The 57,671-nt window shown below is 53.4% G+C and carries 47 protein-coding genes, 9 tRNA genes and 1 pseudogene; 14 read left to right on the top strand and 43 right to left on the bottom strand.

From position 1 onward, the window contains the following. Positions 1-153: 153 nt before the first annotated feature. From ACFO1S_RS13265 to ACFO1S_RS13160, 22 genes are all read right to left on the bottom strand, one after another. Positions 154-1,380, bottom strand: a complete 1,227-nt coding sequence (locus ACFO1S_RS13265; RefSeq protein WP_204604882.1) for an RtcB family protein — start codon at positions 1,378-1,380, stop codon at positions 154-156. A gap of 450 nt (positions 1,381-1,830) precedes the next feature. Further along, positions 1,831-2,613 (bottom strand): nucleotidyltransferase domain-containing protein, encoded by a 783-nt coding sequence (locus tag ACFO1S_RS13260; protein ID WP_204604883.1) that lies wholly within the window; start codon positions 2,611-2,613, stop codon positions 1,831-1,833. Positions 2,614-2,886: 273 nt separating this feature from the next. Then, a complete protein-coding gene (locus tag ACFO1S_RS13255; protein ID WP_204604884.1) occupies positions 2,887-3,348 on the bottom strand; it encodes a DIP1984 family protein in 462 nt (153 codons plus the stop codon). 104 nt (positions 3,349-3,452) lie between these two features. Next, on the bottom strand, positions 3,453-4,946 hold the full coding sequence (locus ACFO1S_RS13250; protein ID WP_204604885.1) for a TROVE domain-containing protein: 1,494 nt from the start codon (positions 4,944-4,946) through the stop codon (positions 3,453-3,455). A gap of 335 nt (positions 4,947-5,281) precedes the next feature. Further along, positions 5,282-5,346: transfer RNA gene (locus tag ACFO1S_RS13245), tRNA-OTHER, on the bottom strand. A gap of 113 nt (positions 5,347-5,459) precedes the next feature. Next, positions 5,460-6,044 (bottom strand): ribonuclease H-like YkuK family protein, encoded by a 585-nt coding sequence (locus tag ACFO1S_RS13240; protein WP_204604886.1) that lies wholly within the window; start codon positions 6,042-6,044, stop codon positions 5,460-5,462. A 50-nt stretch (positions 6,045-6,094) separates the two neighbouring features. Continuing rightward, positions 6,095-6,169: transfer RNA gene (locus tag ACFO1S_RS13235), tRNA-Trp, on the bottom strand. Position 6,170: 1 nt separating this feature from the next. Next, positions 6,171-6,246, bottom strand: a tRNA-Asn gene (locus ACFO1S_RS13230). A 6-nt stretch (positions 6,247-6,252) separates the two neighbouring features. Beyond that, positions 6,253-6,329: transfer RNA gene (locus ACFO1S_RS13225), tRNA-Glu, on the bottom strand. A 5-nt stretch (positions 6,330-6,334) separates the two neighbouring features. Next, a tRNA-Pro gene (locus ACFO1S_RS13220) sits at positions 6,335-6,412 on the bottom strand. Positions 6,413-6,415: 3 nt separating this feature from the next. Next, a tRNA-Asp gene (locus ACFO1S_RS13215) sits at positions 6,416-6,489 on the bottom strand. A 4-nt stretch (positions 6,490-6,493) separates the two neighbouring features. Beyond that, a tRNA-Glu gene (locus tag ACFO1S_RS13210) sits at positions 6,494-6,570 on the bottom strand. An 82-nt stretch (positions 6,571-6,652) separates the two neighbouring features. Continuing rightward, positions 6,653-6,726, bottom strand: a tRNA-Gln gene (locus ACFO1S_RS13205). A gap of 5 nt (positions 6,727-6,731) precedes the next feature. Next, positions 6,732-6,806, bottom strand: a tRNA-His gene (locus tag ACFO1S_RS13200). Between the two features lie 99 nt (positions 6,807-6,905). Then, positions 6,906-7,040 (bottom strand): hypothetical protein, encoded by a 135-nt coding sequence (locus ACFO1S_RS13195; RefSeq protein ID WP_378126917.1) that lies wholly within the window; start codon positions 7,038-7,040, stop codon positions 6,906-6,908. Between the two features lie 152 nt (positions 7,041-7,192). After that, a complete protein-coding gene (locus tag ACFO1S_RS13190; protein ID WP_204604887.1) occupies positions 7,193-7,483 on the bottom strand; it encodes a hypothetical protein in 291 nt (96 codons plus the stop codon). A gap of 354 nt (positions 7,484-7,837) precedes the next feature. Continuing rightward, complete coding sequence (locus tag ACFO1S_RS13185) at positions 7,838-8,923, bottom strand: hypothetical protein (RefSeq protein WP_204604888.1); 1,086 nt, start codon at positions 8,921-8,923, stop codon at positions 7,838-7,840. Continuing rightward, a complete protein-coding gene (locus ACFO1S_RS13180; protein WP_204604889.1) occupies positions 8,920-10,755 on the bottom strand; it encodes an AAA family ATPase in 1,836 nt (611 codons plus the stop codon). Before ACFO1S_RS13180 ends, ACFO1S_RS13185 begins: the two co-directional genes overlap by 4 nt. 378 nt (positions 10,756-11,133) lie before the next feature. Then, a complete protein-coding gene (locus ACFO1S_RS13175) occupies positions 11,134-12,312 on the bottom strand; it encodes an NAD(P)/FAD-dependent oxidoreductase (RefSeq protein WP_204604890.1) in 1,179 nt (392 codons plus the stop codon). 38 nt (positions 12,313-12,350) lie between these two features. After that, positions 12,351-12,791, bottom strand: a complete 441-nt coding sequence (locus ACFO1S_RS13170) for a DUF1641 domain-containing protein (protein WP_204604891.1) — start codon at positions 12,789-12,791, stop codon at positions 12,351-12,353. A gap of 268 nt (positions 12,792-13,059) precedes the next feature. Beyond that, positions 13,060-13,371: a nucleoside triphosphate pyrophosphohydrolase gene (locus ACFO1S_RS13165; protein WP_378126916.1), complete on the bottom strand. Its 312-nt coding sequence runs from the start codon at positions 13,369-13,371 to the stop codon at positions 13,060-13,062. Positions 13,372-13,545: 174 nt separating this feature from the next. Further along, positions 13,546-13,872 carry a LytTR family transcriptional regulator DNA-binding domain-containing protein gene (locus tag ACFO1S_RS13160; protein WP_204604892.1) on the bottom strand — a complete coding sequence of 109 codons (327 nt, stop codon included), beginning with the start codon at positions 13,870-13,872 and terminating at the stop codon, positions 13,546-13,548. A gap of 182 nt (positions 13,873-14,054) precedes the next feature. Here ACFO1S_RS13160 and ACFO1S_RS13155 point away from each other — a divergent pair, with 182 nt between their 5' ends. Further along, positions 14,055-14,396 (top strand): helix-turn-helix domain-containing protein, encoded by a 342-nt coding sequence (locus tag ACFO1S_RS13155; protein ID WP_204604893.1) that lies wholly within the window; start codon positions 14,055-14,057, stop codon positions 14,394-14,396. A 214-nt stretch (positions 14,397-14,610) separates the two neighbouring features. Here ACFO1S_RS13155 and ACFO1S_RS13150 read toward each other — a convergent pair whose 3' ends face one another. The 7 genes from ACFO1S_RS13150 to ACFO1S_RS13120 all read right to left on the bottom strand — a co-directional run bounded on the left by ACFO1S_RS13150 (position 14,611) and on the right by ACFO1S_RS13120 (position 20,474). Further along, positions 14,611-17,478 carry a DEAD/DEAH box helicase gene (locus ACFO1S_RS13150; protein ID WP_204604932.1) on the bottom strand — a complete coding sequence of 956 codons (2,868 nt, stop codon included), beginning with the start codon at positions 17,476-17,478 and terminating at the stop codon, positions 14,611-14,613. 54 nt (positions 17,479-17,532) lie between these two features. Beyond that, complete coding sequence (locus ACFO1S_RS13145; RefSeq protein ID WP_204604894.1) at positions 17,533-17,934, bottom strand: (deoxy)nucleoside triphosphate pyrophosphohydrolase; 402 nt, start codon at positions 17,932-17,934, stop codon at positions 17,533-17,535. 146 nt (positions 17,935-18,080) lie between these two features. Continuing rightward, complete coding sequence (locus ACFO1S_RS13140; protein WP_204604895.1) at positions 18,081-18,293, bottom strand: hypothetical protein; 213 nt, start codon at positions 18,291-18,293, stop codon at positions 18,081-18,083. 90 nt (positions 18,294-18,383) lie between these two features. Next, positions 18,384-18,611, bottom strand: a complete 228-nt coding sequence (locus tag ACFO1S_RS13135; RefSeq protein WP_378126915.1) for an ABC transporter permease subunit — start codon at positions 18,609-18,611, stop codon at positions 18,384-18,386. 234 nt (positions 18,612-18,845) lie between these two features. Further along, positions 18,846-19,388, bottom strand: coding sequence for a DoxX family membrane protein (locus tag ACFO1S_RS13130; protein ID WP_204604897.1), 543 nt, complete (start codon positions 19,386-19,388; stop codon positions 18,846-18,848). Between the two features lie 421 nt (positions 19,389-19,809). After that, on the bottom strand, positions 19,810-20,004 hold the full coding sequence (locus ACFO1S_RS13125) for a hypothetical protein (RefSeq protein ID WP_204604898.1): 195 nt from the start codon (positions 20,002-20,004) through the stop codon (positions 19,810-19,812). Positions 20,005-20,234: 230 nt separating this feature from the next. Beyond that, positions 20,235-20,474 carry a GntR family transcriptional regulator gene (locus tag ACFO1S_RS13120; protein ID WP_204604899.1) on the bottom strand — a complete coding sequence of 80 codons (240 nt, stop codon included), beginning with the start codon at positions 20,472-20,474 and terminating at the stop codon, positions 20,235-20,237. A 123-nt stretch (positions 20,475-20,597) separates the two neighbouring features. On the opposite strand from ACFO1S_RS13120, the gene ACFO1S_RS13115 reads away from it, so the two are divergent. The 4 genes from ACFO1S_RS13115 (at position 20,598) to ACFO1S_RS13100 (ending at position 25,307) form a co-directional block, all read left to right on the top strand. Then, positions 20,598-22,136 (top strand): AbfB domain-containing protein, encoded by a 1,539-nt coding sequence (locus tag ACFO1S_RS13115; protein WP_204604900.1) that lies wholly within the window; start codon positions 20,598-20,600, stop codon positions 22,134-22,136. A 192-nt stretch (positions 22,137-22,328) separates the two neighbouring features. Continuing rightward, positions 22,329-23,639: a helix-turn-helix transcriptional regulator gene (locus ACFO1S_RS13110; RefSeq protein ID WP_204604901.1), complete on the top strand. Its 1,311-nt coding sequence runs from the start codon at positions 22,329-22,331 to the stop codon at positions 23,637-23,639. Then, positions 23,626-24,447 carry a WYL domain-containing protein gene (locus ACFO1S_RS13105; RefSeq protein ID WP_204604902.1) on the top strand — a complete coding sequence of 274 codons (822 nt, stop codon included), beginning with the start codon at positions 23,626-23,628 and terminating at the stop codon, positions 24,445-24,447. Before ACFO1S_RS13110 ends, ACFO1S_RS13105 begins: the two co-directional genes overlap by 14 nt. A 2-nt stretch (positions 24,448-24,449) precedes the next feature. Then, positions 24,450-25,307, top strand: a complete 858-nt coding sequence (locus tag ACFO1S_RS13100; protein ID WP_204604903.1) for a S1C family serine protease — start codon at positions 24,450-24,452, stop codon at positions 25,305-25,307. Between the two features lie 24 nt (positions 25,308-25,331). On the opposite strand, the gene ACFO1S_RS13095 is transcribed toward ACFO1S_RS13100, so the two are convergent. Continuing rightward, entirely contained in the window at positions 25,332-27,086 is a 1,755-nt protein-coding gene (locus ACFO1S_RS13095) for a methyl-accepting chemotaxis protein (RefSeq protein WP_204604904.1), read from the bottom strand. Between the two features lie 186 nt (positions 27,087-27,272). On the opposite strand from ACFO1S_RS13095, the gene ACFO1S_RS13090 reads away from it, so the two are divergent. Further along, a complete protein-coding gene (locus ACFO1S_RS13090; RefSeq protein ID WP_204604905.1) occupies positions 27,273-28,640 on the top strand; it encodes an SEC-C metal-binding domain-containing protein in 1,368 nt (455 codons plus the stop codon). Between the two features lie 63 nt (positions 28,641-28,703). Here the strand turns inward: ACFO1S_RS13090 and nagB are convergent. The 3 genes and pseudogenes from nagB to ACFO1S_RS13075 all read right to left on the bottom strand — a co-directional run bounded on the left by nagB (position 28,704) and on the right by ACFO1S_RS13075 (position 31,786). Then, positions 28,704-29,446 (bottom strand): annotated as a pseudogene (gene nagB / locus ACFO1S_RS13085) (glucosamine-6-phosphate deaminase). Positions 29,447-29,463: 17 nt separating this feature from the next. After that, positions 29,464-30,807: a 6-phospho-beta-glucosidase gene (locus ACFO1S_RS13080; protein WP_204604906.1), complete on the bottom strand. Its 1,344-nt coding sequence runs from the start codon at positions 30,805-30,807 to the stop codon at positions 29,464-29,466. Between the two features lie 4 nt (positions 30,808-30,811). Beyond that, a complete protein-coding gene (locus ACFO1S_RS13075) occupies positions 30,812-31,786 on the bottom strand; it encodes an N-acetylglucosamine kinase (RefSeq protein WP_204604907.1) in 975 nt (324 codons plus the stop codon). 377 nt (positions 31,787-32,163) lie between these two features. Here ACFO1S_RS13075 and ACFO1S_RS13070 point away from each other — a divergent pair, with 377 nt between their 5' ends. Then, positions 32,164-32,877 (top strand): GntR family transcriptional regulator, encoded by a 714-nt coding sequence (locus tag ACFO1S_RS13070; protein WP_204604908.1) that lies wholly within the window; start codon positions 32,164-32,166, stop codon positions 32,875-32,877. A gap of 89 nt (positions 32,878-32,966) precedes the next feature. On the opposite strand, the gene ACFO1S_RS13065 is transcribed toward ACFO1S_RS13070, so the two are convergent. Beyond that, positions 32,967-35,540, bottom strand: a complete 2,574-nt coding sequence (locus ACFO1S_RS13065; protein WP_204604909.1) for a hypothetical protein — start codon at positions 35,538-35,540, stop codon at positions 32,967-32,969. A 17-nt stretch (positions 35,541-35,557) separates the two neighbouring features. Next, positions 35,558-37,273, bottom strand: a complete 1,716-nt coding sequence (locus tag ACFO1S_RS13060; protein WP_204604910.1) for an S-layer homology domain-containing protein — start codon at positions 37,271-37,273, stop codon at positions 35,558-35,560. A gap of 519 nt (positions 37,274-37,792) precedes the next feature. Between ACFO1S_RS13060 and ACFO1S_RS13055 the strand changes: the two genes are divergently transcribed. The 5 genes from ACFO1S_RS13055 to ACFO1S_RS13035 all read left to right on the top strand — a co-directional run bounded on the left by ACFO1S_RS13055 (position 37,793) and on the right by ACFO1S_RS13035 (position 42,418). After that, positions 37,793-39,058: an ABC transporter substrate-binding protein gene (locus ACFO1S_RS13055; protein ID WP_204604911.1), complete on the top strand. Its 1,266-nt coding sequence runs from the start codon at positions 37,793-37,795 to the stop codon at positions 39,056-39,058. 81 nt (positions 39,059-39,139) lie between these two features. Next, entirely contained in the window at positions 39,140-40,015 is an 876-nt protein-coding gene (locus ACFO1S_RS13050) for a carbohydrate ABC transporter permease (protein WP_204604912.1), read from the top strand. A gap of 54 nt (positions 40,016-40,069) precedes the next feature. Next, positions 40,070-40,945 (top strand): carbohydrate ABC transporter permease, encoded by an 876-nt coding sequence (locus ACFO1S_RS13045; RefSeq protein WP_204604913.1) that lies wholly within the window; start codon positions 40,070-40,072, stop codon positions 40,943-40,945. Between the two features lie 141 nt (positions 40,946-41,086). After that, a complete protein-coding gene (locus ACFO1S_RS13040; protein WP_204604914.1) occupies positions 41,087-41,716 on the top strand; it encodes an HD domain-containing protein in 630 nt (209 codons plus the stop codon). Positions 41,717-41,947: 231 nt separating this feature from the next. Continuing rightward, complete coding sequence (locus ACFO1S_RS13035) at positions 41,948-42,418, top strand: ion transporter (RefSeq protein ID WP_204604915.1); 471 nt, start codon at positions 41,948-41,950, stop codon at positions 42,416-42,418. A gap of 61 nt (positions 42,419-42,479) precedes the next feature. Here ACFO1S_RS13035 and ACFO1S_RS13030 read toward each other — a convergent pair whose 3' ends face one another. From ACFO1S_RS13030 to ACFO1S_RS12995, 8 genes are all read right to left on the bottom strand, one after another. After that, positions 42,480-42,692, bottom strand: a complete 213-nt coding sequence (locus tag ACFO1S_RS13030; protein WP_204604933.1) for a DUF378 domain-containing protein — start codon at positions 42,690-42,692, stop codon at positions 42,480-42,482. 445 nt (positions 42,693-43,137) lie between these two features. Further along, entirely contained in the window at positions 43,138-44,784 is a 1,647-nt protein-coding gene (locus ACFO1S_RS13025; RefSeq protein WP_204604916.1) for a hypothetical protein, read from the bottom strand. A gap of 14 nt (positions 44,785-44,798) precedes the next feature. After that, positions 44,799-45,872, bottom strand: a complete 1,074-nt coding sequence (locus ACFO1S_RS13020; RefSeq protein WP_204604917.1) for a Gfo/Idh/MocA family protein — start codon at positions 45,870-45,872, stop codon at positions 44,799-44,801. Positions 45,873-45,938: 66 nt separating this feature from the next. Next, positions 45,939-46,766, bottom strand: coding sequence for a carbohydrate ABC transporter permease (locus ACFO1S_RS13015; RefSeq protein ID WP_204604918.1), 828 nt, complete (start codon positions 46,764-46,766; stop codon positions 45,939-45,941). A 22-nt stretch (positions 46,767-46,788) separates the two neighbouring features. Next, positions 46,789-47,685 carry a carbohydrate ABC transporter permease gene (locus ACFO1S_RS13010; protein WP_204604919.1) on the bottom strand — a complete coding sequence of 299 codons (897 nt, stop codon included), beginning with the start codon at positions 47,683-47,685 and terminating at the stop codon, positions 46,789-46,791. 114 nt (positions 47,686-47,799) lie between these two features. Beyond that, the gene (locus ACFO1S_RS13005) at positions 47,800-49,266 is read right to left on the bottom strand and encodes an ABC transporter substrate-binding protein (RefSeq protein ID WP_378126910.1); all 1,467 of its coding nucleotides are present in this window, start codon (positions 49,264-49,266) and stop codon (positions 47,800-47,802) included. 143 nt (positions 49,267-49,409) lie between these two features. Next, positions 49,410-50,984: a helix-turn-helix domain-containing protein gene (locus ACFO1S_RS13000; protein WP_204604921.1), complete on the bottom strand. Its 1,575-nt coding sequence runs from the start codon at positions 50,982-50,984 to the stop codon at positions 49,410-49,412. A gap of 27 nt (positions 50,985-51,011) precedes the next feature. Next, entirely contained in the window at positions 51,012-52,805 is a 1,794-nt protein-coding gene (locus ACFO1S_RS12995; protein WP_204604922.1) for a sensor histidine kinase, read from the bottom strand. A 294-nt stretch (positions 52,806-53,099) separates the two neighbouring features. On the opposite strand from ACFO1S_RS12995, the gene ACFO1S_RS12990 reads away from it, so the two are divergent. Together ACFO1S_RS12990 and ACFO1S_RS12985 are read left to right on the top strand one after the other, a co-directional pair. Beyond that, positions 53,100-57,011, top strand: coding sequence for an endo-1,4-beta-xylanase (locus ACFO1S_RS12990; RefSeq protein WP_204604923.1), 3,912 nt, complete (start codon positions 53,100-53,102; stop codon positions 57,009-57,011). Between the two features lie 225 nt (positions 57,012-57,236). Then, on the top strand, positions 57,237-57,614 hold the full coding sequence (locus ACFO1S_RS12985; RefSeq protein ID WP_204604924.1) for a hypothetical protein: 378 nt from the start codon (positions 57,237-57,239) through the stop codon (positions 57,612-57,614). Positions 57,615-57,671 lie beyond the last annotated feature (57 nt).

The following is a 57,671-nucleotide window of genomic DNA, read 5'->3' as shown; positions in this document are numbered from 1 at the left end:
TTCGAAAAATCTCGTCCTATCCTAAGCTCGACTGTATGGGCCAAAGCCACCACTACTCTTGGACAATATGGGAGTGTCAGGCAGAGAGGAGCCGGTACTTTTGCCATCACGACTCCCTATTAGTTGCAGCTTTGCAGCTAATGATTAGCAATCTTAATCCTTATAGGGATCGAATTCGTCCGCGCCCGCCATGCAGACGCCAATCGGCTTCAGCGTATGCAGCACCTCGATCGTCTCCGCGTGCGCGTCCAGCACCTCCTGCAGCTTGCGATAGACGAACGGACTTTCGTCGGTTCCGGCTCCACGCAGCTCCACATCGAAGTCGCGAACGGCTTGCTTCATTTGTTCGGAAGTGATCTGGCCTCCGCTGCGCTTGCGGGTTTTCCAGTTCATCTTGCCCGCGGCTTGCGTACGGCTCATGATCCGGCCCGCTCCATGTACGGTGCTGTAAAAGGAATCGCGGTTCTCGTCCGTATCCTTTCCTCTGACGATAACCGAGATGTCCCCCATGCTGCCGCCGATGAAGCCGAGCTGGCCCGGGGCGGAGGGCGTCGCGCCTTTGCGAACTACGATCGCCGTCTTGCCGCCATGGGTTTCCTTCCAGGCGTAATTATGGTGGTTGTGCACTTCAAAGTCGGCGCTCGCGCCCAGGAAAGACAGCACCTGATCGATCACGTAATCGCGCCCCGCGTAAGCATATCGTCCGGCCAGCTTCATCGCCCTGTAGTACAGGTCGCCGAGCTCGCTGTCCAGATCGAGCAGCACGGGAGGCTGATCCATTTTCTCTCCCGGAGCATTGGCAAGAAAGTCGCGCCCGGCCGCTAGGTTGAGAAAACCGCTCGCCGTCTTATGGCCGAAGCCGCGGCTTCCGAAATGATTGCCGATCCACAGGCGACCCGTCTCCGGCTCCTCGAACAGATCCACGTAATGGTTGCCGCTGCCGACCGTACCGAGCTGATCCCGAGCTAGTGACTTCAGCTTGTCATGCTCCTGCTTTCCGATCGCCGCGTATGCGGCCCAGTCGGGATCGTCGAACAGCTCGTGATCGACCTTCTCGCTGTTGACGCGTCCGACGCCGAAGGACACCTTTCTCGCAATTTGATCCATCACTGCGGGCAGAATCGGCTTGACGTCCGCCGCCAGCAGGTTTGTACGAACCGCTTTGTTGCCGCATCCGATGTCGTAGCCGACGCCCGAAGGCGAGATTTGCCCGTCATACGCGACAACGCCGCCGATCGGCTGGCTGTAGCCTTTGTGATGGTCGGCCATCAGCAGCGCTTGCACGACGTTCCCGTGTTCCGCGCAGGTTTTGGCTTGCGACAGCGCGCTTGGGTCGGGATTGCCCCATACTCTTACTCCATCTATCGTTTGGTAGGTCATTGTTATCTCTCCTTGTGAAGTGACTGCGCAGGTGCTCCTGACCGTAAGCTGACCTCGAAGAACAGGTGCGAGCGGTTGACCGTCGATGGCTGTTCAAGAGCAATGGTAAGCTGGTCCAACGCGCCGTAGTTTCGATTGGTAAAACTAATTGCGTCTCGGTTGGCCGTTCTGTGCGTCGTAGTTTGGATTGGTAAAACTAATTGCGTCTCGGTTGGCCGTTCAGTGCGTCGTAGTTTCGATTGGTAAAACTAAATGCGTCTCGGTTGGCCGTTCAGCGCGCCGTAGTTTCGATTGGTAAAACTAAATACGTCTCGGTTGGCTGTTCAGTGCGCCGTAGTTTCGATTGGTAAAACTAAATGTGCATCGGTGGCCGTTCAGCGCGACGTAGTTTCGATTGGTAAAACTAAATGTGCCTCGGTTGGCCGTTCAGCGCGCCTTAGTTTCGATTGGTCAAAGCCAGCTGTCCTGTAAGGTCGCGCGGAATAGATCGTCCAATCCTTCTCCTAATTGGGCATGAGCCGACGGCATCTCGAGCGCCGAGCTATCCAACTCCCGCAGTCTCTTCTCCAGATAATCGTTGATCGGGGCAAGCCTCGGCTCGATGTTCAGCTCGTCTCCCGCTTTTTTGCGCTTCAGCAGCTCCGCCACGGCTTCTCCCAATCGGCTCTCTCGCGGAATGAGCCTCTCTACGAGCGCATCGAACGCCATCGGCGGCATCTCGCCGTATCTTTCTATCCACTCACAGGCCAGCACGGGCCGCAGCACGTAAAAGTATTTCTTGATCCGCACCCGTTCCCCCTGCAGATACTCCCGATAGTTGCCGCGCGCCATGTTGAGATAGTGGTACATGCACGACTTCGGGGAAAAGACCAGGGGGGAAATTCGGCGAAGCCGTTCCGCGACTCCCGGTTTCTCGGCATAACGAATCGGCGATTGCAGCCATTCGAGCAGCGGAGGGTTCGACTTCCGGTACAGGTTCAACGCCTTGCACAAATCCCAGCCACTAATGTCCAGCTTGTCGCTAATCGGGCGCTCGATGACGTCCCTCTTCTCGAAGATGGACAAATACCACTCCGGCTTGCGGATATAGACGAATCTCACATCGTAGTCGCTATCCCGGGAAGGAAAGCCCCACGCCCGGCTGCCCGATTCGCACGCATACAAGATGCGGACCTGTTCCTCGCTCTCCAGACGCTCCAATTGTTCGGTTATCGCTTGACGCATGGCTTCCATATGGGATCACCTCTATGTATAACGAATCGTTCATTCAATGGCAACTTAAGGAGATTAGCCGCAATCCCCTTCCCCGCCCTCGTCTCTCCCGGCCAATCAGCGCGCGGTCGTCACATTAAGCCGTACGCGTTACTTCCATGCTTAGGCGCATTCTTGTTACATTCCTGGGCTCATTCATCATGGGATAGACATGGCCCCGCGTCTATTCAAGGAGGTCCAACTTGCCCGTTGGCGGGTTGCGCTCGCCTTCGCCTGGAGAGACTACCTGCGCGGCTAATCTTCGATCAGATCGGTGCGCCAGTTCAGCTCCTGAATCCGAAAATCGTACTCGCGATAGGCTTTGGACAATTCGTCCGCCTTTGCCTGAATCTGAACAACATCCACCGTCCGCTCGAACTTCACTTCGGAACGGCTGAAGCGATCCTGCTTGATCGAAGCTTGCTCAAGCACGTCGCCCAGCAGCTTGCGATGCTGCATCATTCGATCCCGCTCCGCCAGAGCGTCCGAGATACTCAGCCCCTCGACGAATGTCGTCATTGCGTTCGTTTGGTTGATTTGTCGAATCCACTTCGTCTGTTCGTCCAACGTATGCTCCAGCTCAGCGAGGAGAGTCTGCGGGTCCTCCGCAGGCGTCTCCCCCTCCTGGACCTTCACGACTCTTTCCAGTCGCTGTCTCAGCTGAGCGATTTTCTTCTGGGCATCGGCGCGCAGGACGAGCGCTTCCGCTAGTTTCATATCGATAGGTTCCCCTTTCTTCCGGTAAAGCCGGAGCTCGCAACGATCCATTCCTTTTCTCTATTGCACTCGGACTGTTCGTTGTCGCGTCTCCGGTTCACCCTTTATAAATCGAGCTTTGCAATCTGTTGCGCTATCGTGCCATAGCCCTTCGCCGTTTGCGCGATATAGCTCAGTACCGTGTCGCTCCAGCCGTAGACGTAATACGTGTTCGGGTCTTGCGGAGGCACCATGGCGCTCCGGTACGGCGAGATGTCGATGATGAACGCCTTGACTTGCGGGTTCACCTTGGCGCGATACTTCAACAGCGCCTCGTAGAACGGACTGCCGCTGTTTTGCTGCTCGTCGGTGATGATGACGATCTGGTCGACTTTACGGCGTTCGGCAAGCAGCATCCGAATCGGCGCTCCGGTATCCGTACCGCCGCAAGCCCGAATCCGGTCCGCCTGTGTCAGGATGCTGTCCCTCTGGGAAGGCCGGGCATCCTCGACCTCGGTATCGAACAGCCAGAACAAGGAGTTGCCTTGCGTCTTCTTGTACAGCGCCAGCGCGAACACCGAGCCGATCTGCAAATACTCGCCGTCCATCGAACCCGAGATATCCAGGAAGATCGCCGTGCGGTCCTCCAGATCGGGCAGGTTCGCGAACGTAAGCTCCACCGCGTCACGGAGCGCGTCACACAGCTCCGGGTGCTTCACCTGGCGGAAGGCCTTCGCGAACCGGAAAGGCAATATTTTCGCCTTGCGCAGCGCGGCCGGATCGGTCAGGCGGGCGATTGCGGCGTCGAGGTTACGACGCTCCTCGAATACGCCCTCGCGTTCCAGCGTACTCAGATGGCGAAGCAGCGCAAACGTCGGCATCTGGCCAAGCAAAGCTTCCCAGACCGCCTTCGTCGGCTTCACCGCGCCGGTGACGACTTCATGCGGCAGCTTGCCCGCTTCGATCCAATGGAGGCGTTCCGCTTCGGTCGCTGACCGCTTCAACTGCTCCAGCGCTTCTACCTGCGGAAGGAGAGACAGATTCGCCTCTTGGCCTCGCAAGTAACGAAACAGCGCTTGCTGCTTTAAATCGGCCGGCTTCGGGTGAGCCGTCGCGATCGCGTCGCCGAGGCTGTAGCCTCGACCTCGGCCGTTGTACTTGATTGCCCAGTACTCGGACACGCCTGTCAGGAACCGGTTGACCTGACGCTTCACCGCCCGGCCGCCTTCGCCTCTTCCCATTCCCTTCAGAATCGTCAGAAAGTCGGACAGGTCGGAAGGTATACGAACGACCTGCGGAAACGCCTTCGCGAACAGATCGGGGCGATACGCGGACAGAACCGCCAAGCCGAACAACGGCTGGAGCCGCATGTAGCCTTCGTTGCGGGCATAGACGAGCGCCTGCGCCATGAACTGCGGGCGGCTTTGCGCCATCTCGCGGTGTAGCTCCTCCGCCTCGGCCAGCAGCGTCTGTTGATCCGCGTAGAATATATTGCCGAATGTATTGGTCACTAGCGTCTGTACGTACTGCTCCTCGATGGAGCGGCTATAAGCCGGGTAACCTTCTCTATTGAGCGTCGTCGGCCGGATGGCCGAGAACAGCTTTTTAGCAAAGCTCATGTCGATAACCTCCTTAAAATAAGATCCGGCGAGGAAAGGGCGGAGAAGGCGAACTGCAGGACTCGAACCTGCCGTAAAGCCCAGATAAATCGATTGGTGTGCGCTAAGTGGCGAAGTAGCCCACTCCGGCGCCTCGCCGGATAGATGATATAGCTGTGTAGAGCGAAGAAAGGTTCGAGAAGGTCATGCGGAAGAGCCTATATGACTCGTTCCGCCCTGATCGTGGACGAAGTAGCCCTCTCGCGCGCCTCGCTCTTGCGAAGCCGATTGTGCGGCGGTTGAGGAAAAGTGCGGAAAGGCACATGCTGCTCTACCTACTGAGCTATCCCGCCCATCGGCGGGAGTTGGATTCGAACCAACGACAGGCCGATTAAAAGTCGAAGTAGCCCTTCCTGGCGCCTCAACCGCGCTCCGTTGCCGGCCGTGCTTGCGGCCGTTGTTTCATGCTCTTATCTTCGCTCATTTCCGACCGGTCGAACATGGCGGAAGTATGACGACGAGCATTTATTTGTTTCAAGTCGCGGCAGCGGCCGCTTGTCCCCGGTAAGGGGCTTTCGTATATCGGTTAGATATGGCGGAAGCCGCGATTGCTTCGGGTTTCACCCGAGCCGACAACCCCATCGCTTCGATCCGTCCGACCAGCTCCGTCACGAACGCCGAGGTTCGGTTGCGCTTGCCGTCCGTTCCCGCATCGATATCGATGAACAGCTTCAGGTCGGCGCCTTGGTAGACGTAGGGCAGGAGGATATCCTCAAGCTCCGCGCGTTTCGCCCCGTCGAAATACGAGGCGACCTCCTGGCTGAACGTCGTCTCCAGACTAAGCTTCTCCTGAAGCGAACGGATTTCGCGCGGGAGAATGACCTGCCGATAGCAGAACCACGCTCCTTTGCCCGGCCGGAAAACGACGACGGACGTCACGAATTTCGTGTGCCCGGCGTGTACCTGCGCATCCGTGCCCACCATGAGCTGGTAGGCGGCGCGCGGATCTGCCTGCATAAAGCTTCGGATTCGCGCGAACACGTCGTTCATCGTCAGCTCTTTTTCGGAAACATTGCGGAATGTCTTCTCGTAGATCGTAGGGATTTGTCTTCTCTGCATGAGTGTCACCTGTGACGCAAGGTCGGCTTCTTCCTTTCTATAGTCAAGTTTGGCAGGGGCAGCAGGAGTCGAACCTGCATGTGCGGTTTTGGAGACCGGCGTTCTTCCAATTGAACTATACCCCCATGGCAGGGTTGGCAGGGCTCGAACCTGCGACCGTCCGATTAACAGTCGGGCGCTCTACCTTCTGAGCTACAACCCTATAGGTTGGAGGCGTGGACGGGACTCGAACCCGCACATCCGGACGTGAAAGGCCCGTGTGTTTTTCCTTTTCACCACCACGCCGTGAGTGGTCGGAACGGCAGGATTCGAACCTGCGGCCTCTTGCTTCCAAGGCAAGCGCTCTAGCCAAGCTGAGCTACATCCCGATATGGCGGTCCCAAGGAGAATCGAACTCCTGCTTCCGCGCTGACAACGCGGCGTTCTTCCACTGAACGATGGGACCAAGATGGAGGCGTGGACGGGACTCGAACCCGCATATCCGGACGTGAAAGGCCCGTGTGTTTTTCCTTTTCACCACCACGCCGTGGAGGACAGGAGCGGGTGTACCCCGCCGATCTGTCGGCCGCCTAATCGCGGCAGCCTATCTGATAACGCCTATCCGTGAATGGATGCCCGGGCAGGATTCGAACCTGCGATCGATGAGTCAAAGTCATCTGCCTTGCCGCTTGGCCACCAGGCAATCGTTGGGGAGACCAACCAGATTCGAACTGGTACTAACGGAGTCACAAACCGCCGCGTTCGCCCTTTCGCCATGGTCTCCAAAATAAAAAGCTATCCGTTGCCGCCCTTCTCCCTGCCCCGCAGGAAAAGAAGGATTCGGAAACCGGATAGCCCGTTTCGCGCCGGGAGAAACTCCCGCTACAGGATGCTGCCGCGGCTCTGCCGGTGACCCGGCAGGCGCTGCCTTCCTCTCGCAAATCGGCAATCCGACGTCTCGATCTCGTGATCCTGCTGACGCCAATTTCGTTCGTACGGATATAGATTGTTTTTCATGAAACTCGCCTGCTTTCTGTTGTGGTTTTTTGCTGCGATATGTACTTTGTAGGGATCAAGCATAGACCTTTTCCGCCGAGCTTAAGTCAGTGGAATGAGTCTATGTCGGAGACGATTCAAGCGGAAGCGCAGATTTTGCGCCGTTCGAATCGTCAAAAAAAGACCCCTGTCGCCTTCGTCTTCTCCCCTGGTGGACATTGCCCCCATAGAAAAAGACTACCGGCCTCGGCAGTCTTTACAATCACGCTATGTATCCGATCGCCAGCGGAGTCGGGCTGTAGTCTTACAGCCGGAGAACCGCCAACGAATGGCTTGCGCTTGTAAAGAAGGCCTCTATGAAATGGAATGCAGGAAATGTGCGTATCCTCTTGCCGCTGTTCATTGAACTGTTCCTCGTAGACCGCCGGTTGGTTCTCCCAATCGAGTCGATTCATCTCGCTCATGCTCCTGCACTCCTTTCTCAACTAAAGATTTGTTGGTAATCCTAACATCTCATCTTTAACCATGTCAACCATTAATTTCATGAAGCTACGGAGGAAAATGTGTCGGAAAGGTTTTGAAGCACGCGTTCCGCCGCACTCTCATGCGATGGAAGCGGATTGGATTCGAACCAATTTACACCGCCGAAGTAACCCTTCCTGGCGCCTCTGCAACTGCGAATCCGCTGCCTTGCGGCCTCGGCTTCACAACCTGATTTTCGCCGATTATCGGGCTCGCGAACAGGGCGAAAGTATGGCAAAGCGTTAAAAATTCCCTATTTTCGATAATCGCACATGGCTCGCCGGGCTCCGGCAAGATTAAAACAGCAGCCCCGTTGGAATGTATTCTTCCCAAATATCGCGAGTCAGCTTCGCCAGTACGCGATTCCCGAAGTCGGCGGAACTGTGGTAATTGCCCGTCACCCATAGGAGCACCGAATCGCGGGTAGGGAAAATATCCGGAAACTCGTTAAGCATCATATCGACCCAGGCTTCGGAATAAAACTCTTTTTTCAACATGATCTCATGAGCATAGCTTTTGTGGGAATCGTAAAGCTCGGCGATTTTAAATACTTCAAGATTGCGTTCGATCCGCTCGCGGTTGCTAGAGCTGACCTTGCCATCCGCCTTGAAATCAAGCTTGAAATAATCGTGCTTCGTGTACCAATCCCGGATATAATCCGGAATCCCCCCGATCTGGGAAATCGGCTTCACAAACTGCAGCGTGAACCGGATATCCTCGCTGCATCTCCATCTCTCATAAGGACTCCAGTGGGTGTCCAGAACAAAATCCTTGTCCCCCTTCAGACTGGAATTGCAAACCGAACAAGAAGGGATCAGATTATACAAGGACAAGGAGAAGTAAGGATACATCGATTTGTTATAAAAGTGATCCAGCTGCGGCCGCGTCTTGCCCGTTCGCGTATCCAGACTTGTCGTATATTGACGATTGCAGTAGGGGCATACACTCACATTCAGCTCTTTGACTAGCGCATAAGCTCCCCAGTCCTTGGTTCCTCTAACGAAAGCCCCATAGTTGAAAATCCGCTCCAGCTTCGCCTTAAGCTTCGCTTCATCCGTGACTTTAGCCAATTGCGAGAGGGCATGCTTAGGCGGCCCGGCGTTAATCGAAGCTCGGTCCACGGCAGACAATTGTATTGTTTTCAGGCTGGCATAGAGTGCCGGATGGTCCGCCTCCGCTTTTTTTCTGATTCGCTCCAATTCCGCCGGCATCCCGGTAATCAGCAACGGCATTTCATCCATCAGGAGCTGCAGGAATGGCCTGTGACTTGCGATCGGCCAGCCGCTGACCGCCTGCTTCAGTTCGTTAAATCGATGCTTGGTGAAATAGTTCAAATGCTTGCTTTCCAGACGAGGAACATTCGGAGGCACGATCGAGATCATGTAGGACGCTCCATTTCCGTGATTCTGTAATGGAGAGCATTCAGCTCGTTCTCCATCCTGTCCATGCGCTCGTCCCGTAGAAACGTCATTTTCTCCCTGTACATCATCAATAGCTTGTTGCGAAGCACAGGCTCACCGATCATCTCTATGGTCTTCTTGACGCTCTCCCGATCGAGCTCAATGGAGGATCCTCTGACCAGACTTTCAATCAGCTCATTGATTTTGGTTTTGGCGAACTTGCCCATCATGCCGTCCTGCAAGAAAAAAGAGTGGGCATACAGCGCATGAATGTTGGAGGCAAAGGTTTTGTGGTGTTCCTCCAGTCCCTGCATAACCTCGGTCGATTCTCCGTTATACTTAAGGAAAATAACGTTGGACGTCGGCAGATCGGAAACGACAAACGGCGAGTTTGAGGTCATTACGATTTGAATCGTCTGCACCGGGCTGCGGCTGAACAAGGCGGGCAAAAAAACGACCAATTGATACAGCAATTCCTTCTGCCATTGCGGGTGAAAGTACAATTCTCCTTCGTCAATCAAAATAATGGCATGATTGCGCAGCTTTGGTCTCGCTTGATTAACGATGGAGAAAAACCTTGCGCACATGCTGAGAAAAGCCTTTTGCCCCGAGCTCATATCCTTCCAATCGAACTGAAAGAAATCCTTGGAGATAATGGAGCTGTAATAGGCCTCCATCAGCAGCCCGAGTACCTCCGAATCATTGCGTTCAATGCGGATGCGCTTCCTTTTCGTGACGGTAATCGTTTCTTTGCGATATTCCTCTTTCAATATGGAAACCAGATCCCGCTTCTTGCTTAATGAAATCTTCAAGGCCGACTTGTCGTCCAAATCGCCGACAAATTGCTGCAGACGTTCTAGAACCTCTGTGACAAGCGCAAATCCATCCGTTTCCCTGGGCCTATGTTCATAGAAGGGACGCAGATAAGGATCGATTCTCAGTTTGTTCAATACCCCACGTTCCCCCAGCTCCAGCAGAGTATTGACGATAAAATCGTAAAGGATGTCGTTCATATGGTTTCTAGGCATGATGCCGCGCAGTACCGCTAAAAAGTCGATCATTTCAGCCGAGAATTCCCCGTCCTCGACTTCGACCTCGGGGTAAAAAAGCTCCAAAGTGTCTGGTATTCTTCTCCTAAGATCGCTAGGCAGGACGTCCAATAGATCGCCGGCATTTTGTATAAAGTTAATTTGTCGGCGAATTTCCCGATTGCGATGGTGCTGAATCGCATGCCCATCGCCGTCCGGAGCATCCGCTTTCATCAAATAGTTGGTGGAAATGTTGATCAAGCGTTCCCTGGACACCTCTGTCATCCGGTAATCCGCCACGTTGGAGAAGAAAATGAACGAGGTCTGCTCCAGATTTCTGAACCCTTTGGGATAAAGCTTGTTTGTTTTATTATTATTGTAAGTTTGAGTGTAAAAAAATAGGTTGTCTCTCTCCGGTTCAAGGTCCAGCTTAATCGCTTCATGATGAACAACGAGGTAGCTGTATGGTTTAAGCTCAATCACAACCAGTGCCTTGCTCCTCAAGACACTGCGACCATATACTAGATCGTGCTTTAGAAAATCCAGAAAGCTTGTCTTCCCCGCGCCGTTCTCCCCCACAATCGCCGTAATTCCGGAGATTGTCGCCTTGATTTCGGGATTCCTCTGCTCGATCTGAAAAAAATCGGGCAGATAAGCCTCGTTCTTCGTGAAAACCAATTCTCCTTTCCTTGGGTTGTAGGAGAATTGATAGGCGCCGCCAAAGTTAAAGCCTTGCTTCTTGTATACGTTCTTATAGTTATCCAGCCACACGTAAGCAATATTCAAGCTAGCCACTCCTATCCTAAAGAGCCAAAAACCGCCCTGTCGCTTGCGCGAGTATGAGCGGTGCAGCGGTTTGCATAAACGATATAGTCGCCGAGCAAATGCTCTGCCGGGGGATGAAACAGCATTCTTTCTTCGGCAGTCATCTTTCAGCATGTCGTATCAGGTATGTTATTCGTCACCGCCCTACAAAATCCTGCATTTTCCAACAAATGATGAATGGGTCCAACACTCTTTTGCCGAAAAGAGCCTGGGCAAGCAAAAGCGCGGAACGCCATGTGTACCATCGGGCGAGAACCAAAAAAACAGCCTCGATCCGGCAGAATACCGAGTCAAGGCTGCTTCTATTCGCTCATGCGACCCGCTAACAAAACGCTACTCTTAGTAGGCCAGCGTAAACAGTCCGTTAATGTGGGTCAAATAGCGGGCGTTGCTCGCTTTCTTCATTAGGGAAGCCGGAAGTCCGCGCAGCTCGATGCCCGTTCCGCCGACGGCGCCGATGCCGTCTTTCCGTCCAAGGCTTGCAAGCGTACCGGAGAATACCGGCTGGAAGCCATCCTGCTTCATTCCCTTGAAAGCCGCCGCGATGTTGGCGCCGATGAGCTCGCCCATCTGCCAAGCCAGCTGTGCGGTCGGCGGGTAAGGACGGCCTTCCGGCCCGAAGACAACCGCGCAGTCGCCGGCCAGATAGACGTCGGGGTGCGACGTGGATTGCAATGCTTCATTAACGGTTGCGCGGCCGCGATTGACTTCGATGCCGCAATTGGCAACCAGCGTATTGCCTTGTACGCCGCCGGTCCACACCAGCGTGTTCGTGTCGATCGTCCGGCCATCCTTCAAGGTCACCGTCTGGCCTTTCACTTCGGTGATTGGGAGGCTCGTCAGGAATTCCACGCCGCGTTTCTCCAGACTGGTGACGGCCCGTTGAATCAGATCCGGCGAGAACATCGGCAGAATCGTCGGCATCGCTTCGACCAGATAGAGCGAAATATCCGCAAAATCAACGCCGTTCTGGCGGCAGATCGCCGGCAGCTCGTCGGCCAGCTCGCCTACCAGCTCCACGCCGGTCAGACCGCCGCCGCCGATGACGAACGTCGCGTCTGCTTTATTTTTCGATTGGGCATATGCTTTGATCCGGTCCTTCACATGGGCGAAAATGCGATTCGCATCCGACACCGACTTCAGAATCAGGCTATTCTCCTGCAATCCCGGAATGCCGAAATAGTTCGTTTCGCTTCCGAGCGCTAGCACCAACGCGTCGTAGCGGTAGGAGGAGCCGTTGGTCAACGCCACCTTCTTGCCTTCCACGTCGATCGATTGTACTTCCCCAACCGTGATATTGATTTGTTTGCCTTTAAGCAATTTCTCCAGAGGCAGCGCTACCGCTTTCTCGGACACGTTGCCTGCGGCCAGTCGGTGCAGCTCCGTAATAATCTGATGCGTGCCGACGCGGTTGACGACCGTAATGTTCGCCTCGTCGACCGTCAAATTCGCCCTTGCGGACAAGGCGCTAAGCAAACCGCCGTAACCGGCCCCGAGAATCAAAATTTCTTTGCTCATCTATAGTCCTCCGTTCTTCGCCTGTGTATGGGTCGTTCTTAGTTCTGATTCTGCTTTCTCTCGCCCAGAATGTTCAGATAGGCTTGGCTGAACCGAAGCATTCTTTGCAATTCAGGGTCCTTCAGCAGCTTCAGCATGCCGAATACGCCGATCGTTTCAGTGCTGCTGTCCGCCCGGTCGTTCGCTTCGATCGCCGCGGATGCGTATTCCTTCACTTTCTCTCCCAGCGGCTTGGCGACTTCCTGAATACCGCCGACGATATCCTGAATCAGCACGCGGTCCGCAGTCACCTTCTGGGCGATATCGTAAATATTCGTCAGCACGGACATCATCTCGGCCAACTTCGGCAATTGATCCACCAAGACGGTAATCGCTTGCTGCACTTCCGGTTTCATTAATTGATCCAGTACATCCAACCTGGCAGCCGCTTCGGTTACGGCCGTCTCCCTCTCGACATTTGATACAGTTGCTTCTGACATTCTGTTGCCCCCCTAGACGATGTCTTGATTCCTGCTTCGTGGCTTAAATTGTGAATTATATCACATTTATAGCTATATTTTACCTCATTAAAGGCATTTCGTATAGGTCATCCGGTGGAATCTCTTTCACTATATTTTATATATTTTTTCGTATTGTGAAGGTTTCATTGGAAAGTTTGCGGTAGTTAAATAGGATGACGAAGGCAAACGTCTCATTCCCTGCTCCGTCTCAGCAACTGCTTCTGGGCCTTCTCTGACATGGGAATATTCACGTCTCCTTCCGATAGTGCCACCCTAAATACGCGCAGGTTCCTGTCCATTCATCTTTAGCGTACCTGCTACCCCATGTTGCACCATGCACAACGGCCAGCGCACGAATGACCTCCAGCATGTCGGCAAGCTCTTCTAACGCTTCCTTTCGTCCCTGTGCGGCAAAATACTCCCCGGATTCTTCCTTTAGCTTTATGATCAATTCACTTGTATACTCTTCCTCATCCAGAATACGTGTGCGGCAGTCCTTTCCTGTCGCGTTAATCACTTGAGGTATAAGTTCACGAACAAGCTTATTGTAGATCGGCATGAACGTATTCATCCTTTATATGATTAATTAATTATATGTGCCTATTGTATCACATCAATAAATGCAAAAATGCCCGAGAGACGAAGCCCTCGAGCTTTTCTGTGTTATTAGTGCCGTTTCGCTCTGAATGGCACTCGTGCGAAGGCAAGGGGCGTGGGGAAATATTAATGACCTTTATTTTAGCAGCTTTTTGATTTGCCTCTGAACCTTCTCCGCGACGGGTAGAAAGACGTTACCTTCTGAAGTAGTTACCGTTACCACTCTTAACTCCGAGTTATATGCCGCTACTTTCTTTACATTTACAATCGTTCCTCGATCCAACTGTAGAAAGCCCTTGTCTTGCAGAAAGGCTGCCCAATCCTTCGCTGCCGTTAAGGCTTTGTATATGCCGTTATCCGTGTAGAAATGAAGTCCCTCGTGGCCGTTCATCTGCAGATACACCATGTCCTGAATATCTACCAAACAAATGTCTCCGTTCGAATCCACCAGCGATAGCATCATAACTCCCCCTTGTAACAATGAATAAAGCGTTAGCCAGCGGAAAAGATGGTAATATCACACGTCTACGATCTCTTTCCCATTTATTTTACCCATTAAACAACCATCAGTAAATATAAATAAAACAAATAGTATATTAATTCTCTTTGTTAGTTTCTCTACTGTAGGTAGAGAGGAGGGTTGTCATGGATAACTCGATGTTGGGGCAAAGGATTCGAACGGAAAGAAAGAAGCTTTCTTTAACTCAGGAGCAGCTTGCCGAGAGGATAGGAGTCTCCGATGCCTATATTGGCCAAATCGAAAGAGGGGAGCGCTCCCCTACTCTGGAAACTCTCGTTAAATTAGCGAGTCGTTTGGGCGTCACGATCGATTATCTCCTACATGACTCCCTAGTACCGGGCGATGATAACGTTATCGACCAGATCAGGCAGCTGTTTATAAACCGTTCGGCCAAAGAGAAACAGATGGCATTAGATGTGATAAAGGTGATGTTTGGACATTTGGAGAACAACCTGGGGAAAAGATAACATTGAAATCAGAAACAATGACCGTCCGTTCCTGTTTTCGGAACGAACACCTGAGTTAAAAGATTTGTCGCTTCATAAAAACTCTGACCTGAATGGTCAGAGTTTTTATGGTGAGACTAGAGGAGGGCGATTGTAACGCGACCTTCTTCTAGTAGTAAGCCCTTGAGCCGTTCTGACAGTCTCTGAAGTAGAGTAGGTGTTCCTTAAGGGTTTATCAAACGCAACTGGACTTTATATATCGAAATAGTATGTTGTCTACGGCATGCTCCAATATCATATTCATGCACACAACAGGAAGTTGCTCACTATTTTTTCCTGCCATCGTTGTTTCGTGAATTGTCGTCGAGTCGGGAGCTGCCTTGCCTAAATAGTAAAAGTCACTGCCCTCATCGTCATCCTTTTTCACGAAAATATGAACATCTATATGGTTTTGCTTCGCTTCAATAATTTTTTTGACCTCGTCCGATTGTAACGTACGATTACTTCTAGTAAACCACTTTAGGGTGGTTGGGTTGAGTAATTCGTCACTATAATTAATGCTCGACCCAACCTCTTCGTGTTTATGATACGTTACAAAAATTGGACAGGTCTGATGCTTTGTCTTGTACCCATACACAGTACTGCTTTCATCGCGTTCCCAGTTAAGAAGCTTGCAAACATCCTTGCGCGTATATTTCTGATGGAGAGTCAGCTGTTTATGCGGTTTATAAGAACGTCCTTTTTCCCTAGCAGTAAGAACTATATCAACGAACATCAATCTAAAGTGATTACTAGTGTTTAGTCTGTTCCTCAGAGCTTCAGGAAAACGAATCATACCATCTGCTCCATAGATGCATACTGCCTGTTCTCCGTATTTCACTTGGTTGGACATTACAAAAAAGGAAAGATCCATCACGCTCCGGACAGACGCTAGAGAAGCTGCATCTATGTTACAATGCTCCGCCTGAAGATGACGAATATATTCCTCCTCAGGGATTATGCCCTTCTCAAGTAATAGTTCAAGTAGTATGATTTCATGATGCCGCTTACCATTCATCACTTCACTAGATAACATCGTAAGCACTTTATTCTCATAGATTGTTAGGTTGGGCCCCCCCTCTCCCAACCGTTCTAGAAATATTTGATAATTACCGTATTTTTTCGCAATAACTGCAGGGTCGATAGAATCATTTATGATGAAGTCGTAGAGATACGGTAACCGACCCAAGCGATTTTTGAGTTCAACAAACTCATCCCTCAGTTTTTTAAACTCAGTTAAATTACTGCTTGAAATTGATTTGTAGATTAATTCCTTGGCAACTTCTTCGAAATTGATGGTCGATACCCCTTTAATGTAACTTGTATCCTTCATATGACGCCGGATATTGTCTTTATTGAGGGATTTATCTCCCGACAACGCAATCGGGATTAGATAATTGTTCTTATAATTTCCAATAAAATCAATAATTGTGACGAATTCCTTTGAGTCGTGCTTCCGTAACCCCCGACCAAGCTGTTGAACGAAGATAATACTAGATTGAGTCTGCCGTAACATTACAACTTGATTTACCGACGGAATATCAATCCCTTCGTTAAAAATGTCTACTGATATGATATACTCCAGTTCGCCTTGTTCCAATGCTCTAATCTGCTTTTCTCGGCTCTCGATACCGTCGTCGGCAGTTAATGCCACGGTACGATAGCCTTTCTCATTCAGCAGTCGGGATAGTTGGATTGCTTCCTCCTTACGACTTGCAAACATGAGGCCTCTAACTTGCATACCAGAGAATCCGTAATATTCTATTTTCTTTATAATATGATCAACACGTTCAAGAGTCACAAGCTTTGACAAAATTATAGTATCAGCTATTATTTCCCCGTCGTACTCATATTCCGTTACCCCATAATAGTTGAATGGACATAACATATCTTCCTCTAATGCAGCTTGGAGTCTGATCTCGTAAGCAACATTGTAGTCAAACAAATGATAGATATTAAAATCATCCGTTCGTTCTGGTGTTGCAGTCATACCCATGAGAAACTTCGGCTTGAAATAATCAATAACTTTTCTATAAGAGCTAGCCCCTGCTTTATGTACTTCATCAATCAAAATATAATCAAACTCAGTAGATTCAAATTGAGTAAGCACATCCAACCTGGATATCGTCTGAATTGTTGAGAAAAGATACTTGGCACCCAGGTCCTTGTATGTTCCGGATAAAAGGCCGTAATCAGATTCATCACCACCAATAACCTTGATAAAATCCGACTTCGACTTCATCAATATTTGCTCACGATGGGCAATAAACAATACCCGATTCGGAGTGTAACTTCGCACATCGAATGCGGCAAGAAACGTTTTTCCTGTACCTGTTGCTGAAATTATAAGTCCCTTCTTCTGCCCTCGCATACGAAGTTCTTCAATATTATGTAACGCAGCGAATTGCATTTTATTGGGTTGAATTATATGTACCACTTCGCGTTCGGCTATATAACGTTGTTGAACAATTGCCAGTTCTTCTTGGACCACATTTTTAGCAGTATTGTGAACATAGGAGATCTCATAAACCCTAATCCATTCTTCGGTCAAGGAGATTGAGGAAGCCCAAATCAACTCATACTGGTTCTGAATTTGTTCGATGAAATACTCCGTCGGCAGCAAACGAAGCTTTACATTCCACTCATAATTTACCTTTAGAGCGCTCGCTGTTAAATTTGTACTACCAATAATTAATACATGATCCTCTTGTGAATTGAAAATATAGCCTTTGGAATGAAAACCTTCTAAGTCAGACAATCGAACTTCAAGGTTCTCTATCTTTAATAGCTCACGAAATACTTTCGGATGGTTAAAGTTCAAGTAAGTTGATGTTAGAAGCCTTCCTTTAATTCCTCTACGTTTCAAATCAAGAAGTTGCGTCTTTAATGTGGCTAGACCGCTTTCAGTAACGAATGCTACGATGAACATAAATGACCTGCAGGTGGCAAGTTCTTCAATGATTTCATTAAGCACGTTTTCTCGCTCACTAGGATTATTTATTAGGAGCCGCGGGGAATACTGCAGATACTGTCCCTTTAATTGTGGTACTAGTTGATCACAGATAGAATAATCTTTGTTAACTGCTTCATTGGTCAAGTTCCACACCTCATGTTAGATTCAGAAAGGTAAGGGCTGATTCATGAGTTTATGAATTGCCGGAATGTCAGCCGGGGCCCAGTCCAGTGAATTCAACTCTGTCACATGTAGCCACTCGATATTCGCATGTTCTGTCAAGGAAGGTACGCCAGAGAGGAGTTTGCAATAGAAAGTAGTTAAATGTACAACTCCAAATTCATATTCGTAAACCGTATGTTCAACCTGCCTACCAATCTCAACGGTACAGTTCATTTCCTCAAGGATTTCCCTTTTCAGTGCTTCCTGAGGCGTTTCACCCGATTCGATCTTTCCACCTGGAAATTCCCATTTCAACGCTAGCGATTGTCTCTCCCCTCGCTGCGCACACAAAATACGACCTTTATGCACAATAACTGCACCGACGACATATATATTTTTTTTCATACTTCCTCCTTGAAGTATCTTTTCAATTATCATACTTGGGATTAAAGGTTGTGGCAAATTCAACAAGTTAATTCGAGAGATGCCTAAATGAATGTAGTTGCCAACACCTGATAACTAAAGAGACCTTGGTTCAAGCACCACCAACATTATTGACCAACCATACGATGTCTGCTTGCCTTTGTCTCATAGGTGAACGGAACGGCGATCTTGCGGTCGCCGCGAAACCGCTCCGCCCACCCGGCCTGCTCCCCGTTATCCTGATAGTCGAATCCGAAGCACCACTCCCCGTTCAGGTTGGTCCATTCCGTTCGGAAGAATTGCGGTCTCGGATAATCCTTGATATACATTTTGGTCGCCATACAGATTCCCCTGCTCCTTTAAACTTGATGCCGTAATGTAGCTCGCTTTCCACCCCGGACACGGGCTTCTCTTTCCTCGCCATTCCCGTCTTACCCTTTTACTCCCGCAAGCACCATGTTCTCTTCCGAATTAATGGCGATATAAGGCCAGATGAAATTGTTCCAGGACATGATGAAATAGAAGATGCCGATCGAGACCATCGCCGAGCGCGTAAGCGGCATATAGAGCGACCACCACAACCGAAGATCCTTGCAACCGTCTATTTGCGCAGCCTCCATATAATCCTTCGGCAATCCGTTCATGAATTGCAGGATCAAGATTGAATGCTAAGTTGTTCCATTACCTCACGTTTCGTAACACCAGCTAATCTCAATTCAATTGCCTCCACTTTGATTTCAAGCGGGTAGCTAACTCTTGTTACCAATGCAAAAACACCTCCAAAGTTGTCCACTACATCTTACGACGTAGGAGCATTCTCTTGAAGGTGTTTTGATTTGTCTCATGCTATGGGGTCAGTCCCAATTCCTCGCCGCTCTTTTGATCGAATCCGTTTATTTAGCCAGCGCCCCTTCACCCGTTGTCGGATTCTTCGGTTTGCGGTGGAACAGGTGATCTGCGCCCCGATGAAGGAGAGGAAGCACGTAGCGGTCAAGTCCGAAGCGGCCAGCGTTCGTACCGGCGACGACGACCAGGAGACCGAGAAACAGGAGCCAAGGGTTCGTGCTTACTGTGCCGGCGAACAGGAACATAAAGTTCATTAAAAGTCCGAAGAACGCGGCGGTTAAAGTTAAGGTGCCGAGTATGAGTCCGAGACCGACGAGGAATTCTCCCCAAGGGATCATGATGTTAATGAGCTTCACGTTCGGGAGGGCAAAATGTTCAACAAAGGCTTGATACGTCGGGTATACCGCCTCGCCTGTCGCCTTGTCGACGATCGGGTTGTTAATGGCGTTGTTCAGGAAGCCCGCTGCGTTAAAAGGAGTTTCCCCCGTAAGCTTATGCCATCCTGCCGTCAGCCAGGCGTACCCGACAACGAACCGGACTATCGTTATGATCACTGCAGCGATGCGATGCTCTCTCCAGAATTTCATCATGACACTCACTCCTTATTATGTGCTATGGTAACGTTCATTCCGGAATGTTCCGGTTAGCCTGCCGTCCGTATCCTCTTATTCACCGATGTATGAGATCGAATGCGGGACATCGGGATCACCATCCTTGTTTGTTGTCTTGTCTTTCATGTCTTTATTGTAAGCCGGCTTGCGCGAAAATCATGTGATTAAAATCACAAAGTGGCTTTATTCATCATTATGACACATTCATGATGGGTCCACACACCGAATAGCCCTCTTTGCTACTACGAACGAATAGGAAAGCCAGCCACCGCAAAATGGAGCGCGGATAGGAGGCTAAAGCTCGTGTGTAAATGACAAAAAACGTTGTTTCGTTGCAGCCTGCAACAGAGCAACGGTTGTAACGCTCGCTATCGCGGAAGCATCCCGATGGGACGTTCTGTCAGGATGCTACTTCGTTCCCGGCTCTCCGTATCGCCCAATAGGCGCTTCCTGCATCAATCGCGGCCAAGGGGATCGAGACGGCGTAGGGCACATCGAACGAGGGACCGCCGGTGGTGGCATAGACGCCGAATTGGAGCACGATGGCGAAGGAGAGCGTCGCCCCCGTCGACTTGCGAAGCAGACCGATCGCCATTGGAATCCAAGCGGACAGCGTCGTCAGGATCGCCTACGCGAGCGAGTAGCCAGATCGCCCATTTTGTTTAATGTTTTCTAAAACTAAAGGCAAGATGCACCCCCGCCGCACATGTCCAGAGCCCGCCCACTCCTGCCGGCGACGGCAGCCGCAAGGACGTTACGGCCGCTCCCCTTCCCCTAAGCCGGGACTCTTCGAACAAGCGCAGGAGGCCGCCCGCCGGCGTCTGTTCAATCTTTCGCGCGAGGAGCGACGAAGGAGCCCTTGCCCTGAATCCGAACGACGACGCCTTCGTCCGCCAACCGGTTCATCGCCGTTTTCACGGTCATTTTGCTGACCTGGAACTGCTGCACCATCTCGGCCTCCGACCTCACCCAATCCCCTGGCCGAAGCTCTCCCCTGTCAATCCTCTCTTTAATATCCCGTTCGATTCGTTCGTATTTGAATATCGAGTTTTTTCTCTTCATCATGAATCACTCCCGCCGCACATTTATTTTAAAACATACCAAATTGATTATGTAAAACTTAAAACAAATCAATTATAATCCATTTCGTAAGCGCTTGCAAAATTATCCAAAGGGAGGATCACCCCATTGAAGAACGTATTAAGATTGTCCAAAATCGGCTTGGCGATGGTATTGTCCTGCATGATCGCCTTCTCGACCGCTTCCGCATTCGGCCCGTCGACAATGTACACTTCTCCGAGCTCGAATCCCAGCCCGGGTTCGCTGTATCCCCGCCTGTTGACGCTCAAGCACAACGGCGCTTACAACGGCCGAATGCTCGCAACCTTCGAGAAGTACGTGAGCGGAACGCCGACTTTCCCGATTTACGAGAGCACGAACGGAGGCGTCAGCTGGACCCAAATTTCCCAGGTATCCGACACCGTGAACGGATGGGGTTTAAGATACCAGCCCTTCCTCTTCGAGCTTCCGCAGGCGATCGGCACGATGCCGGCCGGTACGATCCTGCTTTTCGGCAACTCAATTCCCGGCGATCTGTCGCAAACGAAGCTGGATATGTACAAGAGCACCGACCGCGGCCAAACCTGGACGTTCGTCAGCTCGATCGCTTCGGGCGGAGCGGCGCATCCGAACGGACTGGAGGACCCGGTATGGGAGCCGTTCGCGCTCGTCTACAACAATAAGCTGATCGTGTATTACTCCGATGAACGAGACCCGAGCCACAACCAGAAGCTCGTTCACCAGACCTCAACGGACGGCGTCAATTGGGGGCCTGTCGTCGACGACATCGCGCTCGGCAACAAGCGTCCGGGTATGCCGATCATCGCCAAGCTTGGCAACGGCAACTATATTTACGTTTACGAATACGGAGGCGCGCCCGAAGCCAACTTCGCGATTTATTATAAAATTTCCGCCAACCCGGAAAATTTCGGAGCGGCGAATCAGCCCGGCACCGTTCTCCGAACGCGCGACGGCGTCGTGCCTACCAGCTCGCCGTATGTGACTTGGCTGTCCGGCACCGGCCCGAACGGAACGATCGCCGTATCCGCCTATTCCAGCTCGGATATTTATCTTAACGCGGAAAATGGCTCATCCAGCAACTGGACGCGCATCAGCAGCACGATTCCGTCCGGCTACAGCACAGCCCTTGAGCCTTTGGCCGACCAGCACAATCTGTTCATCCTTTCTTCGGGAGCGCTCCCCAACGGCAGCAACCGCAACTCTGTCGTCTTCGGCAGCCTTGAGATCGGGAACGGCAGCCTGATCAAGCGGCTGCAGCCCCATTCGCCATCCCAATACTTTGTCAGGCACTACGAATTCGTCGCGCGCATCGATCCCGATCCAATCGCGACGATCAACGATTCTCGCTTCAGAATCGTGCCGGGACTCGCCAATTCGTCCTCCGTCTCGTTCGAATCGGTCAACTTCCCCGGCTATTACCTGAGGCATTACAACTATGCGCTGCGATTGGAACGCAAAGACGGCACATCCCAGTTCAATCAGGACGCCACCTTCAATCAAGTGCCTGGACTGGCGGATGCCTCGAAAGCGTCGTTTCAATCCTACAACTACCCAACCCGATACATTCGGCACTACGATAACCTGCTTCGCATCGATCCGATTGGTACGACGCAGGAAAGAAGCGACGCCACCTTTGCCATCCAGTAGCCTACCATCGCTTTGAGCAGTATCAGCGCAAACAGCCCCTTGTTAATCGAGAGGGGGCTGTTTGCGCTAACCTCTTTTCGCCCGATAATTGAATTGTTTCTGCCGCCTCTTCGATTAATCCTTTCTCTCTCCCGCCCAATCTTGCTACAATGGAACTTATATGGAAAACGGGAGAGAAAGGAGAGAACGCGCATGGCCAGAGAGAGCTTCGACAAGGAGGTTCAGTTTCTGCGGCTGCTGGCGCTCGCCGGCGGAGCGTATAACAGGCAGCAATTCGCTTCCCGGCTGGGCATATCCGTGCATACCTATGACAAAACGCTTCGTTATCTCAAGGACATGAGGACATCGCTTCAGCCTCTCTCCGAGAAGCAAGAGTCCGATCTGTCGGAGGGGCTTCGCTACAATCACTACGAATCGGCGGACCCGCTGCTTCTGTTCCTTTTTCGCGCCAAGTCGCTCAAGGAATCGGAAAGCGTGCGGCTTTCCTTAACGATCACCCTTTTGCAGGACCAGACGCTGACGGCGAAGGAGCTGCTGGACGCTTGTAGCGAGAGCATGCCCCTTGATTTCCTGTGTCCCGACGAGAAAACGATACGCGGCGACCTGAAGTATCTGGAGGAGGTCGGCGTCATTATACGCTGCGAGGGCGGCCGTCCCTACCGCTACAGAGCCGCCAACGACCTGGTCGATCGCCTGTCCGACGACGAGCTGCTCGATCTGTACGACTTCGTCGACGTCATGGCCAACACGCAGGTGCCGGCCGTTCAGGGCTATCTGCTGCGCGACACGCTCAAGAAAGCGCTGGGCAAGCGCGGCTTCGCCCCCGAGACATCGGACATCCATCTGTACAAGTACCACTACCACTCGCGCATTCTCGACGAGGCGTATTTGCACCTCATTTTCCAGGCGATCCGGGAACGGAGGAAGCTGCATTTCCTCTACCTGTCCCCCAAGAAGGGGAAAAACTATGCCTCGAAAAATACGAATCCGCTGTTCGAGCGGGAGACGGAGGGCAGCGACGAATCGACGCTTCCTCTGCTCGTCATCTATGATCATCAGTACGGGCGTTGGTATTTGATCGGGCATCATGCCAAGCTTGGCATGGTGAAGTATCGTATGGAAGGAATCACTCAGATCACGGCTGGCGAAGCGGTGGAGGAAGCGGTATTCGCCGCCATGCTGGAGCGTGCGCGGCAGCAGTTGGCAAGCAGTTGGGTCACGGACACGCTGCGTCCCGTCCGGATCGTGGCTCGTTTCTATAACCCAGACCGCGCGGGAGCCAATTTCATTCGGGAACGGGTAGAGGCGCAAGGCCAGTGGGGAACGATTCGCGAAGAATCCGACGCGACTTTTCTCTATGAGATCGCGGTCAATGGCACCTACGAGATCAAACCGTGGCTCAGAAGCTTCGGCTCCAGCTGCGAGGTGCTGGAGCCGGTCTGGCTTCGCAAGGAGCTGATCGCGGAGTGGAAGGAGCTTCGGGAATACTATGAATCCGTTTGAGAAAATCTTTAACTACCAGATCATCTCGCGGCTGGACGAGTCGGACGCTATCGCCCTTACGTCCCAGGAGCGTGCCTGGCTTAGATCGGCGCTGGCGCATGGCGCCTCGTCCGATGCCTTCACCGCCGAAACGCTGGCGAAGCTGAAGCAGCTCCTTCAGGACGAAGCGGACATCGACCACAGCCGCATGCTCGTCGAGAAAGCCAAAAGCGCCGAACGCCAGGTATACCATCCGCTGCTGCGCACGCTTCGCCGCTTGATCATGCAAGGCAAAGGAATGCTCCTCACCTCCCGCATCAAGCACGGAGGAACGAAGAACAATCAGTCCGGGCTTCCCTTCAAGCTGGAGTACAGCATGGTCAAGAGGGAGTGGTATTTGCTCTGGTACAGCGCCCGGGGACGCTCGCTGATGTCCACCAAGCTTCAGAGCATCGTCTCCATCGAGGAGACGAGCCTGCCCGCCGAACGCGCGGAGGCATGGAGAAGCCGGATGTCCGCTCTGCTGGAAGCGCGCCGGGAGCGGACCGTCATTGAAGTCATCCGTACTTACAACGCCGAACTGTCCCGGATTCTGTACGCGTTCTCCTGCTTCGATAAGTCCGTCCAATACGACGAGGAAACGAATCTGTATCGCATTCATTTGTCTTATCTCGCGGACGAGAGCGAGTTTCTGTTATCGCGAATTCGTTTTCTCGGGCTGCGAGTCAAGCTCGTAGAGGGAGACGGGCTGCGAAGAAGAATGAGAGAATCTGCGGAAAAGGCTTTGGAGCGCTACGGAATGACCGAGCATCGCGATAAGGAGGGATAATCGTGGACAATACCCCGAACAGAAACGACGAGAAGCTCGGACATGCGTCCGAGAATGAGGAGCTTAACGAATTCGACGAAGCTTATGAGCCGGAATTCTGGAATGAAGAAGAGGAAGAGCCGTCATCCGAAGCTCCGCCTCCCGCTCGGCGCAAGTGGATCCGCAATACGATCGTTTCCCTGCTCGCGGCCGCTTTGATCGGGAACGTATTGGCGTTCTGGCCGCAGATCTACAACATGAGAACGCTGCCCTTCCTGTTCAAATCGCAAGAGCTGTCCAGCCAGCCGGAGATTCAAAGCTATAAAGAAGCGATTGTCCTAGTCAGCACGGACAAGGGCAAAGGCACGGGCTTTCATATTTCCGGCGGATACATTGTGACCAACTATCATGTGATCGAAGACAAGGCCTACGCTTTGGTTAAATTCCCCGAGGTCGATCAGGGCTACGAAGCGGAGCTGGTGCGCGCTGCGCCCGATCTGGATGTTGCCCTGCTCAAGGTGGACCCCGGCAGCCGCGAGCTGCCTGCCATCGAGATCGAACGGGATCGGCCGTGGCAAGCGGGGGATCACGTCTATGTGATCGGAAATCCCCTTTATTTCACCCAGATCGTCACGGAAGGAACGATCCTCGGCAAGCTCCCGGTTCAAGGGCGGCCTAGAACGGCGATGGCCCTGGACGCGCCGGTATTTCAAGGCAACAGCGGTTCTCCGGTCATTAATGAAGACGGCAAAGCGATCGCTATTATTTACGCCACGGCGGACGTTCCTCATCAGGACAAGATCGTGCAAGCCGGATTGGCCGTACCGTTCAAGGACGTGGACGATCTGATGCCGGAGCTGCTGCCTCGTCAAGACGAGTAATCTCTTGAAGCGCCTGCGCGAAGCTTATAGCTTGAACTTCTCCACTGCGGCTTCCAGAGCGGCGCTTCTCTTCTGCAGCACGTCGGTCGTCTCGGCAATTCGCTGCGCGGCTTCCGATTGATGATCGGACAACCGTTGGAGAGCCGCCGTATTCTCCGCTGTCGCGGCGGAGATGCGAGCCATCTGCTCGGACGATGCGGCAACCTCCTCCGAGCCCGCCAGAACCTCTTCGAATACGGCGGAAATTTCCTGAATCTGGCCATTGACCAGAACGAATCGATTCATCGTATCGTTGAACAGCAATTCCGCCCGTTGGGAAAGCTCCGAGCCCTTCAGCATTTCCGCGCTTCCCCGCTGCATCCGCTCGCCGATCTGCGCCGATTCCCGCTTGATCTCCAGCAGCAGCGCCGTAATGCGCGTAGCGGATACAGCTGAAGCCTCGGCCAGCTTGCGCACTTCCCCGGCTACGACCGCGAAGCCTGCGCCATGCTCCCCGGCTCTAGCCGCCTCAATCGCGGCATTAAGCGCCAGAAGCTTGGTCTGGTCGGCGATCTCCGCAATCGACCCCAGCACCGGCTCAATCTCGCCCATCGAAGCATTCAGCACCTCTACCGATTGCGCAGTCTGCAAGGCCACCTCGGACATCGAAACGACTTGCTCTCTCAATTGGTGGATCGAGTCCTTGCCCTCCTCGGCGAAATCCAGAGCTTCGCCGGAGGCGCTCGTCACGCGGGCCGAAGCTTCCGAGGCCCGTTGAATGCCCGCCGTCATTTCCTCCACAGACTGGGCGCTTTGCTCCGCCCCGACGCGCTGATGCAGCGCCCCGTCAGTCAGCGCGACAATCGACTGTCCCAATTGTCCGTTCAAGTCCACCATCTGTCGGGCCTCCGAACGGAACTGATCGGAGGACTGCACCAGATTCTGTGCGGTCAGCGCGATGTCGCTCATGACATCCCTGAGAGTGACGCCAAGCCGCTCAACCATAGTCAGCATTGCGACGTAGGCCTGTCCGATCTCGTCCCTCGATTTGATCCTCTTCGCCCCCAGTTGGGCTTGAGCCTCGGCAAAATCCCCCCGGGCGATGGCTTCCGCCCCTTTCACGATCGTCCCCAGCGGCCGCAATGCTCGCGACAGAAACAGCACAATGAGCAGGAAAAACAGGATAGTCAGCACGCCCATGATCACGAATACCGACGTGCTTTGCTTAAGAACGTCCCGATATATCGTCTTCGAGACGGATAGAGCCGTATCGATGCCGAGAGCTCCGATAATGGTGCCGTCGGCATTGCGAAGCGGCGCATACGAAGAGATATAGTCGCCGTATTCCGGATTCATAATGATGCCCGACTTGGCGGCCTGCCCCTGTCGGATCGCCTCTGCCGCTTCCTTCGGCATATCGGTGATCTCCCCGATAGGAGAGGCCGATTCCGAGTCTCTCGGCTGACCGTCGACTCCGATGAGCGGCTGATCCGGGTCGTTAATCTGGACCGTATACACGTACAGCGCGCCAATCTGCAAGCGGTAGCGGTTCAGCTCTTCGCGGAGGCTCCAGTACGCCTCGTTCTCTTGCGGATCCTTCAGAAAATTCTCGTAGGCTGTCAGATCGAATTGTTCCGCGTAGGCTTCCGCCATACGCATGCTGAACTTCCCGATCGCTTCCTCGCTGGCTTTGTCTGTGTTCTTCACTTGCATGTAGATGAGTGTGGCGGCCAGAACCGCAAGCACTGTCAATATCATGAGCGATAGCTTAAAGACCAAACGCCCTCCAAATCTAATCACGATGCCCATATCCCTCCGGCTTGATTTGCAATCCGTTCGAACAATCCTCTAGTTCATTCGACAGAATGCCCGTTTATTCCTTCTGTGTAGGGCACCAAAGCTGCCGCCACAAATTTCTTCATCTGTTGGACAATCGAAGGTAATTAATCAATAATAGAGTCAATAAGACCTCGGAGGCGTTATATCATGCAGAAGCTAGGCAGAAATGACCCGTGCCATTGCGGCAGCGGACAGAAATACAAGAAGTGCTGCTTGAGCAAGGACGAGGCGAGCAATGTCACCCGAATAACTTCCAATAAACAACATACACCAACAGATGTTATTGAAACCGAACTGGCTTGGCCTAACTTACTCCATCAGCTCATCGCACGACACTTTTTGAACGGAACCTCCTACTTGTATGAAGAACAGGAAATCGTCGCCACCCTCAGGATGTGGAATCACTATGCCATTGCCAATGATCCGATCGTCAAAAAACCAGGGGTGTACGCTGCAGCGTTGGAATATGTTCTCTGTCAGGTTTACGGCTACGAGATGACCCAGGGCGCTTTGGCTGCCAAGTATAATATTGCCGTAGGCACTCTGTCGCAGAGGGCTAATCAGATTTTTGCATTTCTAGAGGAAAACCTGCCCGACCTGCCCCATTCTCAATCCGAGCCTCATGTCGCTCCAGCTTCCGCATCGCAATCCCGCATGATGATGGAGCAGGAGATGCAACGCGTTCAAGCCTTGCTTGCTGAGCAAAATTTCAGCACAGTGGAAGAAGCGAATGCGTTTCTTAAACAAGCTATCCATCAGAAGCCTGCCGCGCCGAAAAATCAGAGCAAGGCCGAGCAGGCAGCGGAGCTTCTCTATGCCGCATGGGATGAACCGAATCCGCAGAAGCGGCTGAAGATGGCACAGGATTCGCTTCTCCTCGATCCCAATAACGCGGATGCGTACAACATTCTGGCTGAATCTGAAGCTTTAACGCCCAAGGAAATGGCCTATTATTACAAGCAAGGAATGCTGGTGGCCGAGAGGCATTTCGGCGAAGCCTTTTTCAAGGAAAATAAAGGACACTTCTGGGGACTTATCCAAACACGTCCCTATATGAGGGCCAAGAAGGGGTACGCAGAGGTCTGCGCCGAGATGGGAAATCTGCCAGAGGCGATTAAGCATTATCAGGAGCTGCTGGAGCTTAATCCGAACGACAATCAGGGCGTAAGAGAGCTGCTATTGCTAGCCTTTATCGAGATGGAAGAGTGGAGAAAAGCTGCTTCCTTAATCAAGCAGTATGAGGACGATAACACCGCAGCCTTTAATTACAGTCGAATTCTGGTCGAATACGGTCTGAACGGACAATCGGCGAGGCTGACGGCGCTTATCCAGAAAGCAGCAGCACATAATCCCTATGTTCCGCCCTATTTGCAAGGCAAGAAACGGCTTCCTCGCCAAATGCCCGAATACATCGGCTTCGGCGATGACAAGGAGGCCATTGTCTATGCGCTAGTTCACCGTCATCTATGGCTGACTCGTCCGGAGCTGCTGCGGCTTCTGCCGGGGAGAAAATAAGACAGCCCCTCCCATCTCATATGGAAGAGGACTGTCTCTAGGGGACTTGCGAAAGCTTCGTCCCTATCTTCTATCTAGCTGAAGCAACGCGGATGCCTCAAGATCGGCCACAACGGTCACGTTGTCATGAGCCTGCAGGATGGACGCGGGGCACAGGCTCGTCACTTCTCCATGCAGCGCGTCGCGCAAAATGGCGGCCTTGGCGGAGCCGGTAACCGCAAGCACGATTGAACGGGCCCGTAGAATGGTTCCGATCCCCATCGTGATCGCCCGTTCCGGGGCACCTGCTCGGGGCGGTCGAAAAATCTGGCGTTGGCCGCTCGGGTCGAAGCGTCCAATCGGACTAGGCTCGTCGCTCCTGTCAGGACCGAGCCCGGCTCGTTAAATCCGATATGACCGTTCAGCCCGATACCGAGCAGCTGCAGATCGGCCGGGCCGACAGAGCGATATCGCTCCTCGTAATCGCGACATTCCCGCTCCATGTCCTCCGCCAATCCATTCGGAATATAGCAATTAGCCGGCAAAATATCGATGTCCTTAAATAAATTCTCCTTCATATAACAGGCATAGCTCTGAGGATGATCCGCAGGCAATCCCGCATACTCATCGAGATTAAAGGCTTTGATTCCGCGGAAGCTCAGGGCTTCCGACCGATGCAGCCGAATCAATTCGCAGTAGATGCCGATAGGCGTCCCGCCGGTCGCCAAGCCCAATACGCTGTCCGGCTTGCTTCGAATCTGCTCCGCTATCCTTCGTCCGACTTCAACGTCCACTTCCCGCTCTGTCGGAAAGATGCATACTTGCATGGAACACACCGCCTTGTCTATTTGCCCGATTCTTGTTTTTCGCGCGACTTAAATTGAGGCAGATAGGCCGCGTTCTGCACCAGAATTTCTTGCAGCAAGGATTTGGCGAGCTGCTCGTCTCCGACGAGGGGATGAAGGGTAAGCGCCTGTAAGGCGGCATTGTAATCGCCGTATACCGCCGCCTGAACCGTCAGCTCCTCATAGGCCTTCACGATCTGCAGCAGCCCTCTGACCTGCGGCGGCAGCTCCTTGCCGAGCGAGATCGGATGAGGCCCGTCCGACTTGATGACGCAATTCACTTCGATCGCGACATCCTCCGGCAAGCATGGAATGATGCCGCCGTTGCGCACGTTCACGACCTGGATGTCGCCGCTGTCGTTATAGATGGACTTCATCAGCTGTACCGCCGCTTCGGAATAATAGGCTCCTCCCCGCTTCTCCAATTGCGGCGGCTTCGTTACAAGCTCCGGTCTCTTATAAAGCTCGAACAGCTCCGCCTCCACCTCTTTTACATCGTCCGCTCTTGTCTTCCCCGTCTCCATGAAGGCCGTGTTCAATTCGCGGAACATCTCGTCCTTCATATAATAGTAACGATGATAAGCGCAGGGCAGCGCTCCGACCGACTGGATAAATTGCGCATCCCACTCCAGATCGGGAATGTTTTTCATCGAAAATCCGCTGGCCCCCGCGATTTTGTGGAGGAAATCGTCCGTCACGTCCTCCCCGCCGAGCACGACCTTCGTGGTCCAGTTCAAGTGATTGATCCCGACCATCTCGATGAACAATTGGCGCTCCTCAACCTCGTACAGCTCGGCAATCTGCATTTTGGTGCTGATCGGCAGGTTGCACAGCCCTACCGATTTGACCCGGGTATGCTTGCTGACGGCTTCCGTCACGATGCCGGCCGGGTTCGTGAAGTTGATCAGGAAGGCATTCGGCGCCAGCTCTTCGATCTCCCGGCAAATGTCGAGAATGACCGGAATCGTTCGCAGCGCTTTGGCAAAGCCGCCGGCCCCCGTCGTTTCCTGCCCGATGAGGCCGTAGGACAGAGGAATTTTCTCGTCTCGCGAGCGCGCGTCCAGCATGCCGACACGAATTTGCGTAGTGACAAAATCGGCGCCGCGAATCGCTTCCCGACGATCCATCGTCGTATGCAGGTTAATGGGCTTGCCGCTTGCCGCAATCATTCTCTGCGCCAAATCCCCTATGATCCGGAGCTTCTCCGCTCCTTGCTCAATATCGACGAGGTACAGCTCCGCTACCGGGAATTGGTCGTAATAACGAATCAGTCCATCGATCAGCTCGGGGGTATAGGAAGAACCGCCGCCGATAACCGCGATTTTCAGTTGGTTTCTTTTCATTCCCTTATCCTCCATAGTTCATCATTCTTTTTGTCATTTTATCTGTAACGGCAATGCCCAGATGATCCATCGCCATCAGAACAGAGCCGAATACGGGAGCGAGCTTGGGAATCACGAACGTGCAGGACGCATGAACCTCCGCCACTTCCTTCTTCAACGCTTCAAGCAGCAACGGGCTTCTTCCCGATTGCAGGATGCTTCCCGTCAGCACGACGGGCACGGATTGATCCTTGAAGCCGCCAAGCTTGCGAATGACTGCCGCGGCGGCCAGCCCCAGCTCCTTGCCCATATCCATGAGCAGTTCCCGTGAAAGCCAGTCGCCCTCCCGTGCCGCCTCATGGACGACCAGCGAGAGCTGAAGCGGCGCTTCCGTAATTTCGTCATCCAGGCAGCTTTCAATCATTGCCTCCATGCTTGCAAAACCAAGCGATGCAGGCACCTTCTCCACCAGCAGGCTGTAAGGCTCGCGCCCCTCCCACGAGCGGATCGCCCTGCTGAACGCCTGGAAGGCCAGATGATAACCGCCTGCCCGATCCCCGAAAAGGTTATTAAATCCGCCGATCTGCACCGTCTGCCCGGCCGCATTTCTTCCCGCCGCATTCGTATTGCTCCCGCAAACGAGGACAACTCCGGTATGGCTCGGGCTGCCCACCCGCAGCCCCTCCATCGTGTCGCAGACAATATCCGTATGCCGCACCTCGAACTGCCGCTCCACCTCGGGATACAGCCTGTTCAGATCGAAGGGCCTGTCCGCGCCGGCAAGCCCGAACTGGATGAAGCTCAATTGGCTCTCCTCCAGTCCGGCCTGCTGCAATGCCTTCTGCAACGACTCGCGCATATTGGCGACAGCCTCCCGAGCGCCGACGATTTGATGATTGCCGCAGCCTGACAGCCCCTCTCCGAGCACCTGGCCTTGTTCATCCGCAACAACCGCGAAGGTTTTGCTGCCTCCGCCGTCCACCCCCGCCAAATACCTCATCTCGATGGCCTCCTCTCCAAGCCTGGTTACACCCTAATTCATTTTTTTCATTATTCTCTTCTATTTGTTACTACCAATATGACAATACTATTATTCATTATTACAAATGTCAATTAAAATTGATTCTCTACATGTGCCGCCAGCCGTAACATTCAAAGCGAGAAATCTATTTCCATTACACTGGAATTAATTTATAATTTAAGGGCAATAAATGAAATTCCGTTCTCCCGAACGCTAGGGCGGCACTCTCAATAGGTTATTATTTTTGGGAATTGTTTGCGTTTTCCATATTCGAATTGTCACTACCTTTAGCCTGTTCCATGCTATGGTTTATGTGTGATATACTATAAACAATCTACTATCGGGGGAAATTTGTAATGACAAAGAGGACGGGAAACTCCTTATACTTCAACATTAAGGAACAGCTTCTCAAGCAAATCCAATCCGGCGTCTATTCCGTCGGAGAACGATTGCCGACGGAGGCCGATCTGTGCACCTTATATTCCGCTAGCCGAACGACCATCCGCTTGGCGCTCAGCGAGCTTGAAATGCAGGGGATTCTGGAGCGCATTCAGGGCAAGGGCACCTTCGTCAAGCGCAAGGAGCTGCAGCTGGTTCAGACGCGCAGCTTCACGGAAGATTTGCTTATGCAAGGAAAGGAGCCGACCAGCAGCATTATCGAAGCCAAGGTGATTCCCGCCGAGGTGCCGTTGGACGAGTTCTTGCAGGTGCCGCTGAATTCTCCGGTTAATCAGCTGCTACGCGTCCGCTATGCCGACGGCGAGCCGCTAATCTACGAAAGAACCTACATTTCCTGGAATCTTGCCCCCGGACTCGTGAACGATTATACGGACGGCTCCCTCTTTGAATTTCTCGAATCGAAATATCAGCTGAAGGCGCATCGCTCCGTCGAACAGCTCAAGCCCATTCTGGCCGACAAGCTGGCCAAGAAGCTGCTGGGCATCAAGGAGGGCTCTCCCTGCCTCCAGGTCAAAACCTTTACGTATCTCGCGGACAACCGGCCTTTGGAATACAGCTTCGGCGTCTTCCGCGGAGACTTCTCGAACTATACGATCGAAAGGCATTTCTAGCTTGCGACGACAAAGAAGATCGCCCTTGACGGCGATCTTCTTTGTTGTCAGCGTCTTTCGACAGAAGGGGAAGATCAGCCCCCCGCCGCCTATTCCTTAATAATCTCGAAGTAACGGCCCATCCAATACGGCACCGTGAATACCGATCCGACTTCCATCGTTCCGGTATAGTAGTTGTAATTCGGGTTCACGCCCGTAACCTGATTATCCGCGGAGAACGGATTGCCGTTGTTCTTCATCGTCCGGCGCTCATCGGTCGGAAGGACGTAGTTGGTCTGCTTTCTTTCCTTGTCGCGATCTCCCGGCTCGATGTAGAGAACGTCCTGACGATTGTGTTGAACCGGGAAGCTGATCTGGAATTCCGGCAACCGGTACAGATAGCGAATCGCGGATTTCAGATCGAGATCCGTCTTGTCCGGATGAGCCAGCTGGTACAGGAACGTATAGAACGGGTTTTCTTCGCGCACTTCATTCACGTACCATTGATCGTAGGCTTCAACGATTTGTCGATGCTTGACCGGATCGCTCTCCAGCGTAATCAGCACGAACAGGCCGAACCAAGCCAGCTCTTCGTCCGAATAGTTGATATATTGCGTCCAGTCATTGTGGATCGTGGCATTGGCATTCGAATTTTCCTGAATTTTGCTGCCGTATGCGACATTGTCTCGGGTTACGATCTCGTTGTCGTTGTTGCCATAAGCATTCGTGGCTTGGCGAATAAGCCTGCGATCGATGTATTCCTTGGCCATATTGATGTAGCCCTTCCCGTTCACATACGGCTCGTCCTTGCTGTAGCCGCTGTCGAAGGCCATCTCATAGGCTGTTTGATACTTCATGGCGTCCGCAGGGAAACGAGCGGCCGTCACGAAATTCGCCGTTTTGAGTACAGCCATCACTTCCAGCGCATTCAGCGGAGCGTCCTCGTAGCCGTAGGACAAGGCGTCATCTCCATTCTCGTTCACGCCGACCTTGGATTGCCACTGCACCTGCTGCTCCATCACCGACAAGCTGTCGTTGAAGTATTTCGAGAACCATTTCGACCATTGGGTCGACTTGCCTGTCGCGTCCTCGATGTAATAGTGATTGTCCTTGAGAATCATCTCTGTCATGCGATGAGTCGCTTCTTCTACATAGCTCTTGAGCTGCAGAAGCTCAGGGTCATTCGTGTCGCCGATCAAATATCTGTAGGCCGCATAGAAGAGCGCGTAATGTCCGATGACTTCATCCGATGACGTGTCCGCTTTATATACGATTTGATTCATGTCAATGTGTCCGTTCACAATTGCGGTAGACGGAAACAGATCGTTGAAGAAGCTTGGGATCTGCTCATACACCGGCACCGTCAATTGGAACAGAGGCTTGTTGTTCTCGCCGGTGGTCTTATCCTCTTTCGCATCCATGTTATTCGTGGCGGCCGTAATGACCGGGAGCACCTGGTACACCGGCATGCCGTCCACCGTCGCAACCTTCGTCTTAATATCCGTACCGAGCTTCTGTCCAACGGGACGCGTCAGATTCAACTCGTCGATCGCTTCGGGGCTAAGGCCGAATCCGTTGTAGTTCATCACGTCGGTGCCGCCGTTGGGGAAAATGTTATCGCCCTTCTTGGAGGTCGAATCCTTCGTCACCCTTGCCATCGCATAGCCGATCGGCTGTACGCCGTCCGTACGCTTCATGCTCGGAATAATGGCGTTCGGATTAACCGCGTCCGGGCTTACGAAATGCTGGAACCAGAATCCGTTCTGGCTCTGATAGCCGTACACGGAGCCGCCTACCGTAGCCGCATGCGCCTCGCTGGTCAGCATGTAGGAGCGCGCGGGAAAGCCGTTGCCCCTGCCCGATACATAATCGAGAAGCAGCACAGCCTTGGAGGCTCTCATGGCCGCTTTTTTCGCATCGGCGATCTCGTTGCTCTGTTCGGCGGTAGGAGAAGCCCCATACTGCTCCTGCAGCGTCTTGTATCGGAAAATCTCGCCTAAGGCGTACATCGACGTCCATAAGCCGTCATTGTCGTCCGTCTTGGGAGTCGCGGAGAAGACGCCCGTAGCGGATTTGTAATCCACGCCATCCATAGCCCCGTTCGTTTCCGTGAAGGTGAATTCGGTGCCCGTAATCATGCCTCTGCGGTCGTGCACAGGAGCGATCATTTTCTCGTAGGTAAAGGACTTGTCATACAGAGTGCGCTTGGGCATCGCGATGTGGGTAACGCCGCTGCCGGTTCTTACCCAGATCCCCCCGTCTCCATCGCTCGCAAGACCGGTCACCGCATCGTCGCCGCCGTACAAATAGCGCGGTCCCGCCATATATTGCACGATGTCCCTGGCATCCTTTTCGCTGAAATCCACGCGCTGAAGGCCATTTAACGTACCGATCCAGTACACGCCATCCGCGTCCTTCACGACGCTCGTGACGTCGCCGATCGTATTGATCGGCAGAAAGGTAAGCGCCGTATTGTCCGTTACCCAATCAATCGCATTCGGAAGAGAGGTCGAGCCCGTTTTATAATAGGTGACTTCCTTCATTCGGACAGCTTCGAGCTGAACCGTAGAATATTTGGCCGAGGGCAGCTTCGCGGCATAAGCGGGAACGGCGGCTCCCGTGAGCAAAACGGCGGAAGCCAATGCGCCGGCAATGAATTTCTTGTGCTTCTTCATGATGGACATGGTGAGATCCCCTTTCCTTATTGGTAGATATGAGCGACGCCCGTCTCGGTTATCGCATATACGCCTGTGCTTCCGTCCGCGATCAGCAGCAGTACGCGGTTATCCTTCAGCTGGGCGTTATCCATGCTGTAGCTGGTCATCTTATTGTCGCTTAGGCTGATCTTCGTCACGCCTTCGTCCGTACCGATCCACAGCAGCGTACGCGCTTCGTTCAGAACCGATGTGTTGATGCCTCTTAAGGAGGCGAAGATGGAAGGCTTAACCGCAAACTCTGCGTTAACGAACGTAATGGCATTGGTGAAGTTCGGCATCGAAACGGCAGGATTGGCAATCGACGGCGTGTAGGTCGGGTCCTGCAGGAACGTAATATACTGATTGACGGCTTGCTCGGCGGCGCTTGTTCTCAATGCGATCAAGGCTTGCTCATGCGTATACAGCTGAGTTACCGTATTTGGCGCAGTTCCGCCGGAACCGCCCCCGCCGCCCGCCGGAGCGGTGGTGTCGCCCTTCTTGACGACTTTGCCTTCCACGGTCGCCTGATCCGCATTTAACGTAAGAGTTTGCGGTTTCTTGGCCAGCGTCACGCCGCTGGCTTGAATAACGGCATTCCCGATGGCGCCGTCGCCCGTTACGGTCACGCCCCGATTCGCCGTGAAGATCTGGATAAAGGTCTGGGACGGCAGCGTAATCGTACTTTCGTTCGCGGAGGACGGCACGGTTACAGAGCCAAAACGCCCTCTCAGCTCGCTGTTTCCGCCTCGCTCGGGAGCAATGATCACCTGGCCGACTTCATTCTCGGATTGATTGTCCAGCAAGGAGCTGGATAACAGCTGAACGTCCTGAACCTGAGTCGCTCCGACAAATACGACTCTGACAGGAGAGGAGCGTTTGTGAATCACAAGCCTCGAAGCCTTTGAATTCTTCAGCGTAATGCTGTTCACCCCGCCGCCGTTCACATAGAGGGTTCCGCCGATCTTCGCGTTCTCGATGACCACATCGCCTTCTCCGACTCCCGGAGCAATATAGAGGTTGCCTGTCAGATTCACGTCCGACAATCGGCCTCCAGCCGTGTTCACGACCAGATTGCCGCCGGACAGGCTCGCATGATCCTTGCCGTCTGCGATCAGAGCGCCCATCGCGTTATGAATCATTTTGACCGCTTCGGCGCGCGTCAAGGCTTTGTTCGGCTGGAAGGAGCCGTCAGCCGTGCCGGAAATATAGCCTCCGGCTTTCAAAGCATAGACCGCGTTCCGGGCCCAGGCGGAGATGTTCGCATCGTCCTTGAATAAGGAGACGGAGCCGTCCGCTTCGGGAAGCTGGAAAACTCTGCTGAGAATGACTGCCGCTTCTTCCTTGGTCAACACCTTCAGCGGATTTATTTCGCCGCCGTTGCTGCCGATCAGAACACCCGCAGCCAAGGCTTTGCTGATATCCTGGGCATACCAGGCCGTACGAGGAACATCCTTGAAGGCGACCCCGCTCAGCTCCGTATAGTTGAACACCCTATTCACGAATGCGATAAATTCGGCCTTCTTAACGCTGTCGTACGGCAAGACGTTCCCTAGCTCGTTCCCCTTCAGCAATCCGAGCTCTTTCCATACCGCTATCTCCGTTGCGGCCCATGCCGGGAGCTTCTCCTTGCTCGCGGCGGCTCCGGACGCGGATGCGAACGTCAAAGCTGCGAGCGACGTCAAGGCAACGGCAGCGAGTCCCTGCTTCCATTTGATAATCACGTGTCATCCTCCTTTGACATTTCCTTCTTTTTTTGCACATGAACTGTAATCTTCTGTTTAACTCTGCTTACGTCAGCAGTAAATGTAAGCGATTCCAATCAATCTAAATAAAATCCCCCCGCGGTCACCTCCGTCTGGCTTTCAAACTTATTTTGTAGTAACATTTCAATCATATTCTATTTTTAATAATAACAATCTGTCAATAAATTAATTTGATACTAACAATGTTTGTGAAGCATTCCTATTTTTTTGGCTCTTTCTTTGTTGGATGATTATTCATCAAAGGAAACAATACCCAAATAAATAAGCCAAACCATCCGCATTCTATTACACGGAATTGAACGAAAATCCGAAAAGAGGGCTTGTTCTTAAAATAAACTCATTGACAATAGGTAGTTATGATTAATAATATTAAAGTTAATTGTTACTACAAATATCAATTCGTCATCCGAATTGATGACAACCTGAGGGGATTACAGCAACACCAAATAAAACATATAACAAAGGGAGCGATCGAATTTGAAAAAATGGGCGCTGGGATGTATCGCGGCAATAACGGCTTTTGGACTTGCCGGCTGTTCAGGTTCCTCCAAAAGCGATGAAACGACATTGCGCATTGCCATGGGGTCTCCGGGAGAGGGCTTGATTAAAGTGTGGGAGGATATCGCCAAGACGTTCGAAAGCGAGCATACGGGCATCAAGGTCGAATTCAACTTCCAGAAGGACGATACTTATCAAACCATCGGCCTGCCGAACCTGCTTAGCGGCAAGAACGCGCCCGATCTTTATTTCGAGTGGGCCGGGGAGCGTCTGGAAACCCGCGTGAAGGACGGCTTCGCCGCCGACATTACAGAGAAGCTGCAAAGCTCCGGCCTCAAGGACCAATTCACCGAGGGCTCCTTCAACGGCATGGTGCTGGACGGCAAGACTTATATGATCCCGACAGCGGGAGATGTCACGAACGTCATTTTCTATAATAAACAAATCTTCAAGGATCTCGGCCTGGAGCCGCCGACAACGTGGGAGCAGTTCCTTGAGGTGAGCGAGAAGGTCAAAGCGGCCGGCATTACGCCAATCGTCGCCGGAAATAAGGAATTGTGGCCCGCTGGGAACTGGATCGGCCACCTGATCTCCCGCGTCGTCGGCGAGCAAGCTTACAGCGATGCCTTGCAGCTTAAGCAGCCGTTCAATACGCCGGAATTCGCGGCCGCTTACGGCTACGTCAAGACGCTCTGGGACAAAGGCTACATCAACGATAGCGTCAATGCCATCGCGGACAATGAGGCGGACATGCTGTTCTTCAACGGAAAAGCCGCCATGCATCCGATCGGCAGCTGGCTAGTTCCGACAGCCGTAGAGGAAGCGCCGGAGCTGGAGATGGGCTACTTCAACCTGCCGTCTATTGCCGGAGGCCAAGGCAATCAGGACAGCGTGATCGGCGTGCTTAACGGGATGGTCGTGAACAAAAACTCCAAGCTGATCGACGAAGCGATCGATTTCATGAAGCTGTACAGCTCTGCGGAGTCTTCCAAGAAGCTGTCCGAAGCCGGCGCCGTGCCGATGACCAAGGACGGCATCGACGAGGCAGCTATGAATCCGCTTTCCCTTAGCCTGAACAATCTGATGCAGAATGCCCCGGTGCTGGTGTCTCCTCCGGATACCGGCTACGTGATCGAAATCGCAACCGCGCTCAATAAGGCGACCTCTCAGGTGCTGGGCGGAGCCAAAACTCCGGAAGAAGCGTTAGCCGAGCTGGACACGACAATCGCTCCGCTAAAAAAATAGTTTAGTTCCATGAAGAAGCCCGGCGCATCCTTCGCTGATTCGCCGGGCTTTTGGAATGACAAGTACGATGGAGGTGGGTAGATGTCCCGCAATTCAAAATCCGCTTATTTATTCGTCGCTCCCGCTGTCCTCTTGTTTGCCTTTACGATACTCGCTCCCATCGTGATGACCTTTGCCTTCAGCTTCTATGATTGGAACGGGTTCGGCACGATGACCTTCGTCGGCCTGGACAACTATGCTCGGGCGATCAAGGATCATATCTATTTGGAATCCTACTGGCACATTCTGATTTACATAGTCGCCACCGTATTTCTGGAAGTGCTCGTCGGACTTGGCCTGGCCGGATTAATCACCATGGGTCGCAAGGGAAGCGGCTTGTTCCGCGTCGCCTTCTTCACGCCGGTCATGCTGCCGATGATCGTCGTTTCTTACTTGTGGAAGTTTGTCTACAATTCCGATTTCGGTCTGTTGAATTCGATGCTGGAGTCCATCGGACTGGGCAGCTGGGGGCGCGTGTGGCTCGGGAATCCCGATACGGCGCTGTACGCCATCTGTCTCGTATCCGGGTGGGTATACGCCGGCTTCTATATGACGATCTTCTACTCGGGCATCCAACGTATTCCCAAAGACATCTACGAATCGGCTTATTTGGACGGCGCCAGCGAATGGACCATTTTCTCCAAGATCAAGATTCCTATGGTCCGCAACCTGATCAATACCGGGATTATGCTGTGCGTGCTGACCGGCTTCCAGGCCTTCGATCTGTTCTACGTAATGACCAACGGCGGGCCTTACAGCTCCACGGAGATTGTCACGACCTACCTCGTGAAGGTCGTCTTCACGAACATGAGCATCGGCTACGGCTCCGCATTGGCCGTCATTATGACGATAGTCATCGCCGTAATCGGCCTCGTTGCAGGCAGGCTCCAGCGCAAGGATGGCGCACTGGAATACTAAGCCGCAACGCCCGTATCACGTTATCCTCGCATTCGAGAGAAAGAGGTGCTGTCCATGGCGGCTGCCGCTTGGAGCATAAATGACGGAAAGCACGACCGCGTGCAGACAGGGAAACAGCTCCCGTCCAAAATTCTGTACTATGTCGTGATGATCCTCCTGTCTTGCGTTTTCTTCTATCCGATGATCTGGCTGGTCCTGTCCTCCTTCCGGCCTAACCGGGACATCTTCACGACTCCGTTCGCTCTGCCTAAGGAAATCGACTTCCACAACTGGGTCGATGCGTGGAGCGTGGGCAACATGAGCACCTACGCCAAGAACAGCGTTATCGTCACCTCGGCAACGATCGTGTTCATTCTGCTGTTCGCCAGTCTGGCGGCCTTCGCCTTCAGCAAGCTGCGCTTCAGAGGCAGCGGTACGCTCATGCTGATGTTCGTATTCGGCCTGTTCATGCCGTTGCAATCGTTCTTCATCGCCCAAAGCTATCTCTTCGACAAGCTGAACCTGAAGGACAGCTACATGGGCCTGATTCTTCCCTACATCGGCGTGGGCCTGCCGCTGGCGATCTTCTTGCTTAAAGCTTATCTGGACTCGGTGCCCAAGGAATTGATGGAAGCGGCCAGAATCGACGGCTGCACCGATCGCGTGCTGTTCTCGAGAATCATCCTTCCTCTGCTCATTCCCAGCTTGGCGACCGTCGGCATCTTCTCCGCTCTCAACACGTGGAACGAGTTGCTGCTGGCCATGCTCTATATTCAGAATGACGAGCTGAAGACGATTCCCGTGGGCCTGCTGGCCTTCTCCAGCCGCTATATGACCGACTACAAGCTGCTTTTCTCGGCCCTTGCCATCATTACGATCCCGATGATCATTCTCTATGTGTTCTTCCACCGTTACATCGTTGCCGGATTAACGGAAGGGGCGCTGAAATGAGGAACAAGCCATCCTGCCTCTTGCGGGATGGCTTGTTTTTATTGAGGGAGATGCCCCGCTTAATCCTCCATTAACAAACCCCGTATATACTATTGATATTGCACTTCTTATTTCATCCGCATAGAAAGGAACTGACCGCACATGGGAATTCATACGTACTTTCAATCGCTCAACGATCTGGAACGGATCATTCGTTGTCCGGGCAGGTTCAAATTCGAGCAGCACAGCGTGTCCGCCCATTCCTGGAAGGTCGTGCAGTACGCCAAGACCTTGGCGGATATCGAAGAAAGCAAGGGCGTGCCCGTGGACTGGAAGAGACTCTACGAAATTACGAGCAGTCACGATTACGGGGAAATTTTTATCGGAGATATCAAGACACCGGTCAAGCACTATTCGTTGGAGCTTCGCGCGATGCTGCAGAAGGTAGAGGAAGGCATGATTGCGCACTTCATCGACGAGCACATTCCGGAGGAGTTCAAGCCGACCTTCCGCAGACAGCTGCGCGAGGGAAAGGACGATTCCGTAGAAGGGCTCATTCTGGAGGTCGCCGACAAAATGGATCAGGTCTACGAGGCGTTCACCGAGCTGCAGAGAGGAAACACCGAGAAGGAATTCGTGAAGATGTACCGCGAGGCGTTGATCAAGATCAAAAATATCAAACTGCACTGCGTCGATTATTTCCTCGATCACATTTTGCCCGACATGGTTAACGAAGCCCCGAACAGCCCCGTAGATATTCGAAAAATCACCAAAGAAGCCTTATCCTCCTGAGCCCCTCTCTCCATTCCCCGCCTCTCTCCGCGCAAGTTCCCGCCTGCTTCCCGCCTTGACAGCCTTTGCCTTCGAAGATCCGCCCCGATCCGAGCCCTCCTATTCCGTCTTCCTCCGCCGACTCCGATTGCCCAGCTTGTATCCTTGCGCCGGAAGCGCTGTTTTTTTGCTGGTTTACCTTTCCTAAACATGCTACACTGTTTTTGGTTTTAAAGCAGGGGGAGCTGGATCGTGGAAAACAAACAGACAAAAAAGTGGTATTTGATCCTATCTTTCATTCTTTCCTTATATCTGATTATCGTAACGATTCTGAGCTTCACTTCGATCTCCAAAGAGATCAAGGCGCCGCTCGACACGATAGCGTATTATATCCTCTGGTTTTTCGTGGCCGAGCTTGCGGTGCTATTCTTCCTCACCCGGAATATCCGCACGTTTCTTAAAGAGCAGTGGCTGAGCATCTTAGCCGTGGCCACGTCGATCTCGATTACGCAGTTTGTGGAGGCGATTGCCGGAATCGGCTCGTTAACGGGGCTTAAGGCTTTGAAAGGCTTGAAATCCTTGAAGGCCTTGAAATCCGTTAAATTCATGAAGCTGTTCAAAGCCACCAAGGGCGCTAAAGTCGCCAAATCGTACAAAATCGGCAAAAAAGCATCGAAGGCGATTAAGGAAGCCGATTCCACCGTGAAAGCGAAGTCCAAATGAATAGAGATGATACCGCGACTGCCGACAGTCCTGACCGGCAGCGGTGCAGACTAGTAGCCGTTTATCTGGCCCGTTCTTCTCTGCTTACATCGCCAAAGAACTTGAAAGCGTAGATCGCGCAAATTCCGACGACAACATAGATGAAGCGAGACACGATCGCCGTCGGGCCGCCGAAGATGGCCGCCACCAGGTCGTATTCGAAGAGACCGACCAGCAGCCAGTTGAGCCCTCCTACAATCAATAAAGCGAGTGCAATCCCGTTCAGCGTCCTTATTGAACTCACCTCCTTTCATCGCAATGTTGTGGTACCTTACAAATTCCCCAAGAGAACCAACGATTATGCACAGCACAACCAAAACCCCGACCTTTTGCGGTCGGGGTTTATTTGGTCGAGCCGATTCGTTAAGAATCCGATCCCTCTACATCCGTTTGCTCTTGCTGTTTAACCAATCGAACCCGATAAAAATGATCAGCAATATGAAGGAATGCAGCAACGGCTTTATCACATTGGCATCATAAATAAAATAAGTAGGTACGAATATCATTATAAACAACAAGAGATGGACCCGCTGACGTGAGAGTACCCTTAAGCGCTAACTCTGTTTACGCCAATATCCCCTCCACTCAGAACCGCATTTGTTGCAAACCGGCAGGCTGGCAAGCTGGCTTCCTGAGCGAAGGGGATTTCGGCAAAAAAGAGTCGAGGGATATCTCCCGAATTATTTTACAATCTCAAAATCCAGCGTAAAGCCGGCGGAATCGCGAGGATACATCCGCACCTCGCCGTTCCCGAAGCGCTGTCTCCAGCAATCGCCGTTTCCGATGAAGAGCTGCAGCGTTTCCTTTACGCCGCCATCGGCAAGAAAATGCTCCGTAGCCAGCCAGAAGCCCGTTCCGATCCTGCCGCTGCTCTTCCATGCCTCCGGTACAAGCCACGAGGCGATCACGACCGTTGCGCCGTTCTCAGCGCAATTGCGTACCGCCAACAGCGTATCGTCGGATAAACGCGTACCTGCAACGACGATCAGCTTCGGCTGCCCGAGCCGCTCCGCCTGAACCTTCTCGTCATACACCAGCACATTGTTCATCGGCTGGAACAGCGGGTGAACCCGCTCCTCCTCCGGCAGGGAGACTCCGGATGGCAGAGGGAACGCTTCCGGCGGGTAATCCGCCTTCAGCTTATGACGGGGGAACGTATACCCCGGAATGTGCAGACAGCTGCCATGCGCCGGAATGCGGCCATGGCTGAGCAGATGCCAGACATGAAACACGCTCAAGCCTTCTTCTCCTGCGGTCAGCTCCCGATTCCCGTACAGCCGTTCATTCTGCCCGTAGTTGCTGTCGTCGGCATGAATGAACGCAATATCAGCCTCCGCGTCCAGATGTCCCCACGGCAACGGGTTGGACGGCACGTATTGACGAGCGAATTCCTCCCACACCTCGCCGAACTCCGTTTTGCGGAAGCGTCCTTGCCCATATTGCAGAAGAACATCGACGTTCTCGGCAAACAAATGCGAGGGCCCCATCCAGTACCCCATCCTGAGCGCGGAGGCATATTCCTCGGGAGAATGGCCCGGAAAGCCGGACGTGCGGGTAAACCAGGACCCTGCATCGGGTCCCCACAAATCGGCGCAGATCCATAACCTGCGTCCGTACTGCTTGGCCGCCCCCAATGCCGTCGACAGCTGCAAAGGCTGGAACGATTCCTTCATGATTTTCGGGCACAGATCCATGCCGCCGCGCGCGTGCGCGTGGAATAGGACGGGAAACACATGCTCGGAAACAAGCGGGGCTCCGTCGGCGTTCAGTCCGTTCCTCTCCAGCAACTGACGGACATGCGCCGATCTGGCCGTCACCGTGTCAGTCATGGTACGCTCGCTTTGCGCTAGCGTCAATCCGTCCGTCACTCCCCAGTGCGGATAGAAGCCGTCCTTGCGATATTGCGAGGCGTTGATCTGCAGATGCTCGGGCTCGTCGTAGAGCAGTCCGATCAGACGACCGCTTGCGGCCGCCTCCAGCACGGCGGCATCCGGCACATCGAACCGGCTGGTGCCTTCCTCATGCGGGCCGTTGATATTCCCGTATTCGTTGCCCAGGCACACATCCAGGCCTCGGGTAACGGCATCGCGGAACAGCTCGGTATGTCCCGATAGATCCGGAAGGACATGATGAACATAGAAGTCCGCCCCCAGTTCCTGGATCGCATCTATAAATTCATGCGGCCGGGGCGTCGGGTCCTGCGCCGGCACGATGCTTCCCGTGCCTGTGCGCATAACTCGGGAGGACGGCTCCTCCGCCCACGGGTCCAGCCAAGACACCGTTGGCCCTTGAATGCCTAATCGCGGCTGGCGATCAGCTTGCTTCATCTGTCATCTCTCCTTTAAGTGTCCAGCCTGTCGCTTACTTTCACCTTGCATCCTGCTGCGGCCGACCGATAGGCGGCGAGCACGAAGGCCAGCGCCGACCTTCCCGCCTCCCCGTTCACGGAAGGCTCGACATCCTCAGAAATCGCTTTCACGAAGTCTCGGTATTGCTCGGTGAAGGCATCCCCGCCCATTCCGGCAGCCGGATTACCTCCTCGCACAGCGCCCTTTTCTGTCAGGCTCGCGCCGATGCTATTCGCTTCATTAACCGGAGCCGCTCCGTCGCCGTTGTTCAGATAGAGCTGGGTAAGCGCTTCGCCCTCCAGCACCGCCGAGCCTGCCGTACCGATAATTTCAAGTCGGCTGGCATAGCCGGGGTAGGCAGACGTCGTGCAAGAGAACGTGCCCAGGGCGCCGCCGGCGAATTTCAGTACGGCCGTCGCCGTATCCTCCGTCTCCATCCGATGGGTCATCGTTGCGGCATGGGCGGTTATCTCCTCCACAGGTCCCATCAGATGCTGCAGCAGATCAACCGTATGGATCCCTTGATTGATCAGAACTCCGCCCCCGTCGCCCGCCCAGGTACCGCGCCATTGCCCGCTGTCGTAATAAGCCTGGTTCCGATACCAGTGCACGGAAGCGGACGCAAGCACCGGACGTCCCAGCACGCCCGCCTCAAGCATTCCCTTGAGGCGCACGACGTCGGGATCGAACCGGTGCTGCGATATAACGCCTAATTTAAGTCGCCGGCTGCGGAAGGCGCCGATCATCTCCTCGGCCTTGGCCAGCAGAACCTCGATCGGCTTCTCGACCAGCGCATGCTTGCCGGCTTCCGCGACACGGATCGCGATCTCCCCGTGCTGCCCGCTCGGCGTACAGATGCTAACCGCATCAATATCCGTCCTCTGCAGCATCTCCGCGTAATCGGAATACGCGTCCAGGCCCCAGGCTCTAGCGAAGGCCGTCAGCCGTTCGGCAGACTTGCCCGCGACCGCCACCAGCTCCGCCTGCGGCAGAGCGGAGATCGCTTTTGCGTGAGCCGAGGCGACCGCGCCGCAGCCGATGAGGGCAAAACGTATTTTCGAAGCCATAAGACCGCTTTCCTCCTAACTCTGCACGGGCACGGACTGCCGCCTCGCTTCAAAGTCACCCTGATTTTAGGCTTTGACGGCGCCGCTGGTCAAGCCGTCCACGAAATATTTCATGGCAAAGCTGATGACCAGCATCAGCGGAACCGAGGCAAGCACATAGGCAGCCATCATCGGGCCGTGATCCGTAGCGTATTCGTTCGAGAACGACATAATTCCGGTGACGATCGGCTTCAACGCCTTATCATTAATAGTAACGAGCGGCCAGATGTAATCGTTCCAGGAAGAATGAAAATTCAAGACCGCAATCGTTCCCAGAATCGGCTTGGACAGCGGAAGCACGAGACTCCTCAGTATGCGGAGCTCCTTCGCTCCGTCCATGCGGAAGCTCTCGAACAGATCCTCCGGCAGCCCGGCGAAGAAGCTTCTCAGCAGGAAGACGGCAATAATGCAGCCGCTGGCGATCTGCGGGAGAATGACCACCGCGTAAGAGTTCAGCATATCCAGCGCAACGACAAGCTTGAACATCGGGATCAGCACCAGCACGGCCGGAACCATCATCAACGCAATGATCAGATAATAGAGAATTTCGCGTCCGGGAAACTTGTATCTCGCGAACGCATATGCCGCCAGTGCGGAAGTGACCAGCACCCCGGCGACGGCGCATACGGCAATGATGATGGAGTTCCAGGCGAACGGAACGACGGTGTCGAACGCCCGGCTGTAATTCTCCCATTGGATCGTGGAAGGAAAATTAAATACGCCCAAGCTCACTTCCCTGTTCGATTTCAAGGAAGTCAGCACCATAATCAATAACGGAAAAAAGCTGAACAATATAAACAGGACCAGCAGACCGATCAATACATACGAAACCTTCTTATTTGCGCTTGCTGTCATCTGTGAAGCAACCTCCTTACCGCTAGTCGTTGCCGGATTTAATCAGCTTGTTGGAAACGATCGTCAGCGCCAGCATCAGGATGAGCATCACGAACCCGATCGTGGAGGCATAGCCGAAATCGTTGTGCGAGAAGCCGGATTGGAACATGTACAGGCCGGGAACCAGCGTTTCCTCGCCCGGACCTCCGTTGGTCATGATAAGCTGCTTATAAAACGATTGCATCCCGTGCAGAATGCCCAGGATGAAAATCAGCTTCAGCTGTCCCATGATCATCGGGATGTCGATCGACAGAATTCTTCGCCAAGGTCCGCAGCCTTCCATGACGGAGGCTTCGATCAGCGATTTGGGAATCGACTGCAGAGCCGCGAATACGATGAGCAGGAAGATTGGATTGATGAACGGAAAGCCTGAGAAAATCACCGAGAACAACGCGGTATCCGTTCCGCCCAGCCAGAGCTGGGGAGAAACCCCGAACAGGGAGACGAGCGTATTCATTCCGCCTACGACCGGGTTGTACAGAAATACCCATACGAGAATGATGATGACGGACGGAACCGTAATCGTGGCTACGAACAGCGTCCGAAATACATATTGCAATCTTGCGCTCTTGAGATGGAACAGCAGCTCGGCGATGAACAGCGGCATCAGCACGCCTACCGTACAGTCGAACAGTATGAACCATAGCGCGTTTTTCAGAGACGTATAGAAGGTCTTGTCCTTAAACAGCGCAACGAAGTTGTCAAAGCCGATAAAGATGGCCTCATTGCCGCCCTTCCACTGATAGAATGACATCTTCAGCGCCATGACAATGGGATAATAGCTGAACACGCCGAGCAGAACGATCAGCGGCAGCAAGAAGAGATAAGCATGCTTGTAGCGATAGATTGATTGAAACAGGCTGACGCGGTAATTGTGCACGTGCTGGTTCCCTCCCGTCTTTCCGCAAAGCCGGGCCGTCCCGCCGTTGACAACGCCGACAGCGGAAACGGCGCTCCGCTGTCGGCTGCATCGGGCTTCCGGCCCGGGTTGCCATTACTTGTTGCCGTAATCGTTGTCCTTGGACCAGCCCTTCTCCTGTTTAACCTTCTCCGTCTCGTCCTTCATGTTCTTGTTCACCAGCTCAACCAGCTGATCCGTTGTAATGTCATCCAGCACATAGCGCTGAATTTGCTGAAGGACGAATTGTCTGGCGTTGCTGCCGAGAATCGCTTGAGAGTTCAGGTCGATCTGGTTTTGCGGTCTGTATTTCGGCAGATAGCGCTCCAGATTCACGTTGGGCTCGACTCCGGTAACCGTCGGCGTAATCCAGTTCATGTCGGCCAATTGCGTTGCGATGGCAGGCGACGTATAGAACATGATGAAATCCATAACCTCGTCCTGAATGTTCTTCTTGACGGCGGACGGCATGACGACGAAAGCGTCCGCCAGATCGCCGAACTCCGCAGGATCTTCGTTGGAGGTCGGTGCAATATCCTTCGTAATGACCGGGAATTCGAACGTGTCCCAATTAAACGAAGGCTTCATGTCGCTTGCGAAAGGCTTGGCATCGATGTTGATCGTGAAGGTGTGCACGGCTTTGCCTTGCAGCCACATGTCTCTGGCTTCCGTCATCGTCATGGCGATGGCGCCCGGCGCCCAGTAATTCGTGAACGTCTTGAACAGCTCGAACAGGCCGCGAACCTCTGGCTTGCTCACGTCGATAATGCCTTCATCGACCGCTTTGACATACTCGTTCTGTTGGTATTTATTGTTCTTGAACAGCGTATCGATCTGCGGCACATATTGCTCTTGCGTCTGCTGCGCGGCGAATCTCGCGAACCAGTCCCAAGCGGAGGTGACCTTCAGGAAGCCGGAGAATGGCTCCGCGCCGATCTTGGCTTGACGGATCTTCTCGAAATTGGCGACCATCTCGGAAAAGGTGTTCGGAACCTGAAGACCCAGTTGGTCATACATGTCCTTGTTGTACGCGATCTTCAGCGTTACCATGGAGGTTGCGATATTGTTCAGCTTGCCGTTCTGCGTAGAGCGCATAAGATTAAGATCAACCTCGCGGAAGCTCTCGCCCCACTTTTGGTTCGTATACGGGCTGACCTTCTCCAGGTAAGGGTCCATCTCCAGCACGCTGTAGCCTTTATCGTTGTACTTGTTATACGGATTGTCGTAGCTGAAGTCCATTACGACCTCCGGCTCTTGGTTGCCCGCCAGCTGGGCGGCCATCCACACATCGAAGTCCGCGTTGGATTGCGCGACCTCCTCGAAGGTGATGTTGACGTTCGGTTTGATTTTTTTGTACTCGGCGATGGCCAGCTCCAAGCCTTCTTTTTTGCCCGGACCGGCCCAGGAGGCGATTTTGAACGAGATTTGGGGGTCCCCGTTGGTTCCGCTTTCATTCGATGGCGAAGAATCGGATTTCTTGTTGCCGCCGCAGCCGCTGAGCAGCGTCGCGGCAAGGCCGAGGATGACCAGCAGGGTGAGAATCGATTTGGATGACGCTTTCATGTGTGTATGTTCCCCTTCCGATTGTGAGCTCGCGAGCAACCTGCCGAACCCAACGATGAAGGCCCGGATACGATTGAAATCGCTTACTCCAACGTTAATGCTTCGGCGGGAAAAAGGTAATGCGGCAATCTTGTGGTCGATGTTTAATTTTTTGTTCTGCGCTTCTGATAGTCGCTCGGCGTCATCCCGGTATGCTTGCGAAAAACCTGGCTGAAATACCGCTGATCCTCATAGCCGACTTGACCGGCGATTTCGTAGACCTTGCTGGCCGGATTGCTCAGAAGCTGACAGGCTTTGTCGATGCGAATTTTCGTCAGATAGTGCAAGTAGGTTTCTCCCGTGCTTTTCTTGAACACCTTGCAGAAATAGCTCGGATCGATATAGAAGGTTCTGGAGATGATGTCCAGGTCGATCGGTTCGGCATAGTGGGTTCTCATATACAAAATAATGCTGTCGATCTGCTCGCCCCCGGCGTGCTCGGGGCTTCTATCCAAGTGTGCCCGAATTTGCCTGAAAATCACGCCGAACCCTTGTCTAAGCTCATCGAGCGTTCCTTGCCTGACCATGCCCTCGATAGCCGCGGCAGGCTCTTCGACGAAGCGGTCGGCCGGCAGGCCGGTTTCGTTCAAGGCTTTGCGAATTTCGTAAAGCACCTCGGAGCAGACGCGATAGACCGACTGCGGCGGAAGACCGCCATGCCGCCGGATCTGGTCGAAGAAGCCGTCCAGCTCCGCGTGTATTCTAGCCTCGTTGTTCTCGCTCACGGCCGCCAGCAGACGGCGGGCCTGCTCCTGCGGATCGTGCAGGAAGAGCTCGGCTTCAAGCGCAAGCGAGCGATAGGCATTCAGGCTTCCGCTGCCGGTGTACATTTTGTACTGAAGGGCCAGCTTCGCTTGCAGATACAGATCGGGAAGCTCATCCGCCGTTCCGGAATTCGACACGCCCATGGTCAGCGGCAAGCCGAGCCATTCCAACGCCTTCGTCCGAATCTCCTCCAGGGCTGCGCCGAGGTATCGCTCGCCGTCCTCTCCGCCGTTAAGCAAGAGCGTCAAGCCATCTCCTATTCGCGCGAGATTGGCGTCCATGCCGTGCCGCCCCAAGACTGTCGTCATCATTTCCGTCAACTTAGGATCGGACAGCAGCGTTTTGTCGCCCTCTACCAGCACGACTTGGCAGCAGCTTCTCGACAGTCGAATATCGTAGAGAGCAAGCTTCTCCGCGCTGATCGCCTCTAGCGGCAGACTGCCGTCCAGAAGCTCCGCGATCAGCTTCTCCTGAATCAGGACATAGCTTTCCTGCGCCCTGCGCTCCAGCGCGGAGATATCCTCCTTCTGCCGCTTGTTTTCCCTGATTTGTTCGCGAATGCTGTCCAGCACCGCGATCAGCTTATGTTCTTCTACGGGCTTCAGCAGGTAGTCGGACACCCGGCTCTTGAGCGCCCGTCTGGCGTATTCGAATTCGTTGAAGCCCGTCAGCACGACAAAATGGGGAGCCATTCCGTCGCTCAGGCAATCCTCGATCATCGAAAGCCCGTCTTTATACGGCATTTTGATGTCCGTCAGAACGATCTCCGGCTGCAGCTCGCGGATCGCCTGAAGCCCCTCTTCGCCGTCTCTCGCCGTCCCGACAATGCTGAAGCCCATGTCCTGCCAATCGACGAATTGCTCAAGTCCCTTCACGATCATCGCATCGTCATCGACGATAAGCACGGTATGCATCTGCTGTTCCTCCTGGTGGGTATTGCGTCATGAGTGTCCGTTATGCCGTCGGCATGGAATGCGAACGTATACGCTCGTATGGCTGTCCCGCTCGCTGTCGATCGTCAAGCCGTAGGGCTCGCCAAAATGAAACCTCAGTCTTCGGTGAACATTGATCAGTCCGATATGGTCCTTATCCGTGCTCGGATCGTCCAGACTGCTCTTGATTTCCGCCAAGCGCTCGGGAGCAATGCCTGCCCCTTCATCCCAGATATGAATCAACACATCCTCGCCCGTCTGCGAGGCGGTGATCCTAATCCGCTTGGCGCCCCTTCTAAGGTTAATGCCGTGCTCGATCGCGTTCTCCACAAGCGGCTGCAGCACAAGCTTCAGCAGGCCGACGTTCAATAGCGGCTCGGGGACGTCAATTCGCACGTCCAATCGGTCCTCGTACCGGATCTTCTGAAGCTGAATATAGCTTTGCAAGTAGGCCAGCTCGTCCTCCAGCGTCGTATGGCTTTTCTGATCGGTAATGATGTAGCGGAACAGATGGCCCAGCGCCTTGATCATTTCCGCCGTATCGGGGTCCTTGTTAACGACCGCAAGCATTCTGACGGATTCCAGCGCATTATACAGAAAATGCGGCTTGATCTTGCTTCTCATGGCATCGAATTCCGCTTCCCGCTTCATGAGCTCCGTCTGGTGCATGCGGTTTTTCGTCTCGTTCAGATCGGCTACCAGCCGATAGAAGCCTTGCCCGAGCCCGGCGATTTCGTCCTGTCTTGCGGGCGCCTGGAGCGGCCAGAACGTAAAATCTCCGTTCGTAATGCGCTGCTTGACCTCCTTGGACAATCGCTTGAGCGGCAGCGTCATGCGATGAGCCAGCAGCGCGGCCAGCAGGAACGCCCCCACGACGCACAGCCCGGTCGAGAACACGATGATGTTCTTGATGCTGCGCTGCTCCCCAAGCAATTCCTGAAACGACGAGGAGACGATCAGGCTCCAATCGCTGCCGGGGATAACATCGTGTACGGTCAGTCGGGTGCCCGCGCCCGGCTCGTAGACGCCGGACAAATCGAGCTGCGAGCTGCCCTTCGCGAGCGGCAGCCGCAGCGTCTTCCCGGACAGCCGCTTGCCGACTGCGACCGGATCTGTGCCGGATATCGTCAGCCCGTTCGCGTCGCCAATCAAGATTTCCGCGCCGTTCGCCAGGTTGACGGCGGAGTTGACCGAGGAGAAATCCCGCTCCGCGAAGCCGATCAGCACAACCCCCAACGTGCGGAAACGATCCTCGGATTTGATGAATTGCTGAACCTTGCGGGCGACAAAGACATATTTGCCGTTGTGCTCATAGCTCCCCCAATAAGGCTTGCCGTCCAGCCTGTCTACAGCCTCCCACCAATCGGCATCCGCCGCGAAACGGGTGTGGAAGGTGTTGGACCCGGCGTAGGTTTTGTCCCCGGCCTCATTCATAATCGCGATCTCTTTCGCGCGAACCCCGTGGATTTTCAGCTCGTACAACTGCTTTTCCAGCATATTGGCCGCCGTTATATTCTGTTGAACGCTTCTTGGGGCGTCCGTCTTGAGAATAGGGTCGATGATGGCGGTATTCGTCATGATCATCAAGGCGGCGTCAGCGGCTCCGTCCATGAAGTTCATTATGTTCTCCTTGGAATGCTCCAGCGCAGTCTCCATCATATCCATTCCGTTGCGCTCAATCATCTCCGAGAATTTGTTTATCGTAAATACCGATATGATCGTCGTCGGCGTAATAATGAACACCAGCAGCAAGATCAATATTTGCGAGCGGACGCTGCCTCCGATCATCCACTTTTTCATCATCCTGAAGTCACTCCCGATGCGTAAGCGCTATCATGAAGCCTATTCTACCACTACGAAACCGCAATAGGGAATCGGCCAAATTCCTGTAACGGATTTCTTGATTCTGCATGCTGACGCGACGGGGTCTAAACTGTTGTGAAAACCATAAGATAATTACAGTTTATTGTTAAGTTTTTCTAGTAAAATCCATTTTCGTCCCGCGTATAATCAGGGGAAGGAAAGGAGGCGCACACCACAAGATGATGTAAGCGCTTTACCATTGCGCAAATTTATCTGGGGAAGGGAATGAAATACATGAACAGCAAACGCAACAGAGCCGTCTCGATTCTCCTTGCGGCGGCTTTGCTTATTCCGTCAGGCTGGCTTGCTCCGGCTGCGGAAGCGGCAGCTCCGGAAGTAACAGTGATCTACCACGAAACCTTCGCAAGCGGCAAAGGGGTTGCGGCTCAATCCGGAGGCGCCAGCCTCACGCAGGTCACCGGCAAAGCCTTCGACGGCAATGCCGATGGAGCGGCATTATATGTCAGCAACAGGGCGAACAACTGGGACGCGGCCGATTTCAAATACGCCGACATCGGGCTGGAGTCCGGGAAAACCTACACGGCGACCGTAACCGTATATGTGGATGACGATGTAGACGTGCCCAGCGACGCGCAAGCTTATCTTCAGGCCGTAAGCAGCTATGCGCTTCTGGCCAATGTCAATTACGAAGCCGGTCATGCGGTCACCTTGACCAAGGAATTTACCGCGGACACGAGCACGGATACAAGCCTTCGCGTTCAATCCAACGACGCCGGGAAAACAGTCCCGTTCTACATCGGAGACGTCCTGATTACCGAGGCGACGTCGGACGAGGAGCCCGAAACACCCCGACCGCCGGCGCTGGACTTTATCCCCATTACCTTCGAGGATCAAACCGCTGGCGGCTTTACAGGGAGAGCGAGCACGGAAACCCTGACCGTAACCGATGAGGCGAATCATACCGAGGGCGGCTCCTACTCGCTGAAGGTAGAGGGCAGAACCTCTACGTGGCATGGACCTTCTTTGCGCGTGGAGCGGTATGTCGACAAGGGCCATGAATATCGCATTTCGGCTTGGGTCAAGCTGATCGAGCCCGCTAGCGCCCAGCTTCAGTTGTCCACACAGGTGGGCGACGGAAGCAGCGCCAACTACGTTCAGCTTGCCCCCAAAACCATCAGCGCCAGCGACGGCTGGGTGCAATTCGAGGGTACCTACCGTTATAACAACGTAAGCAGCGAATACTTAACGATCTATGTCGAAAGCTCCAACAACAGCACGGCCTCCTTCTATATCGACGATATCCATTTTGAGAGAACAAGCTCAGAACCGGTTGTCATACAGAAGGATCTCCTCCCGATAAAGGACGCTTATCAGGACGACTTCCTGATCGGAAACGCGATATCGGCCGAGGATGTGGACGGAGTCCGGCTTGAGCTTCTGAAGATGCACCATCAGGTCGCTACGGCAGGCAACGCCATGAAGCCGGATGCGCTCCAGCCTACGAAGGGCAATTTTACCTTCACAGCGGCAGACGCCCTTGTCGATAAGGTACGGGACGAGGGCATGCAGGTTCACGGGCATGTGCTGGTCTGGCATCAGCAATCCCCCGCGTGGATGAATACGACCAAGGACGCTCAAGAGAACACGATCCCTCTAGACAGAGAAGAAGCTCTAGATAACTTAAGAACCCACATTAGCACGGTGATGGAGCATTTCGGCGGCAAGGTGATTTCATGGGACGTCGTCAACGAAGCGATGAATGACAATCCTCCCAATCCGACGAATTGGGAAGCGTCCCTGAGACAATCCCCATGGTACGCCGCCATCGGACCGGACTACGTGGAGCAGGCCTTCCTGGCGGCCAGAGAAGTGCTGGACGCGCATCCCGAATGGGATATCAAGCTGTACTACAACGACTATAACGAGGACAATCAGAACAAAGCGCAGGCGATCTACAGCATGGTCAAGGAAATGAATGACCGCTATGCGCTGGAACATCCCGGGAAGCTTCTCGTCGACGGCGTCGGCATGCAGGGTCACTACAATGTAAATACGAATCCGGAAAACGTGCGCCTGTCCCTCGAGAAGTTCATCTCTCTGGGCGTGGAGATCAGCATTACCGAGTTGGATATTCAGGCCGGAAGCAATTATCAGCTTTCCGAGAAGCTTGCCATCGCTCAAGGCTACTTGTACGCGCAGCTGTTCGATCTGTTCAAAGCTCGAGCCGCTCATATCGCGCGCGTGACCTTCTGGGGAATGGACGACAATACAAGCTGGAGAGCCTCCAACAATCCGTTGCTGTTCGATAAGAACCTGCAAGCCAAACCGGCTTATTATGCCGTGATCGACCCGGATGCGTTCATGGAGGAGCACAAGCCCGACTCGTCGGAAGCGAATCAAGCTACCGCCAAATACGCTGTCCCTGTCATCGACGGGAGCGTCGATGCGGTCTGGAGCCAGACGGCAGAAATTCCGATCAATCGGTACCAGATGGCTTGGCAAGGGGCGACCGGAGTGGCGAAAGCGCTGTGGGACAATCAAAACCTGTATGTTCTGATCCAGGTTAGCGACGCTCAGCTTGATAAATCGAGCGCAAACGTATGGGAGCACGATTCCGTCGAGATTTTCCTGGACGAGAACAACGGGAAAACCTCGTTCTACCAAGCGGACGATGGACAATTCAGAATCAACTTCGACAACGAGACCTCGTTCAACCCGCCTAGCCTCGCAGACGGCTTCGTATCGGCCGTGCAAGTGTCGGGAACGAACTATACGGTCGAAGCGAAGATTCCACTGAAGTCGATAGTTCCCGACAACAACCGGAAGCTGGGCTTTGACGTTCAGATTAATGATGCCAAAGACGGAGCCCGTCAAAGCGTTGCCGCCTGGAACGATACAACCGGCAACGGCTATATGGACACCTCCGTTTACGGCGTGCTGACTCTCACCGGCAAATCTTCCGGCTCTGGCGGCGGTGGCGGCGGTGGCGGAGCCGGAGGCTCGTCAAGCGGAACGGTTGAGAGCCTTGACGGTACAGTCGTAATCAAACCAGAGGTGAAGAGTAAAGACAACCGCATAACCGGCCTGGTCACCGAAGAAAACCTGAAGAAGGCGCTTGAGCTGGCTCCTCCTTCAGCCGACGGCAAGAAAAAACATATCGTTGTCGATATCCCGAAGCAGACCGATGCGAAGTCGTATGAAATGCAATTGCCTGTCCGAGGCCTGAAGGACCAGGATAACCTCATTCTCACGTTGAGAACGGAAAATGCGACGATCGATCTTCCCGGCAACATGCTGTCCAATGTGACTGCGAACGGGGAGCACGTTACCGTCCGCATCGCGCAGGCTTCTACAGCTCATCTAGATGCAGCCGCTAGGGAACGCATCGGCAATCGGCCGGTGCTGGAGCTGCAGGTGCTTATCGGGGATTCCGTAATCGCCTGGAACAACCCGAAGGCCCCTGTCACGATCTCAGTCCCCTATTCGCCGACAGCGGAGGAGCTGAGCCGCCCGGATTCGATCGTCGTTTGGTACATCGCCGACGATGGAAAGGTGTCTCCGATTCCGAACGGCCGCTATGATGCTGGGACCCGAACGGTTGTGTTCCGTACGATTCACTTCAGCACCTATGCCGTGGCTTTCGTCGTCCAGCCTTTCGGAGACCTGCAGAATGTGCCGTGGGCAAAGCAAGCGATTGAGGCTATGGCCGCGCGCGAGATCATCAAGGGCATCTCCGCCAGCAGCTTCGCTCCCGCCGGTGCGATTACCAGAGCCGATTTCGTCGCCCACCTTGTCAGAGCGCTAGAATTGCAAGGCACGGGGAAAAACGAAGGCATGTTCAGCGATGTTTCGAAAACCGCTTCTTATTATGACGAACTGGTTATCGCGAAGGAACGAGGCATTGCCACTGGCTTTGGAGACCACACCTTCAAGCCCGATAGCACGCTCTCCCGCCAGGACATGATGGTGCTGACCGCACGCGCGCTCGCGGCATCCGGCAAGCCGATCACGGCAAGATCAGCTTCCGCAGTCTATCCGTCCGATATGACCAGTCTGTCCGAATACGCCAGAGAAAGCGCAGAAGCACTAGTCAGGTCCGGCATTGTGAAGGGCAACATCGCGCCCCACGCTGCGCTAACCCGCGCGGAAGCCGCCGTCATTCTGTATCGAATCTGGCAGCTGTAAGCTTTCAACTTCATCCGTAACTTTCGCACGATTAAAGACGCTCCGTCCGGGAGCGTCTTTATCTTTGACAGCGACAAGTATTTTCCTTGCAACAATCCCGTCTGTATCCGGCTATACTTTCCTATCATTTCCTTTATGCGTTTTGATATATTATACCAGAGGAAGAAATTCGCTTGATCCTATCGCCGGCAAGCATTACTTAACGACTAAGAAAGAGGTTACACAATGAAAAAGATGATTCAGCTGATTGTTTCCGTCGGATTGGTATTGGGACTCAGCCTGGCCAACGACACGTTCGACCGTCCAGCGGCCGCCGAAAGCGCCCCTAGGATTTCGGACATTATCGGCAAAGACACGGTGCTTATGGATGACGGCACCTTGTGGTCTTCCTTTTACGGTTATCAAACGATTCGTTCGCCAGGCGATCTTGTCTCGATCTCAAGCAATGGCCATTCGGGCTTGGGAATAACGAAGAGCGGCCAGCTGATGGAGTTTGAGTTCGGAAGAACGCCCACCCTTGTTGCCAATCAGACCGGCATCAAGCAGATCGCGGGAAGCTACTGGCTCAAACCACCATGGCCTAGAGGCCACCACCATGAATGAAAATGTACTAGGCCTGTGAATCTGTGTACTCCATAATGGAGTTGCAGGTCACAGGCC

The organism is Cohnella boryungensis (genome assembly GCF_042651945.1).
Classification (GTDB): domain Bacteria; phylum Bacillota; class Bacilli; order Paenibacillales; family Paenibacillaceae; genus Cohnella; species Cohnella boryungensis.
The sequence above is the reverse complement of the archived record's forward strand: the minus strand, read 5'-3'. Positions and strand labels throughout refer to the sequence as shown.

Excerpts from the sequence above, each read along its gene's own strand:
- ACFO1S_RS13255 (WP_204604884.1), bottom strand. The coding sequence starts at position 3,348 with ATGAAACTAGCGGAAGCGCTCGTCCTGCGCGCCGATGCCCAGAAGAAA.
- ACFO1S_RS13075 (WP_204604907.1), bottom strand. The coding sequence starts at position 31,786 with ATGAGGTATTTGGCGGGGGTGGACGGCGGAGGCAGCAAAACCTTCGCG.
- ACFO1S_RS13155 (WP_204604893.1), top strand. The coding sequence starts at position 14,055 with ATGGATAACTCGATGTTGGGGCAAAGGATTCGAACGGAAAGAAAGAAG.
- ACFO1S_RS13125 (WP_204604898.1), bottom strand. The coding sequence starts at position 20,004 with ATGGCGATCGGTCTGCTTCGCAAGTCGACGGGGGCGACGCTCTCCTTC.
- ACFO1S_RS13065 (WP_204604909.1), bottom strand. The coding sequence starts at position 35,540 with ATGTCCATCATGAAGAAGCACAAGAAATTCATTGCCGGCGCATTGGCT.
- ACFO1S_RS13170 (WP_204604891.1), bottom strand. The coding sequence starts at position 12,791 with ATGTCAGAAGCAACTGTATCAAATGTCGAGAGGGAGACGGCCGTAACC.
- ACFO1S_RS13140 (WP_204604895.1), bottom strand. The coding sequence starts at position 18,293 with ATGGCGACCAAAATGTATATCAAGGATTATCCGAGACCGCAATTCTTC.
- ACFO1S_RS13175 (WP_204604890.1), bottom strand. The coding sequence starts at position 12,312 with ATGAGCAAAGAAATTTTGATTCTCGGGGCCGGTTACGGCGGTTTGCTT.
- ACFO1S_RS13110 (WP_204604901.1), top strand. The coding sequence starts at position 22,329 with ATGGCCAGAGAGAGCTTCGACAAGGAGGTTCAGTTTCTGCGGCTGCTG.
- ACFO1S_RS13165 (WP_378126916.1), bottom strand. The coding sequence starts at position 13,371 with ATGCCGATCTACAATAAGCTTGTTCGTGAACTTATACCTCAAGTGATT.
- ACFO1S_RS13070 (WP_204604908.1), top strand. The coding sequence starts at position 32,164 with ATGACAAAGAGGACGGGAAACTCCTTATACTTCAACATTAAGGAACAG.
- ACFO1S_RS13000 (WP_204604921.1), bottom strand. The coding sequence starts at position 50,984 with ATGCATACCGTGCTTATCGTCGATGACGATGCGATGATCGTGAAGGGA.
- ACFO1S_RS13015 (WP_204604918.1), bottom strand. The coding sequence starts at position 46,766 with ATGACAGCAAGCGCAAATAAGAAGGTTTCGTATGTATTGATCGGTCTG.
- ACFO1S_RS13265 (WP_204604882.1), bottom strand. The coding sequence starts at position 1,380 with ATGACCTACCAAACGATAGATGGAGTAAGAGTATGGGGCAATCCCGAC.
- ACFO1S_RS12990 (WP_204604923.1), top strand. The coding sequence starts at position 53,100 with ATGAACAGCAAACGCAACAGAGCCGTCTCGATTCTCCTTGCGGCGGCT.
- ACFO1S_RS13250 (WP_204604885.1), bottom strand. The coding sequence starts at position 4,946 with ATGAGCTTTGCTAAAAAGCTGTTCTCGGCCATCCGGCCGACGACGCTC.
- ACFO1S_RS13130 (WP_204604897.1), bottom strand. The coding sequence starts at position 19,388 with ATGATGAAATTCTGGAGAGAGCATCGCATCGCTGCAGTGATCATAACG.
- ACFO1S_RS13040 (WP_204604914.1), top strand. The coding sequence starts at position 41,087 with ATGGGAATTCATACGTACTTTCAATCGCTCAACGATCTGGAACGGATC.
- ACFO1S_RS13025 (WP_204604916.1), bottom strand. The coding sequence starts at position 44,784 with ATGAAGCAAGCTGATCGCCAGCCGCGATTAGGCATTCAAGGGCCAACG.
- ACFO1S_RS13145 (WP_204604894.1), bottom strand. The coding sequence starts at position 17,934 with ATGAAAAAAAATATATATGTCGTCGGTGCAGTTATTGTGCATAAAGGT.
- ACFO1S_RS13105 (WP_204604902.1), top strand. The coding sequence starts at position 23,626 with ATGAATCCGTTTGAGAAAATCTTTAACTACCAGATCATCTCGCGGCTG.
- ACFO1S_RS13190 (WP_204604887.1), bottom strand. The coding sequence starts at position 7,483 with ATGAGCGAGATGAATCGACTCGATTGGGAGAACCAACCGGCGGTCTAC.
- ACFO1S_RS13090 (WP_204604905.1), top strand. The coding sequence starts at position 27,273 with ATGCAGAAGCTAGGCAGAAATGACCCGTGCCATTGCGGCAGCGGACAG.
- ACFO1S_RS13005 (WP_378126910.1), bottom strand. The coding sequence starts at position 49,266 with ATGAAAGCGTCATCCAAATCGATTCTCACCCTGCTGGTCATCCTCGGC.
- ACFO1S_RS13160 (WP_204604892.1), bottom strand. The coding sequence starts at position 13,872 with ATGATGCTATCGCTGGTGGATTCGAACGGAGACATTTGTTTGGTAGAT.
- ACFO1S_RS13260 (WP_204604883.1), bottom strand. The coding sequence starts at position 2,613 with ATGGAAGCCATGCGTCAAGCGATAACCGAACAATTGGAGCGTCTGGAG.
- ACFO1S_RS13195 (WP_378126917.1), bottom strand. The coding sequence starts at position 7,040 with ATGAAAAACAATCTATATCCGTACGAACGAAATTGGCGTCAGCAGGAT.
- ACFO1S_RS12985 (WP_204604924.1), top strand. The coding sequence starts at position 57,237 with ATGAAAAAGATGATTCAGCTGATTGTTTCCGTCGGATTGGTATTGGGA.
- ACFO1S_RS13120 (WP_204604899.1), bottom strand. The coding sequence starts at position 20,474 with ATGATGAAGAGAAAAAACTCGATATTCAAATACGAACGAATCGAACGG.
- ACFO1S_RS12995 (WP_204604922.1), bottom strand. The coding sequence starts at position 52,805 with ATGATGAAAAAGTGGATGATCGGAGGCAGCGTCCGCTCGCAAATATTG.
- ACFO1S_RS13080 (WP_204604906.1), bottom strand. The coding sequence starts at position 30,807 with ATGAAAAGAAACCAACTGAAAATCGCGGTTATCGGCGGCGGTTCTTCC.
- ACFO1S_RS13240 (WP_204604886.1), bottom strand. The coding sequence starts at position 6,044 with ATGCAGAGAAGACAAATCCCTACGATCTACGAGAAGACATTCCGCAAT.
- ACFO1S_RS13020 (WP_204604917.1), bottom strand. The coding sequence starts at position 45,872 with ATGGCTTCGAAAATACGTTTTGCCCTCATCGGCTGCGGCGCGGTCGCC.
- ACFO1S_RS13045 (WP_204604913.1), top strand. The coding sequence starts at position 40,070 with ATGGCGGCTGCCGCTTGGAGCATAAATGACGGAAAGCACGACCGCGTG.
- ACFO1S_RS13185 (WP_204604888.1), bottom strand. The coding sequence starts at position 8,923 with ATGATCTCGATCGTGCCTCCGAATGTTCCTCGTCTGGAAAGCAAGCAT.
- ACFO1S_RS13050 (WP_204604912.1), top strand. The coding sequence starts at position 39,140 with ATGTCCCGCAATTCAAAATCCGCTTATTTATTCGTCGCTCCCGCTGTC.